The sequence below is a fragment of the Myxococcus sp. AS-1-15 genome, assembly GCF_020037055.1.
In the GTDB taxonomy this organism is placed as follows: Bacteria; Myxococcota; Myxococcia; order Myxococcales; family Myxococcaceae; genus Myxococcus; species Myxococcus fulvus.
In genome coordinates this window covers 342,735-400,230 of sequence record NZ_JAIQDF010000006.1, presented here as the reverse complement: position 1 = coordinate 400,230, position 57,496 = coordinate 342,735, and the positions used below count along the sequence as shown (strand labels likewise).

Annotated in this window: 44 protein-coding genes (1 of these 44 running past the window's edge); 23 read left to right on the top strand and 21 right to left on the bottom strand. The window is 71.1% G+C overall.

Features of this window, described 5'->3' with window-relative positions:
* From K8625_RS19500 to K8625_RS19490, 3 genes are all read right to left on the bottom strand, one after another.
* A protein-coding gene (locus tag K8625_RS19500) for a carbamoyltransferase C-terminal domain-containing protein (RefSeq protein ID WP_223783548.1) crosses the window boundary here: on the bottom strand, positions 1-265 show its start. Its footprint begins 1,829 nt before the window's first position; the window shows 265 of its 2,094 coding nt (coding positions 1-265); the start codon lies at positions 263-265; the stop codon falls past the left edge of the window.
* 8 nt (positions 266-273) lie between these two features.
* Entirely contained in the window at positions 274-1,506 is a 1,233-nt protein-coding gene (locus tag K8625_RS19495) for a hypothetical protein (protein WP_223783547.1), read from the bottom strand.
* Between the two features lie 69 nt (positions 1,507-1,575).
* Positions 1,576-3,048: a cobyric acid synthase gene (locus K8625_RS19490; RefSeq protein ID WP_223783546.1), complete on the bottom strand. Its 1,473-nt coding sequence runs from the start codon at positions 3,046-3,048 to the stop codon at positions 1,576-1,578.
* 70 nt (positions 3,049-3,118) lie between these two features.
* Here K8625_RS19490 and K8625_RS19485 point away from each other — a divergent pair, with 70 nt between their 5' ends.
* The 3 genes from K8625_RS19485 to K8625_RS19475 are packed head-to-tail and all read left to right on the top strand — an operon-like array spanning position 3,119 to position 5,717.
* On the top strand, positions 3,119-3,988 hold the full coding sequence (locus tag K8625_RS19485; protein ID WP_223746020.1) for an ABC transporter substrate-binding protein: 870 nt from the start codon (positions 3,119-3,121) through the stop codon (positions 3,986-3,988).
* Positions 3,985-4,779 carry an ABC transporter ATP-binding protein gene (locus tag K8625_RS19480; RefSeq protein ID WP_223746021.1) on the top strand — a complete coding sequence of 265 codons (795 nt, stop codon included), beginning with the start codon at positions 3,985-3,987 and terminating at the stop codon, positions 4,777-4,779. The genes K8625_RS19485 and K8625_RS19480 overlap by 4 nt, the downstream gene beginning before the upstream one ends.
* Entirely contained in the window at positions 4,776-5,717 is a 942-nt protein-coding gene (locus tag K8625_RS19475) for an iron ABC transporter permease (protein WP_141326809.1), read from the top strand. The genes K8625_RS19480 and K8625_RS19475 overlap by 4 nt, the downstream gene beginning before the upstream one ends.
* A 519-nt stretch (positions 5,718-6,236) precedes the next feature.
* Here K8625_RS19475 and K8625_RS19470 read toward each other — a convergent pair.
* The 6 genes from K8625_RS19470 to K8625_RS19445 form a co-directional block, all read right to left on the bottom strand.
* Positions 6,237-7,490 carry a cytochrome P450 gene (locus tag K8625_RS19470; RefSeq protein WP_223783545.1) on the bottom strand — a complete coding sequence of 418 codons (1,254 nt, stop codon included), beginning with the start codon at positions 7,488-7,490 and terminating at the stop codon, positions 6,237-6,239.
* Positions 7,491-7,590: 100 nt separating this feature from the next.
* Entirely contained in the window at positions 7,591-8,211 is a 621-nt protein-coding gene (locus K8625_RS19465; protein WP_223783544.1) for a histidine phosphatase family protein, read from the bottom strand.
* A 28-nt stretch (positions 8,212-8,239) separates the two neighbouring features.
* Positions 8,240-8,980, bottom strand: coding sequence for an adenosylcobinamide-GDP ribazoletransferase (gene cobS, locus K8625_RS19460; RefSeq protein WP_223783543.1), 741 nt, complete (start codon positions 8,978-8,980; stop codon positions 8,240-8,242).
* Between the two features lie 54 nt (positions 8,981-9,034).
* Entirely contained in the window at positions 9,035-10,096 is a 1,062-nt protein-coding gene (gene cobT / locus K8625_RS19455; protein ID WP_223746026.1) for a nicotinate-nucleotide--dimethylbenzimidazole phosphoribosyltransferase, read from the bottom strand.
* 141 nt (positions 10,097-10,237) lie between these two features.
* Positions 10,238-10,783 carry a metal-dependent hydrolase gene (locus K8625_RS19450; protein ID WP_223783542.1) on the bottom strand — a complete coding sequence of 182 codons (546 nt, stop codon included), beginning with the start codon at positions 10,781-10,783 and terminating at the stop codon, positions 10,238-10,240.
* Positions 10,784-10,817: 34 nt separating this feature from the next.
* A complete protein-coding gene (locus tag K8625_RS19445) occupies positions 10,818-11,051 on the bottom strand; it encodes a hypothetical protein (protein WP_141326798.1) in 234 nt (77 codons plus the stop codon).
* Between the two features lie 113 nt (positions 11,052-11,164).
* Between K8625_RS19445 and K8625_RS19440 the strand changes: the two genes are divergently transcribed.
* The 3 genes from K8625_RS19440 (at position 11,165) to K8625_RS19425 (ending at position 14,590) form a co-directional block, all read left to right on the top strand.
* On the top strand, positions 11,165-11,686 hold the full coding sequence (locus K8625_RS19440) for a MarR family winged helix-turn-helix transcriptional regulator (protein ID WP_223783541.1): 522 nt from the start codon (positions 11,165-11,167) through the stop codon (positions 11,684-11,686).
* A gap of 109 nt (positions 11,687-11,795) precedes the next feature.
* Positions 11,796-13,046 carry an HlyD family secretion protein gene (locus K8625_RS19430; RefSeq protein WP_305070900.1) on the top strand — a complete coding sequence of 417 codons (1,251 nt, stop codon included), beginning with the start codon at positions 11,796-11,798 and terminating at the stop codon, positions 13,044-13,046.
* Positions 13,047-13,048: 2 nt separating this feature from the next.
* A complete protein-coding gene (locus tag K8625_RS19425) occupies positions 13,049-14,590 on the top strand; it encodes a DHA2 family efflux MFS transporter permease subunit (RefSeq protein WP_223783540.1) in 1,542 nt (513 codons plus the stop codon).
* Between the two features lie 145 nt (positions 14,591-14,735).
* Here K8625_RS19425 and K8625_RS19420 read toward each other — a convergent pair whose 3' ends face one another.
* A complete protein-coding gene (locus tag K8625_RS19420) occupies positions 14,736-15,758 on the bottom strand; it encodes a heparin lyase I family protein (protein WP_223746031.1) in 1,023 nt (340 codons plus the stop codon).
* Positions 15,759-16,218: 460 nt separating this feature from the next.
* On the opposite strand from K8625_RS19420, the gene K8625_RS19415 reads away from it, so the two are divergent.
* Positions 16,219-18,966 carry a CHAT domain-containing protein gene (locus K8625_RS19415; protein ID WP_223783539.1) on the top strand — a complete coding sequence of 916 codons (2,748 nt, stop codon included), beginning with the start codon at positions 16,219-16,221 and terminating at the stop codon, positions 18,964-18,966.
* Positions 18,967-18,971: 5 nt separating this feature from the next.
* Here K8625_RS19415 and K8625_RS19410 read toward each other — a convergent pair whose 3' ends face one another.
* Positions 18,972-19,982: a cupin-like domain-containing protein gene (locus tag K8625_RS19410; protein ID WP_223746033.1), complete on the bottom strand. Its 1,011-nt coding sequence runs from the start codon at positions 19,980-19,982 to the stop codon at positions 18,972-18,974.
* Between the two features lie 147 nt (positions 19,983-20,129).
* On the opposite strand from K8625_RS19410, the gene K8625_RS19405 reads away from it, so the two are divergent.
* From K8625_RS19405 to K8625_RS19390, 4 genes are all read left to right on the top strand, one after another.
* Positions 20,130-20,288, top strand: a complete 159-nt coding sequence (locus tag K8625_RS19405) for a hypothetical protein (RefSeq protein ID WP_170300394.1) — start codon at positions 20,130-20,132, stop codon at positions 20,286-20,288.
* A 166-nt stretch (positions 20,289-20,454) separates the two neighbouring features.
* The gene (locus tag K8625_RS19400) at positions 20,455-21,012 is read left to right on the top strand and encodes an RNA polymerase sigma factor (RefSeq protein ID WP_046711104.1); all 558 of its coding nucleotides are present in this window, start codon (positions 20,455-20,457) and stop codon (positions 21,010-21,012) included.
* Positions 21,009-22,445 carry a zf-HC2 domain-containing protein gene (locus tag K8625_RS19395; RefSeq protein WP_223746034.1) on the top strand — a complete coding sequence of 479 codons (1,437 nt, stop codon included), beginning with the start codon at positions 21,009-21,011 and terminating at the stop codon, positions 22,443-22,445. The genes K8625_RS19400 and K8625_RS19395 overlap by 4 nt, the downstream gene beginning before the upstream one ends.
* Before the next feature lie 151 nt (positions 22,446-22,596).
* Positions 22,597-24,243, top strand: coding sequence for an acyl-CoA synthetase (locus tag K8625_RS19390; protein ID WP_223783538.1), 1,647 nt, complete (start codon positions 22,597-22,599; stop codon positions 24,241-24,243).
* 1 nt (position 24,244) lies between these two features.
* On the opposite strand, the gene K8625_RS19385 is transcribed toward K8625_RS19390, so the two are convergent.
* Positions 24,245-25,333: a YcjF family protein gene (locus K8625_RS19385; protein WP_141327579.1), complete on the bottom strand. Its 1,089-nt coding sequence runs from the start codon at positions 25,331-25,333 to the stop codon at positions 24,245-24,247.
* 301 nt (positions 25,334-25,634) lie between these two features.
* Between K8625_RS19385 and K8625_RS19380 the strand changes: the two genes are divergently transcribed.
* From K8625_RS19380 to K8625_RS19370, 3 genes are read left to right on the top strand one after another with little or no spacing between them, the layout of a single operon-like run.
* Positions 25,635-28,571 (top strand): cation-transporting P-type ATPase, encoded by a 2,937-nt coding sequence (locus K8625_RS19380; protein ID WP_223783537.1) that lies wholly within the window; start codon positions 25,635-25,637, stop codon positions 28,569-28,571.
* On the top strand, positions 28,568-28,807 hold the full coding sequence (locus tag K8625_RS19375) for a hypothetical protein (protein WP_141327577.1): 240 nt from the start codon (positions 28,568-28,570) through the stop codon (positions 28,805-28,807). The genes K8625_RS19380 and K8625_RS19375 overlap by 4 nt, the downstream gene beginning before the upstream one ends.
* An 11-nt stretch (positions 28,808-28,818) precedes the next feature.
* Positions 28,819-29,427: an HMA2 domain-containing protein gene (locus K8625_RS19370; RefSeq protein WP_223746037.1), complete on the top strand. Its 609-nt coding sequence runs from the start codon at positions 28,819-28,821 to the stop codon at positions 29,425-29,427.
* Here K8625_RS19370 and gndA read toward each other — a convergent pair.
* From gndA to zwf, 3 genes are read right to left on the bottom strand one after another with little or no spacing between them, the layout of a single operon-like run.
* Positions 29,424-30,860 (bottom strand): NADP-dependent phosphogluconate dehydrogenase, encoded by a 1,437-nt coding sequence (gene gndA, locus K8625_RS19365; RefSeq protein WP_223746038.1) that lies wholly within the window; start codon positions 30,858-30,860, stop codon positions 29,424-29,426. The genes K8625_RS19370 and gndA overlap by 4 nt on opposite strands.
* A 21-nt stretch (positions 30,861-30,881) precedes the next feature.
* A complete protein-coding gene (pgl, locus tag K8625_RS19360; protein WP_223783536.1) occupies positions 30,882-31,553 on the bottom strand; it encodes a 6-phosphogluconolactonase in 672 nt (223 codons plus the stop codon).
* Positions 31,550-33,091, bottom strand: coding sequence for a glucose-6-phosphate dehydrogenase (gene zwf / locus K8625_RS19355; protein WP_223746040.1), 1,542 nt, complete (start codon positions 33,089-33,091; stop codon positions 31,550-31,552). The genes pgl and zwf overlap by 4 nt, the downstream gene beginning before the upstream one ends.
* Before the next feature lie 497 nt (positions 33,092-33,588).
* Between zwf and K8625_RS19350 the strand changes: the two genes are divergently transcribed.
* The 3 genes from K8625_RS19350 to K8625_RS19340 all read left to right on the top strand — a co-directional run bounded on the left by K8625_RS19350 (position 33,589) and on the right by K8625_RS19340 (position 39,085).
* Positions 33,589-34,314, top strand: coding sequence for a lysophospholipid acyltransferase family protein (locus K8625_RS19350; protein WP_223746041.1), 726 nt, complete (start codon positions 33,589-33,591; stop codon positions 34,312-34,314).
* 7 nt (positions 34,315-34,321) lie between these two features.
* Positions 34,322-36,205, top strand: coding sequence for a hypothetical protein (locus K8625_RS19345; RefSeq protein ID WP_223783535.1), 1,884 nt, complete (start codon positions 34,322-34,324; stop codon positions 36,203-36,205).
* Positions 36,206-36,334: 129 nt separating this feature from the next.
* Complete coding sequence (locus tag K8625_RS19340; protein ID WP_223783534.1) at positions 36,335-39,085, top strand: PQQ-dependent sugar dehydrogenase; 2,751 nt, start codon at positions 36,335-36,337, stop codon at positions 39,083-39,085.
* Here the strand turns inward: K8625_RS19340 and K8625_RS19335 are convergent.
* Positions 39,076-39,714 carry a hypothetical protein gene (locus tag K8625_RS19335; RefSeq protein WP_223783533.1) on the bottom strand — a complete coding sequence of 213 codons (639 nt, stop codon included), beginning with the start codon at positions 39,712-39,714 and terminating at the stop codon, positions 39,076-39,078. The two genes, K8625_RS19340 and K8625_RS19335, sit on opposite strands and share 10 nt — an antisense overlap.
* Positions 39,715-39,950: 236 nt before the next feature.
* Between K8625_RS19335 and K8625_RS19330 the strand changes: the two genes are divergently transcribed.
* The 4 genes from K8625_RS19330 to K8625_RS19315 are packed head-to-tail and all read left to right on the top strand — an operon-like array spanning position 39,951 to position 46,630.
* Positions 39,951-41,195 carry an exonuclease SbcCD subunit D C-terminal domain-containing protein gene (locus K8625_RS19330; RefSeq protein ID WP_223783532.1) on the top strand — a complete coding sequence of 415 codons (1,245 nt, stop codon included), beginning with the start codon at positions 39,951-39,953 and terminating at the stop codon, positions 41,193-41,195.
* Complete coding sequence (locus K8625_RS19325; RefSeq protein WP_223783531.1) at positions 41,192-45,022, top strand: AAA family ATPase; 3,831 nt, start codon at positions 41,192-41,194, stop codon at positions 45,020-45,022. The genes K8625_RS19330 and K8625_RS19325 overlap by 4 nt, the downstream gene beginning before the upstream one ends.
* Positions 45,023-45,059: 37 nt before the next feature.
* Positions 45,060-45,818, top strand: coding sequence for a hypothetical protein (locus K8625_RS19320; protein ID WP_223783530.1), 759 nt, complete (start codon positions 45,060-45,062; stop codon positions 45,816-45,818).
* Positions 45,818-46,630, top strand: coding sequence for a hypothetical protein (locus K8625_RS19315; protein ID WP_223746047.1), 813 nt, complete (start codon positions 45,818-45,820; stop codon positions 46,628-46,630). The genes K8625_RS19320 and K8625_RS19315 overlap by 1 nt, the downstream gene beginning before the upstream one ends.
* 15 nt (positions 46,631-46,645) lie before the next feature.
* Here the strand turns inward: K8625_RS19315 and K8625_RS19310 are convergent, their stop codons facing one another.
* Entirely contained in the window at positions 46,646-47,578 is a 933-nt protein-coding gene (locus K8625_RS19310) for a serine/threonine-protein kinase (protein ID WP_223746048.1), read from the bottom strand.
* Between the two features lie 3 nt (positions 47,579-47,581).
* On the bottom strand, positions 47,582-48,379 hold the full coding sequence (locus K8625_RS19305) for a TIGR02266 family protein (protein WP_223783529.1): 798 nt from the start codon (positions 48,377-48,379) through the stop codon (positions 47,582-47,584).
* Between the two features lie 219 nt (positions 48,380-48,598).
* On the opposite strand from K8625_RS19305, the gene cglD reads away from it, so the two are divergent.
* A complete protein-coding gene (gene cglD / locus K8625_RS19300; protein WP_223783618.1) occupies positions 48,599-51,991 on the top strand; it encodes an adventurous gliding motility lipoprotein CglD in 3,393 nt (1,130 codons plus the stop codon).
* Positions 51,992-52,131: 140 nt separating this feature from the next.
* Here the strand turns inward: cglD and K8625_RS19295 are convergent, their stop codons facing one another.
* Both K8625_RS19295 and K8625_RS19290 read right to left on the bottom strand, forming a co-directional pair.
* The gene (locus tag K8625_RS19295; RefSeq protein WP_223783528.1) at positions 52,132-53,886 is read right to left on the bottom strand and encodes a M14 family zinc carboxypeptidase; all 1,755 of its coding nucleotides are present in this window, start codon (positions 53,884-53,886) and stop codon (positions 52,132-52,134) included.
* A 31-nt stretch (positions 53,887-53,917) separates the two neighbouring features.
* On the bottom strand, positions 53,918-54,853 hold the full coding sequence (locus K8625_RS19290; protein ID WP_223783527.1) for an MBL fold metallo-hydrolase: 936 nt from the start codon (positions 54,851-54,853) through the stop codon (positions 53,918-53,920).
* 193 nt (positions 54,854-55,046) lie between these two features.
* On the opposite strand from K8625_RS19290, the gene K8625_RS19285 reads away from it, so the two are divergent.
* Positions 55,047-55,997, top strand: coding sequence for an alpha/beta fold hydrolase (locus K8625_RS19285; RefSeq protein ID WP_223746052.1), 951 nt, complete (start codon positions 55,047-55,049; stop codon positions 55,995-55,997).
* A gap of 12 nt (positions 55,998-56,009) precedes the next feature.
* Here K8625_RS19285 and K8625_RS19280 read toward each other — a convergent pair whose 3' ends face one another.
* Positions 56,010-56,954 (bottom strand): hypothetical protein, encoded by a 945-nt coding sequence (locus K8625_RS19280; protein WP_223783526.1) that lies wholly within the window; start codon positions 56,952-56,954, stop codon positions 56,010-56,012.
* Positions 56,955-57,496: the final 542 nt, after the last annotated feature.

Below are 57,496 nucleotides of genomic sequence, written 5' to 3'. Positions count from 1 at the left end.
CGCGTACGTCGTACAGCGGCCCGCGAGGCCCCATCAGCGAGCAGCACGAGACGAGGCTGAGCTCGTCCGCGCGGATGCCCGCCGTCTCCAGGCAGTAGCGCACCGCGAAGGACACGGCCCCGCCAGGGAGCCACGCCCGCTTGCGGCGGAGGAGTCGCTCCTCCTGCACGGCGACGACCAGCTCGTCACCACGCAGGAGGCACGCGGCGCCGTTGTGATTCGACGCGCCGATGCCCAGCACCCACGGAGCGCTGTCCCGGGACATCGCCGTGCTCAGTGGACCAGCGACGGCGCTTGAGGCGGCGCGGCCTTGGGCGCCTGCTGGCGTTGCGCGGGCGCGGGCGGAGCGACGTTGAAGAGGTTGACGAGCACGCCCACGGCGGCGAGCTGCGAGGTGGCCGGGTTGTAGTCGATGGCCTCACCGATGGGGAAATCCACCGAGCTGACGGCCTGCACCTGGAGCTGTCCGTCCGGCGTGACGAGCACCGTCCACAGCAGACCCTCCTGCGTGGTGGCGAAGACGTGGGGCTGCCCGCCCACGCTGGCCATCGCGGCGCGGAACGCGAAGGACTGCGGCAGGGACAGGTTCTGCTTCAGGTCCACCGAGCCCTGCGACTGGAGCTCCGCGGGGCGCACGCGGAACAGCCACGTGTTCTTGTCCGACGGGCCCACCGAGCAGGCCACGGCCACCAGGTGGTCATCCAGGATGGCCAGGCCGTTGATGCCGCGCTGGGCCGCCGGGTTGTAGCGCTTGCGCGCCAGCACGTTGCCCTGGGGGAGCTGGAGCATCACCAGGTCTCCGTCCTCGGAGCCGGTGATGACCACGCCGTCGCGCCACGAGACGATGTCCCGCACGTTCCACAGCTGGAACGGGCTGGGGATGGGGTCGGGCGAGCGCACATCGACTTTCTTCAGCACCGCCAGCTGCCGGCCGTTGCGCGTGACGCTCCAGATGAGGACGAAGCCGTTCTCGTGGCCGGTGACGAGGTACTCCCGGTTCCCATGGGTGACGAAGACGGCGCTGTTGGCCGTGCCCACGTCCGCGTCGTAGGCGAAGTTCTGGTAGCGGAACGCGCGCGGCAGCCGGTCCAGCAGCGCGGGCTCGGCGTCCTCCGCGACGGTCAGGTCCCGCTCGCGCCACAGGGTGATGGTGGTGCTGTCGTTGGATGTCACGAACGTCCGCTCATCCCGCACGGCCATCATCTCCACGCCCCGGTTGGCGGGCGTGCGCAGCACGTCCGTGAGCATGGGACCCCACTCGGTGGGTCCAGGCGGGCGGAAGAGCGTCATCGAGCCATCCAGCCGTCCCACGATGAACCGCCCCGCGTCCAACCACTGCAATTGCTGGGTGTAGGGGTACGTCGTGCCAACGGGCGTGAGGACCTGCTGGGTGAGTGTCTTCGGGGCGGTGTCGAGCTGGTCCTGCGCGAGCGCGCTGTGCTGGCAAGCCATGGCCAAGAGCAGCACCACGCGCGGAAGGACACGAGCGAATCCATCGAGCTTCACGTTGAGCCTCCTCCTTACATTCGCCTGTCGTCGGGAATCCCCGAGCGCCCCCTTTGGCGGGATGAAGAGTCAGTCGATGGATGTCATGTGCTCGGCCAGGGCGGCAGCGAGCCGATTATAGCTGTCCTCCCGACGGGTGTCGTGGTTGCACAGGGGCGCTGTCAGGACTGGCAATCCCTTGCGCTGGCGCAGCGTGTCGACGAAGGCGCGGCTCAGACGAGGATTCTTGAACAGGTCATGGATGAAGGTGCCGAAGATGGGCAGCCGCTCGTGCACCGCGCCATCGAAGCCGCCGGGGTGGGCATACATCGGCCGCGCGCTGTCGTACCGGATGAGCCCGGAATGAATCTCATACCCGGACACCTCGCCCGCATCCCGCAAGGGATTGTCCTTCGTCGGGGTGTAGTGGCGGTTGAAGACCGTCTTGCCCGGCAGGAACTCCACGTCGATGTCCAGCAGGCCCAGGCCGGTGGTGCTGCCGTGCTCGGACTCGCGGCGGTGCTCGTCGAGCAGGTGGCGCCCCAGCATCTGGAAGCCGCCGCAGATGCCGACGATGGGCGTGGTGGCGCTCAGCTCCTGGAGCACGCGCTCGAAGCCGATGCGCCGCAGGTGGACCAGGTCCCCCACCGTGTTCTTGGTGCCGGGCAGGATGATGGCGTCGGGCGCGCCCAGCTGGTCCACGGAGCGCACGAAGCGCACGCGCACGTGGGGCTCCTCCTGGAGGTAGTCGAAGTCGGTGCTGTTGGAGATGTGGGGCAGGTAGAGGACGGCGATGTCGACCTCGGGTGTGCCGTGCATGCGGGGCTGGACGCGGTCCTCTTCTTCCAGGGCGAGGGACAGGTAGGGCAGCACCCCGACGACGGGCTTCTTCGCGTGCTGCTCGAGGAAGTCCACGGCGGGCTGGAGGACCTGCCGGTCACCCCGGAACTTGTTGATGATGAAGCCACAGATGCGCGCGACGTCCTCGGGGGCGACCAGCTCCAGGACGCGCAGCGTGCCGAGCAGCTCCGCCACCACGCCGCCCTTGTCGATGTCCGCCGCCACGAAGACGCGGGCGTCCAGGCGGTGGGCCACCTCCATGTTCACCACGTCGAACGGGCGCAGGTTGGGCTCCGCGCAGCTCCCCGCGCCCTCGGCGATGACCAGGTCGTAGTGGCGGTTCAGGTGGTCGATGGACTCCTGGATGGCGGCGAGCTTGAGCGCACGGTGCGTGTCGGCCAGGAAGTACTCGCGCGCGTCGACGTCCCGGTGGGGCCTGCCGTGGATGATGAGCTGGCTGACGCTGTCCGACTTGGGCTTGAGCAGCAGCGGGTTCATGTGGACGATGGGCCGCTGCCTCGCCGCGAAGGACTGCACCGCGGTGGCGCGGGCAATCTCCTCGTTCTCCTCGGTGACGAAGGAGTTGAGGGACATGTTCTGCGACTTGAACGGGGCCACGCGCAGGCCCCGGTTGGCGTACAGGCGGCACAGCCCGGCCACCAGCGTGGTCTTCCCCACGTGGGAACCCGTGCCCTGAATCATGAGGTGGGGGTGCTTCGACATGGCGGGCCTCCTCTGGCGGGTGCACTATAAGGCGCTCGTCACGCACTCCTCGGTGCGTGATTGTCCTCCCATGTCCCCTTCGCGCTCCTTTCGGCTCCTCGGTCTCGCGCTCCTGCTCCTCGCGGGCTGCCAGCGCTCCTCGCCTCCGGCCCAGGAGCCGGGCGCGCGGCGGCTCGTCTCGCTGTCCCCCGGAATCACGGAGACGCTCTACGCGCTGGGGGCGGGGCCGCAGGTGGTGGGGCGCTCGGACTATTCGTCCTGGCCCCCCGAGGCAGAGGGCGTGCCCAAGGTCGGCTCCACGCTGGCGCCCAACTACGAGGCCATCGCCCGGCTCAAGCCCACGCTCATCCTGGATGAGCAGGTGAAGCAGGCTCCCGCGGGCTCGCTGGCCGCCGTCGCGCCGGTGAAGGTGCTGCCCTGGCTCACGGTGGACGACGTGGCGAACGGGGTCCGCGAGCTGGGGCGGCAGACGGGCCGCGAGGCGCAGGCGAACGAGCTGGCCGCGAAGGTGGAGAGCACGCTGAAGCGGGCACCTCCGAAGGACGCGCCCCGGGTGCTGCTGGTGATTGGCGACGCGGAGGCCGGGCTCTCCAGCATCTGGTACATCCGCAAGGGCTCGCTGCACGGCGCGGCGCTGGAGGCCGCGGGCGCGCGCAACGCCGTGGCCGAGGACCCGGGTGGTCCGCCGAACATCTCCGTCGAGCAGCTCATGACGTTGGACCCGGACATCATCCTCGTGCTGCTGGAGGGCCCCGTGCCGACGCCCGAGGAGGAGGCGCGGCAGCTGGCCGCGTGGAAGCAGCTGTCGGTGCTGCGCGCGGTGAAGGAGGGGCGCGTGAAGCTGGTGGCGGGGCCGGGAGTGCAGTCCACCGGTCCGCGCATCCTGGACCTGGTGGAGCGACTGAAGGTCGCGCTGCGCTTCGACGCGAAGACGCCATGACGTCCACGCTGGAGGTCTCCGGGGCGACGGTGCGCAAGGGGGAGCGGACGCTGCTGGCGGACGTGTCCCTTCGGCTCGGGGCTGGAGACTTCGTGGCGGTGGTGGGCCCCAATGGGGCGGGCAAGACGACGTTGATGCGCGTGGCGCTCGGGCTGGAGCGTCCGGACGCGGGGCGCGTCACGGTGGACGGGCGCGACGTGGCGGCGCTGTCGCCCCGGGAGCGCGCGGCCCATGTCGCGTGGCTGCCCCAGCGTGTGCAGGTCTCCGAGCCCATCACCGCGCTGGAGCACGTGGCCGCGGCGCGCTATCGCTTCCGGGAGTCGCATCGCCGCTCGGAGGAGCAGGCGCGGGCGGCGCTGGAGCGGGTGCAGGCGGAGGGGCTCGCCTCGCGGCGAATCACGGAGCTGTCCGGCGGGGAGCAGCAGCGCGTCGCGGTGGCGGCGCTGCTGGCGCAGGAGTCGCCGCTGGTGATGCTGGACGAGCCCGCGAACTTCCTGGACCCCGCGCAGCAGTTGGAGCTGTACGCGCTGGTGGGGCGGCTGTGGCGCTCGGGGCTGGGGGTGCTGTGCATCACGCATGACATCAACGTGCTTGCTCACGCGGTGCAGCACGGGGGCGAGGGACGGATTCGGGTGCTGGGGTTGTCGCGGGGCCGGGTGGCGTTCGAGTCGCACTACGACGCGCCGGAGCTGGGTGAGCACCTGGGGCAGGTGTTCTCCGTGCGGATGCGTGGCGTGGAGGTCGAGGGCCGGAGAGTCTTCGTGGGCCTGCCGCTGGAGGGTGGCGAATGAAGGCCCGGCTGGTGGTGATGTTGCTGTTGTGCGGGCTGGTGGTCGTCGCCGCGCCGTTCATCGGGCCTCCGATGCCGCCGGACGCGCGGGACTTCATCCTCTGGCAGCTGCGCATCCCCCGGACGCTGATGGCGCTGCTGGTGGGCGGCACGCTGTCGCTGGTGGGGGCGGTGTACCAGTCGCTCTTCGCCAATCCGCTCGCCGCGCCGAGCACGGTGGGCACCACGGCCGGGGCCACGCTGGGAGCGCTGGTGGCCATCGTGCTGGGAGCCCGCTCGGCGCTGTGGGGCTTGCCGCTCATCACCGCGTCGGCCTTCGCCGGGGCGCTGGGGGTCAGCCTGCTGGTGGCCGCCATCGCCGCGGGGCGGGGCGTGCGGATGAACGATTTGGTGCTCGCGGGCATCGCCTTCTCGATGGCGGCGGGCGCCATCTCCACGGGCGTGCAGTTCTCGGCCGACTCGGCGGAGCTGCTGGCGGCCACGCGGTGGACGATGGGGCACCTGCCGCAGGTGGGCTACCAGGGAATCGTCGCGCTCGTGCCCATCGCGGCCGTGTCGGTGGTGGGGCTGTTGTCGCTGACGCGGGCGCTGGAGGTGTTCATCTCCGGCGAGGAGCATGCCGAGTCGCAGGGCGTCAACGTGCGTGTGGTGCGCATGGCCTCGATTGGCTTGGGGGCGCTCGGCGTGGCGGGCTGTGTTGCGTGGTGTGGCCCCATCGCGTTCGTGGAGCTCATCGTTCCGCACATCGTCCGGCGCGTGCTGGGCGTGAGCCGGCGCGTGCTGCTGCCGTGCTCGGTCATCGTGGGCGCGAGCTTCCTGGCACTCTGTGACGCGGCCTCCCGAGTCATCTTGCCTGGGCGAGAGCCGCCCGTGGGGCTGGTGACGGCGGCGCTGGGTACACCACTGCTCGTGTACCTGGTGGCGCGAAAGTCGCGCTGAGCCTCGGGCTCTGCGCTGGTCGGGCAGGGTGACATCGGCGCCAGGGACCGCGCTGCTCGTGGACCTGGTGTCGCGCAAGCCGCGCTGAGCGTCGGGCTCACAGCCAGCAGGGTGACGGTGGCGATAGTCACGCGGATGCGGCGTGTATCTGGTCGCGTGCAAGTGGCGCCGAGCTTCAATCTCACAGCCGGCAGAGTGATGGTGGCGATAGGCACGCGGATGCGTCGTGTGCCTGGTGGCGTGCAAGTCGCGCTGAGCTTCATGTCGAGAGCCTGCAGGGTGGCGGCGGAGCCACGGTCAGCGCTGCTTGTGTACTTGGTGGCGCGCAAGTCGTGCGGAGCTTCATTCCCAGCGCTGACAGGGTGGCGATGGCGCTGGGCGCAGCGCTGCTCGTGTACCTGGTGGCGTGAAAGTCGCGCTGAGCCTCGGGCTCAGCGCTGGCACGACAGGGTGATGGCAGCGCCAGGGACCGCGCTGCTCGTGCACTTGATGGCGCGCAGGCCCGGCTGAGCTTCAGGTTCAGAGCTGGCAGGGCAGGGTGGTGAGGCCACGGAACACGGCGGTGTCGCGTCGCTTCCACGCACCGGGCACGAGCCGAAGCTGCGGCAGCTCGCGCGCCAGCGTCCCGAACGCGCTCTGTGCCTCGATGCGCCCGAGCGCCGCGCCGACGCATTGGTGGATGCCGTGGCCGAAGGCGATGTGCTGGAGGTCCGTGCGCTGGATGTCCAGCGCGTCGGGGTTCTCGAAGCGCCTGGGGTCCCGATTCGCCGCGCCGAGCAGCACCCACGCCCACTCACCCGCGCGGACATGAGTCCCTCCCACGTCCACGTCCTCCTGCGCCATGCGCGAGACGAGCTGCAGGGGCGTGTCGAAGCGCAGCACCTCCTCCACCGCCCCCTTGGTTCGCGAGGGCTCGGCGCACAAGGCCTCCCACTGCGCGCGGTGCTCCATCAGCGCGAGCACCCCGTTGCCGATGAGGTTGACGGAGGTGTCGTAGCCGCCGAAGAGCAGCAGCATGCACGTGGGCAGCAGCTCCTCCTCGCTCAGCGCCTGTTCGTCCTCCTGCGCGGCCACCAACAGTCCGAGGACATCCGTGCGTCGCGACTGTCGGCGCCGGGTGACGGCGGCCTGGAGGGACTGGTGCACCTCACGCGTGGCGGCGCTCGCGGCCTCGCGAACACCCAGCGGAGCGGAGGCATCCGCGCACCGTGCGAGGCACAGCGCCCAGTGCTGATAGAGCCCCTCATCCAGATCATCCGCGCCCACCAGCTGGCGCAGCGTGCTGCGGGCCAGGGGCATGGCGAACTCGGAGATGACATCCATTCCTCCACGCTGACGCGCCTGGAAGACCAGCGACTCCGCCAGGGCCTGGATGTGGATGGCCAGCTCCTTCATGCGCGGGCCCAGGGCCCGCTTCGTCACCGCGCGCAGGCGCGTATGGTCCGGCGGGTCCATCAGCAGGAACCACTGGTTGTGCATGGCGGACAGCGCCGCGAGCGCCTCCGGCGGGGGAGGGTAGTCCTGGGGGCGGCGTTTCCTCGCGCTGGCGATGTTCCGACTGAAGCGGGGATTGGCGAGCACCTCCAGGCAGTCCGCGTGCCGCGAGAACAGCCACAGCTGGGACTCGGCGCTCCAGCACGCGGGCTGCTCGAGGAGCCGCGCGTAGACGGCGTAGGGGTTGTTGAGCGCCTGCGCGGAGAAGGGGTCGGGCGTCTTGCCGGGGGCGCGGATGACGGGACGTCCGCTGGCCTCGCCTGGCGGTTGGGTCTCCATGCGCGTGACGCCCCCTTGTGCACGACGGAACTTCAATCCCAGACAAGCCACCAAAGGCTACGCCTCGCACGGAAACACCGTCAAGCCGAGGCGTGGTGCGTCACGGCTCCGCGTTCATCAACTTCACCACGGGCTCATCGCCATAGAAGTCGATGACATTCACCGCCGCGTGCACCTGGTCCAGTCGGAACAGGTGCTCATCCGACATCCCGAGTGCCTCGCAGAGCAGGGTGCGATTGACGCCGCCGTGGGACACCAGCGCGAAGCACTGGCCGGGATGACGTGCCCGCAGCGCCCGACCTCCTGCGCGCACGCGCTCGCGCATCTCGGAGAACGTCTCTCCCTCGGGGAAGCGCACCTGTGCGGGGTGTGTCATCCACTCCGCGTACACGGCGGGGAAGCGGCGCTCGGCCTCCTCGTAGGTGAGCCCCTCGAAGAGACCGAAGTCGATCTCCCGGAAGGCCTCCTCCACCCGAAGCTCCAGCCCCCGGCCCTCCGTGAGCCGCTTCGCCGTGTCGAGCGCGCGGAGCCGGGGACTCGAATACAGGCCGTGCAGCTCCACCCGCGCGAGCAGCCGCGCCGCGCGCTCGGCCTGGACGTGTCCCTCGGGCGCGAGGCCCACGTCGAGCCTCCCGTAGCAGCGGCCCTTCATCTCCTCGGAGGGCTTGCCGTGCCTCACCAGAACCATGCGCGTCACGCCGCTCGGCAGTCGCCAGTCCACGCGTCCGTTTCCTTTCGTCGAGAGCGCGTCAGCCGAGCGCCAGCGCGAGCACGAGCACCACCGCCTCGCACACCTCGGTGTTGGCGCCCATCGTATCGCCCGTGATTCCGTCAATCTTCTTCCGGCACCACAGGGCCTGGAGCATCGACACCAAGGCCACGGCCCCCATGATGACACCCCCCTTCCAGCCCATGAGCCCCACGGCGATGCCGAGCCCCAGCACCGTGGCCCCCGCCACCTCGACGCGCCCGACATAATCCGTGATGGCCATGCCGATGCCGCCGGAGCGGCGCGCATAGGGGAACAGCCACCCCTGGGGCACCGAGCCCCACCGGCCCAGACTCAGCGCCACCACCAGTGCCACGTCCGCCTGTCCCCGCTCGAGCAGGGCCGCCAGCGCGCTCGACTTCAGCCCCACGTTCAACAGCAGGGCCGTGCCGCCATACGCGCCGATGACGTGGTCGCGCATGATGCGCAGCACGTCCTCCTTCGTGCGTCCGCCCCCAAAGCCGTCCGCCATGTCCGCCAGCCCGTCCAGGTGCAGCGCGCCGGTGAGCAGCGCGTAGACGATGAGCAGGATGAACGCCGTCACGGTGGCGGGCAGCAGGGGGAAGAGCGCGTGGCGCACGCCCACCAGGATGGCCGCGAGCAGCGCGCCGACGAGCGGGAAGCACAGCGTGGCGCGGCCCACGTCGCCAGCGTCGAACGTGGCCGCCCCGGGGACGGGGATGCGACTGAGGAACGCGATGCCGGCGAGAAGTCGCTTCATGGGAGCCCAGGTATGGCGCGACTCCCGCCGGGTTTCCAGCCGGGGACACGCGCTTCAGCGCTGTGACTTCTCCGCGACGCCGGCCGAGGCGAAGGTCGCCATCTCGTGCAGCACGTGCAGGCTGCTGTCCACCAGCCCCATCGCGAGCACCGCGCCGGTGCCCTCGCCCAGCCTCAGCCCCAAATCCAACAGGGGCCGCAGCCGCAGCGCCTCCAGCACCCGCCGGTGGCCCGCCTCGCGCGACATGTGGCTGGCCATGAGGAAGGGCATCACCCGGGGACACAGGCGCGCCGCCACCAGCCCGGCGACCGAGGAGATGAAGCCATCCAGCATCACCGGAACGCGCTTGGACGCCGCGCCGAGCGCCGCGCCCGCGAGCCCCGCGATTTCGAACCCGCCCACCTTGGCGAGCACGTCCAGCGGGTCCGCCGCGTCCGGCTGGTTCACCACCAACGCCCGCCGCACCACGTCCACCTTGCGCGTCAGGCCCGCGTCATCCACGCCCGTGCCGCGCCCGGTGGCCATGTCCGGCGACACACCCGCGAGCACACACGTCAGCGCCGACGACGCGGTGGTGTTGCCGATGCCCATGTCACCCAGGCCGAGCAGCGTCACGCCCGACTCCGCCAGCTCGATGGCCAGCAGCGCGCCCACGCTCAGCGCCTCCTCGGCCGTCTTGCGCGACATCGCCGGCCCCTTCGCCAGGTTCCCCGTGCCGGGGCCCATGCGGTGGTGGCGCACGCCCGTGAGCCCCTCCACGGGCACCCGCACGCCCATGTCGACGACCTCCACGCGCACGTCGTGCTGCCGTGACAGCACGTTGATGGCCGCGCCGCCCCGGGAGAAGTTGGCGACCATCTGCGCGGTGACCTCGGCGGGATAGGCGCTCACGCCCTCCTCCGTCACCCCGTGGTCCGCCGCCATCACCACCATGCCCTTGCGAGGCATCGCCGGAGCGGGCTCTCCCCGCAGCGCGGCCCACTGACACGCCAGCTCCTCCAGGCGGCCGAGGCTGCCCTGGGGTTTGGTCTTCATGTCCAACAGGCCCTGGCACTGCCTGCCGGCCTCGACGTCAGGTTCGGGAATCCTGCCGAGCACGTCACGGTATGCGGGCATCGGGCCCCCTTCGCGGGAAGGGCTTCAAGCTAGGCGCTGCGCGTCCGGGGACACAACCCCGCACCGCGCCCGCGGGTCCCCGTGCTCGAGATATGTCACGGCCCCTACAGCGCGGTTGTCTCGTGGGACAGGTGAGGGCCTTCAGCCGTTGGGCTTCGCGGCGGGCTCCTCGCCCTTGAAGCGCTTGCGCAGCGTCTGCGTGACGACCGCGTCCCAGCGCGCGGAGAACACCTCGACGAAGGTTCGACGCCCGGGACCCAGCGCGCACGCGAGGACGGCCAGCGTGGTGAACAGCCCGATGACCGAGTTCTGCCACGACGACAGGTCCCACTGCCCCTGCCAGAACCACTCCCGCATGCTCGTGGGCCAGGAGTAGTGGATGGGCCAGCCGGGCCCGCTTCCCGCCAGGTCGCAGACGAGGTGCAGGTGGAACGCCACCATCGCGAGCACCGCCACCCGGGCGTGCTGCCTCGCCAGGGCCACGCACACCGCCGTGGTGACGAGCGCGCCCACATAGCCGTGGAAGAGCACGTGGTGGTAGCGCGCGTACCACTCCTCGCCACCCAGCAGCGTCAGCCCATCCAGGTCCGGCGCCAGCCCCGCGCACGTGACGAGGATGCGGTCCCTCCGCTCACGCAGCCCCTGGGCCGTGAGCCACGCCAGCTCCGCATGGACGATGGGGTTCATGTCCCCACGAGCTTACGGCGCCCCCGGCCCGCGCTCACAGGGGCAGGGGCGCCACGCGCGGCGTCCCCAGGAGCGCCAGCGTCCGCGCCGCCACGTCCACCAGCGTGGCCGAGCAGGGCTGGCAGCCGCCTCCGCAGCAGCTCGGCCACTCGCCCTCCGGCTCGCGCAGCAGGGGGTACACGCAGCTGCGCAGATAATCCGGCAGACCGGCCTCGTCGCTCGCCTGCCGCAGCGCCGCCTGCACGGTGGGGTCTTTCACATCCAGCACCTCCCCGTCATAACAGCGCGTCCGTTTCCTCCCACCGGCTCCACTATTTCGTTGCGCGCGGTAGTTAGGAGCCTTACGACTCAGGGGCGGCGGGGTCTTCGCCGCGCCTCACCATGAGCGTCACGCCTCCCATCACCCGCTTCGAGCGGCTGCAGCGACTGTCGCAGCGCTTCCCTCAACTGGACGCGAGCGCCATCGAGACCTGCGTCCTCTTGCTGCGCATGTCCAACGAGCTGTCGAGCGCCTACGAGGCCAACCTCGCGCGCCACGGCCTGTCCACGGGCCGCTTCACCGTGCTGGCCCGCCTGCTCTCCTACAGCGAGAGCGAGGAGGGCCAGGGCCTCACCCCGGCCGAACTGGCGGAGAGCTCCTGTGTGAGCCGGGCCACGATGACGGGGCTGCTCGACACGCTGGAGAAGGACGGCCTCATCTCCCGCGCCGACCATCCCGATGACCGGCGCATGTACACCGTGCACCTCACGCCGAAGGCGAGAGCGCTCCTGGAGGAGCTTCTGCCCGTGCACTTCCGCCGCGTCGCCGCGCTGATGTCCACGCTGAGCGAGCCGGAGCGCGCCACCCTGCGCGAGCTGTTGACCAAGGTCTCCTCCGGACTGCCTGCCTTCCGAGAGCCCTGAGCTTCCCCTCGAACCCTCGATTCCCCTCGGGCCCGGCCCGACGGACGTCTTGTCATGGCCATGTGGTTAGGCCCCTTATCATCGACCCGTTGAACCTTCGAGAACGCCCATGAGCACTGCCTCACCCTCCCTGAATGCCCAGGACACCGACGTACCGAAGAAGAGCCCCTCGCTCGTGAAGGAGCCGGCGGCGCCGCGCTCCAGGGCGAAGCGGGTGTTGCCCGCGCTGTTGGGGATTGCGCTGTTGGGCGGCGCCGCGCGCTGGGTGCTGACCCGGGGCGAGGAGTCCACCGATGACGCGCAGGTGGAGGGCCGCATCGCCAACGTGTCGCCGCGAATCTCGGGGCAGGTGGCCCGGGTGCTGGTGACGGACAACCAGCAGGTGAAGGCCGGCGACGTGCTGGTGGAGCTGGACGCCACGGACCTGGAGGCGAAGCTGGAGGTGGCCCGCGCGGACGTGTCGAGCGCGGAGGCGCAGTCGGCGAACGCGCAGGCGCAGCTGGCGCTCACCGAGGTCAACGCGGGGGCCAACCTGCGTCAGGCGCGCGGCGGCGTGGTGCAGGCGAATAGCGGCATCAGCTCGTCCAAGGCGGCGCTGGACCAGGCGCGCGCGGACGTGGTGGCGGCGGAGGCGCGCTTCAAGCTGGCGGACACGGACCTGACGCGGGTGAAGACGCTGAAGGCGGAGGGCGCGGTGACGCAGGCGGACCTGGATGCGCGGCAGTCCACGCATGACCAGGCGAAGGCGGCGCTGGACGTGGCCAAGGCGCGGCTGACGTCCACGGAGGCGGGCGTGCAGGGCTCCTCCGGTGGCCTGGAGACGGCGCAGGGCAAGCTGGCCGCCGCGGAGACGGGGCCGGTGCAGGTGCAGGCCGCGCAGGCGGCGGTGAAGCTGGCGGACGCGAAGCTCAAGCAGGCCCAGGCCGCGCTGCACCTGGCGGAGCTGGCGGTGTCGTACACGAAGGTCCGCGCGCCGACGAATGGCGTGGTGAGCCGCCGCACGGTGGAGGTGGGCCACATGGTGGGCCCGGAGCGTCCGCTGATGGCGGTGGTGCCGCAGGACGACGTGTGGGTGGTGGCGAACTTCAAGGAGGACCAGGTCGGCGAGATGAAGGCGGGGCAGGCGGTGGACGTGGAGGTGGATGCCTTCAGCGGTCATCACTTCAAGGGCCACGTGGACAGCCTGGCGGGGGCCAGCGGGGCGCGCTTCGCGCTGCTGCCTCCGGACAACGCGTCCGGCAACTTCGTGAAGGTGGTGCAGCGCATCCCGGTGCTCATCCGCTTCGACGGTGACGCGAAGGACGTGGCCCTCAAGCCGGGCATGAGCGCCGTCGTCACGGTGAACACGAGGGGCGAGTAGTCGTGAAGGGCGACGTCATCACCGGCTCGAAGGCCGGTATCACCATCGCCGCGATGGCGGCGGCGTTGATGTCCGTGCTGGACATCTCGATTGTGAATGTCGCGCTCAGCGACATCCGCGCGAGCTTCGGCACGCCGATGGACCAGATTGCGTGGGTCTCCACCGGCTACATGATGGCCAACGTGGTGGTCATCCCGATGACGGGCTGGCTGCAGCGTCGGTTCGGGTTCCGGCGCTACTTCACCGCGTCCATCCTCATCTTCACGGCGGCCAGCCTGTTGTGTGGGCTCGCGTGGAACCTGCCGTCGCTCGTGGTCTTCCGAATCCTCCAGGGCGTGGGAGGCGGCGCCATCATCCCCACGTCGCAGGCGATTCTGTTCGCGCGCTATCCGCAGAAGGAGCACGGCATGGCCGGCGCGCTCTTCGGCCTGGGCGCGGTGACGGGGCCGCTCTTGGGTCCGACGGTGGGCGGGATGCTCATCGAGGTGGCGAGCTGGCACTGGATATTCCTCATCAACCTGCCGGTGGGCCTGTTCGCCGCGTACATGGCGTGGCGTCACATCGAGCAGAAGGACTTCGAGGTGTCCCACGAGCGGGTGGACCGCTGGGGCATCGGCCTGTTGGCGGTGGGCATGGCCGCGCTGCAGTTCGTGCTGGAGGAGGGCACGCGCGAGGACTGGTTCGACAGCATGAAGATCACCGTGCTCGCGGTGGTGGCGGGGGTGGCGCTCATCACGTTCATCGTGCACGAGCTGGAGACCCCGCAGCCGGTGGTGGACTTGAGGGTGTTCGCGAACCGCTCGTACGCGGCGGCGACGGGGGTGAACTTCCTCATCGGCACGGCGCTGTTCGGCGGCTCGTTCCTGTTCAGCCTCTTCTGCGGAACGGTGATGCGCTACTCGGCGCTCGACATCGGGCTGGTGTTCTTGAAGGGCAGCTTCATCCAGGTGTTGTTGATGCCGCTCATCGGGAAGTTCGGCGGCAAGGTGGACGGGCGGATGCTGGTGGGGGTGGGCATCATCGGGATGTGCCTGTCCTTGTGGACGAACGGGCACTTGAGCAGCACGGCGGACGAGGCGGCGCTGATTGCGCCGGTGTTCATCCGGGCGTGTTCGATGGGGTTCATCTTCGTGCCGCTGTCGGTGATGGCGCTGAGCAACCTGCGTCCGGACCAGCGAGGCAACGCGGCGGGGCTGTTCAACCTGACGCGTGAATTGGGCGGGTCCATTGGCACGGCGTGGATGAGCAGCGCGCTCAACCGGCTGACGCAGGTGAACAACACGGCGCTGGCGTCGCATGTGGATGCGTACAGCCAGGTGACGCAGGAGCAGCTCGCCGCGATGCAGGCCACGGTGGCCTCGCGGGTGACGGACCCCCTGGCCGCGGCCTATGGCCTGTTCAGCCAGCGCATCAACCTGCAGGCCCTGGTGCGGGCCTTCAACGCCAACTTCACCGTGCTCACGGCCATCTTCGCGTGCTCACTGGTGCTGGTGTTCATGCTGCGCCGCGCCGACCCCAACGTGAAGGTCGAGGGCGCGCACTGAGGGCTGGGCGCTGGCTGGGTCGATGAAGCGGGTCCTCCCTCCTGGGGTGGACCCGCTTCTTCGTGGGCGCCTTTCTGAAAAGACGAAGCGGGCCCGCCCTGCTGGAGGACGGACCCGCTGTGGACCTTCACGGTGTCGCGGTGGCTCAGCGACGCGCGCCGCGAGCACGCACCGTCGCCGGCTTGCGCCGACGGCTCAGCAGCGCCGCGAACGCGAGCAGGCCCGTGGCGGCGATGAACGGAGCCCCGCCCGTCGCCGTCGCACCGCAGCCCTGCGCCGCCTGCGGATTGTCCGTGCCGTCATCCGTGTCGATGACACCCACGCGCGGCGTGCCCGTGCCCGGCAGCGTGGGCACGTTGACGATGGGCGGCGTGGTGGGCGTCGGCGTGGGCTCGGGCGTCGGCTCCGGGGTGGGCGTGGGCTCGGGCGTCGGCTCCGGGGTGGGCTCCGGCGCGGGCGGAGGCGGCAGGACGTCCTCCAGCGCGGTGCTCATGGTGAAGCCATCGTGGTACACGCTCGCCTCGGGACGGATGCTGTCCTCGCGGTACAGCCCGAGCTTCAGGTAGTTCATCTCCTTGCCGAACTGCGTCGCCCCCATCGTCTTCGGCAGCACCAGCTTCCCGTTGTGCCACAGCTGCACGAAGCCGACCTTCGCGTTGGACGACCACTTCACCTGCAGGATGAAGTCGTGCCACTGGCCCTTGTTGAGGGGCCCCTTCCAGGGGATGTCACCGTCCGCGCCACCCACGCGCAGGTGCATCTGGTCCCCCTTCACGAAGAACTCCAGCGGCGGCGAGCCACAGCAGCCCTCCTGGTGCCACTGCGCGAAGACCTGCCACCCATCCGAGATGGGGTAGTTCGACGGGAACATCGTGCTCCACTTGTAGAAGTACGTGGAGCCCGCCTTCTCCTCGCTGATGTAGAGCAGCTCGTTGCGGTTGCCGCTGGCGCCGATGGGGTCATCGCCCTGACGCACCGTGGCCTTCAACGCATAGCGGCCCTCACGGACCACGTCCGACACCACCTGCAGGCGGCTGTTCGCGACGCTCTGCGAGCGCGTCCACTGCGAAATGTTTCCGGTCTCGAAGTCGCCCTTCCACACCACCTCCGCGGACGCGAGGGGGGGAACCAGCAACACCAGGGCGGCGAGTCGAAGGAATGCGGTCAAACGAGGTCCTTTCATTCCGGGTTGGCGCATTGGGACATCCGGCCGGCCGTGCTACTTCCCGCTCCCGCTCGCCCGCCAAGCCCCTGAGGTCCCTGCCCCCGGTCCGCTGCTCGGTGGGGCACGAGGAGTCGGGGCGCCCTCGGCCCCGCTCGTCGCTTGCCGTCCACCGCAATGATTCCCGGAGGATGAAGCGACGCGCCGGAAGTGGGAGCGCGCGGCACCTTGGGCTCCCGCGGCGCTCGCCCGCTGTGCGGCCCGGGGACGCGGCGTCTTCTTCCGTGCCTGCGCCCACGCGGGAAATTCGCCCAAGAAATGCCGGCGCCCAAGGACCCGGTGGGATGTGCGTTCGTACAGAGGCGACAGGTCCGGTGTGGGCCTGGAGTCGTCGCCAGCCGGAGGGTTGGTGTAGAACCCGACCGGTGGGCGCCTGTCTGGGGGAGACAGCACCCGAGGGGGCAGCATGTGGAAGTCGAAGTCCGACAAGGCCCTGGTCCTGGCGTTGGCCGCGCCCGTGCTTGTCGTCACCGCGCTGCTCGTGCGCACGCCGTCCGGGGGAAGCGGCGTGGAGGCGCGCTTCTGGGCCGAGCGTCGGGCGTCCGCGCGCATCGAGGCCCGCCTCACCTATCCGGAGGCCGACCGCTACCGACCGCGCGTCTCGGCCGGCGGCTGTCTGGTCCCCGCCGAGCCCATCCCCCTCAAGGAGCTGGCCCGGCTGGAGGAGGAGGGCAACTGGGCGGGCATCGCCGCCGCCTACGGCCTGCAGGGTGAGTGGAACCAGGCGGGCTCCTTCCTCGAGCGCATGTCGTCCTCCGTCGACCGCGACAGTGACCTGGCCGCCGTGCAGCTCTCCCGGGGCGCACACGAGCAGGCCCTGCGGCTGCTGGACCGCGTGCTGGCCAAGTCCCCCGCGCATCCCCAGGCGCTGTGGAACCGCGCCCTGGCGCTGCGCGACATGGGCCTGACGATGAAGGCCGCGGAGACCTTCGAGAGGGTGGCCGCGCTCGGCGAGCAGGGCTGGAGCAGGGAGGCCAAGGCGCAGGCGCTGACGCTGCGCGAGGAGACGCAAGCGCGCTCGCGCAAGTGGCACGGCGCGCGCGACGCCACGCTGGCCCTGCTGGAGGACCCCAAGGCGCCGCTGCCCCTCCAGGAGGCGCGTCAGACTCCCGGCGTGGTGCGGCAGCACTTCTACGACGTGGTCCGCGCCGCGCCCTCCAAGGAGCGCGTGCTGGCGCTGATGCCGCTGGCGCGGGAGCTGGACCGGCTGCAGGGCGGCACGTCGCTCGGCGACTACGTGACGCGGGTGTCCGGCCGCGACTTCACGCGGCGCGGCGCCCTGGCCCAGGGGTACTCCGAGTGGGTCAGGAAGCGCGCGGGCGCGCCGGAGTCACTGGTGGAGACGGTGCGCGCCTCGGGTGAGGAGGACCTGTTCGTGGGCATGGCCCTGCACAACAAGGCCGCCGCGCTGCGCTACCTGCCGGACCTGGTCTCCCACGTCCAGCGAGAGAAGGACACCTGGCTCGGCCTGTTCCTGGAGCGCGAGCAGGCCCGCAAGGAGACGGCGGACGGCGAGTGGTGGAAGGCCGAGCAGCGCCTGTTCAACGCGCTCCAGCGCTGCCGCGAGGGCGCCTTCTCCGCGCGCTGCGTGGACCTGGAGCTCCGCCTGGGCATCCTCTACGCGGAGCTGCGCCGGCTGACAGAGGCCGAGCAGCACGCGCGCACCGCCTGGTCCTGGGCCCGCCAGCTCCAGGAGTGGGAGCTGGAGCTCACCACGCTGGAGCTGCTCGTGCACATCTCCCGGGACCGCGGGGACTTCTCCAGCGCGCTCGCCTACGTGGAGGAGTGGACCGCGCGCGGCGGCCGCGTCATCGACACCTGCTACTGGCCCCACATCAACCAGGCCCACACGCACTACCTGGCCCTGCGTCCGGAGGCCGCGCGCGCCTCGCTGGAGGCCGCCGCCGCGTGTCCCAACGCGAAGCTGGACCTGATGTTCGGCGCCACCTTCGCGGAGATGGCCCGCGCCCGTCCGGACCCGAAGGACGCCGAGCGGCTGAGCCAGGCGCTCGACGTCGCGCGCGCCAGCAACCCCACGCCCGGCGACGCCATCTACGCGCGCTACCTGGAGGGCCGCTTCGTGCTGGACCACGAGCACGAGCGCGGCGTGGCGCTGCTCACGCGCACCCTCGAGGACGCGCGCAAGCTGCCGTCCACCGAGCCTTTGGCGCGCGAGGCGTGGACCCTGGCCTACTCCTCGCTCGTCACCGACGCGGGGCGCCGGGGCGAGTACGCGCGCGCCCTGGAGCTGCTCGCCGAGCAGCTGGGGACCCAGGTGCCCCAGCGGTGCGCGCTCGGCGCCGCCGTCCACAACGAGCGCTCCGTGGCCGTCGCCCGGGGGCCCGGGGGTGAGCTCGTCGGTGACTACCAGGGCACGCGCGAAGTGCCCTTCGCGGAGAGCCCCAGCGTCAAGCTCGTCCCCGAGCACGTGCGCCAGGCGCTCAAGGGCTGCGCCCAGGTGGAGGTGCTCGCGTGGGCGCCCGTCTTCGGCCGCACGGACCTGTTGCCCGTGGACCAGCCGTGGAGTTTCCGCATGGGCCGCATCGTCCCGGGCGTGTCCGCGCCGTCGCGGCGCCTGGTCGTCTCCAGTGTGGAGGCGCCCGCGCTGTTGCAACTGCCCAGGCTGCCCACGTGGACGCCGCCGCCCGAGCCGGAGCCCACGGCGCTGGAGCTGTTGTCCGGCTCGGACGCCACGCCCTCGCGCGTGCTGTCCAGCATGTCGGACGCGACGGAAATCGAGATTCACGCGCACGGCATCAGCGACCCCGTGCTGTCGGACGCCTCGCTGGTGGTGCTCTCGCCCGAGGGCAACGGCCGCTACGCGCTGACGGCGGACATCGTGCGCAAGCAGAAGCTCGCCGGCGCGCCCATGGTGTTCCTGGCCGCGTGCAGCGCGGGGCGGCTCGCCTCCACCACCACGCACGAGCCCTTCAGCCTGCCCGCCGCCTTCATCGAGGCCGGCGCACGCGCGGTGCTCGCCTCCACGGTGGACATCCCCGACGCCGCCGGGCGCTTCTTCGACGGCGTGCGCCAGCGCATCCGCGGCGGCACCGCCCCCGCGGTGGCCCTGCGCGACGAGCGCCAGAAGTGGCTCGCCCGCGACGCCCGCAACGGCTGGACGCACCACGTGCTGCTGGTGGAGACGTCCGACTGACACCCCTACAGCGGCGTGGGCAGGTACGTGTTCCCCTGCGGCACCTGGAAGTGGTGGAACGTCACCGACGCGCTCACGTCGAGCGCGCGCACCCAGTGCCACCAGCCCACCGGGATGAACACCAGCTCCCCCGGTTCCAGCACCGCCTCCACCACGTGCGCCTCCGCGTAGAGCGGGTGGCGCTCCACGTCCGGGCGCTCCGCGTCCACGTGGCTGAACGTCCCGTAGCGGGGATACATCAGGTGCCGCTGGAAGGAGGGGATGAGCTTCACGTGCTTGCGCCCCATCACCTGCGCCAGCAGCACGTTCATGTTGTCGTGGTGCAGCGGCGTCACCGTGCCCGCGGGGCCCAAAAGCAGCGTCATCATGTCCGGCCGCAGGCTGTCGTCGATGATGCCCTGGGGCGCGCGCACGTCCTCGCGCAGCGGCTCGAAGCCCTCGCGCTGCCAGTTCTCGTTGCGCGGCACCATGTAGTAGTCGTTCGTCTCGCCCCCCGTCGCCACCCGGTGCACGTAGTCGCGAAAGCGCATCGTCTCGCGGTGCTTGTCCGGCTCGGGCGCGTGGTCAGGGTTGGATTCACGCCGCGTCATCACCTCCACCTCCACGTCCCCCACCCGCTCGGCCAGGTAGGAAAGCGACCAACGTCCGAGCGCCGGCCAGTCCTTCATCCGCCCCGTCAACACCACCGGCCGGTGTCCGAAGTAGTAGCGCGTGAAGAACTCCTCCGCGGACAGCTCGTGGCGTCGCTCCAGCGCCAGGTGTCCACCGGATTGCCGATGCAACGTGCTGTACGTGTCCATCACCGACTCGAGCCACCCGTAGCGTCGTCCCACCCGCTGGCAGGCCTGGAAGAACGGATGCGCCTCCACCCGCGCCACCTCCTCTCGCGCCACCTCCTCGGACACGCCCGCGCCCGCCAACGCCAGACACGCCTCCTCGCGCGTCACCCCCATCGCCAGGTTCTCCACCAGCCAGACCTGCCACTCCAACGCCAATCGGGATGTATCCACGCTCATTTGGAAAACCTCGAAATCCGAGACGCAATCCACCCCGCCGCCTCTCACGGAATCGGACCGGAGCATGGTAAGGACGGCGACAGATTCAAAGTTTCATCCACCAGCAACTTGTCCGTGCTGCTGTATCCCAGCACGAGGAGCGAGCGAATGACGTCCGGTTCCAAGCCCGTCGAGTCGAGTGCCGCGGACGCCCACGTGAAGAACAACTACGTGGACTGCGCCACCACGGTGGGGGTGCAGCGCGCCCGCAAGCCCCTGCCCATGCCGTCCAGCCCCGCCCTGGCCTCTGCCCCGCAGCAGCCCTAGGCGCCGTCTCCCCTCCAGACCTACATCCGCTGGAGATCCATGCCCGGACTGGGATTCCATCCCTTCCGGGCATTGCCTTGTTGGTGCCCTTGCACTTTTTTCTCAAGGAACGGACGGCACCGCGTCTTTGACTGGGAAACCTGCCGCGCGAGGCATGTAGGACATCATGGCCAACCTCTTCAACCGGGAGCGGAGGCGCTTCGAGGCGTTCATCCGACAGCACCGGCCCAGCCTGCTGGGACTGGCGCGTCGTCTGTCCGCCCGCTCCAGCCTGGAAGCCGAGGACCTGGTGCAGGAGACCTTCGAGCGCGCGATGCAGGAATTCGAGTCGTTGAAGGACCGGACGGACGCGGCGGCGGCGGCGTGGCTGTGCACGACGATGACCAACCGCTTCCTGGACTATTGCCGCAGGCAGCGGACGGAGTCCCGGGGAATGCCCCACCTCGCGCTGGTGCAGGAGGGGGTGGCGCAGGCGGAGGCCCAGGAGAACTGGGAGCTGGTGAGCACCGAGGAGTTCCAGAAGGCGGTGGAGCGGCTCAAGCCGCACCTGCGTGATGCCTACCGGCTGCACGCGGAGGGCAAGCGCTACAACGCCATCGCCGAGCATTTCAACGTTCCCGTGGGCACGGTGGGCAGCTGGCTCACCCTGGCACGCAGGGACCTGAAGGACTTGCTGCTGCCACAGGTAGCGGTGGCCCGGGAGCAGGGGGCAACGAGCTCATGACGACGCCATGCACCAACAACCGACTGCATCTCTTCGTGGACGGGGAGCTGTCCGCCACGGAGGCGGATGCCTTCCGCCAGCACCTGACGCGGTGCGCGGAGTGTGAGTCGGGACTGAGGGATTTGTTGCAGCTGGAGCTGCTGGCGGCCCGGGCCCTGGGGGGAAGCGCGCCGGTGACGCAGGGCGCCGACGTGGCCGAGCCGGTGATGGGCGGCAACGTGGTGTCCCTGAAGGCGCGGCTCCAGAAGGGCCTGAAGCTGGCGATGCCGCTGGCGCTCGCGGCGGGGCTGGCAGCGGTGGTGGTGGTGCGCGGCCAGGCGGAGCCGGAGATTCCGGGCGAGGTGTGGCTGTCGGGCGCGGACACGCGCGCCTTCGAGGCGCGGCTCTCCCATCCGAAGGCGGACCGCTTCCTGCCCTACAGCCCCATGCGCGGCACCAGCCACTCGGCGCAGATGCTGCCGCTCAGGCCGCTGGCGGAGCTGGCGGAGCGGCACGACTACCGGGGCATCGCGGCGGCGTACGCCCTGCGCGGCGACTGGCAGCAGGCCGAGGCGTTCCTGGGTCAGGAGCCCGAGTCCGCGGACAAGGCGAACGACCTGGCCGTCGTCGCGCTCAGCCGTCAGCGCTACGAGGAGGCGCTGGGGCTGCTCACGAGCGCGCTGAAGCTCAATCCGAACCACGCCCAGGCGCTGTGGAACCGCGCGCTGGTGCTGCGCGAGCGCGACCTGCTGGACCGCGCGGCGGCGTCGTTCGACACCGTGGCGTCGCTGAGCGAGGCGGGGTGGAGCGGCGAGGCGCGGCGCATGGCGGCGGAGCTGCGCACGCAGCTGGCGGAGGAGCGGGTGCGCTCGCGCCGTCAGGTGATGGACGTGTGGACGACGCTCACGGGCGAGGCGCCCTGGGACGCGAAGCAGCTCGCGCAGCGGCCCGCGGTGGCCCGCGCGGCGCTCTACGACGCGGTGCGCACGGTGACGTCGAAGGAGCGCGTGGAGGCGCTGCTGCCGCTGGCCCGCGAGCTGGACGCGCTGGGTGGGGGCTCGGTGCTGCAGGACTACGTGCGGCAGATTGCCGCGCGGGACTTCACGGCGCGGGCGCCCTTGGCCCAGGGGTACGCGGGGCTGTTGCGTGACAGCGACACGAAGAAGGACGCGACGGTGCTGCTGGACTCGCTGCGCCGCTCGGGGGAGCGGGACATCTACTTCGGCGCGCTGATGCACACGGGCTCCGCGGTGTCGGACGCCACGGCGATGAGCGCGCTGCGCGGCTTCGCCGAGGGGACGCCGGACCCGTGGCTGCACCTGCTGGCCGAGCGCGAGGGCATCCGCCGGGAGCTGGCCGCGGGCCGCACCGCGCAGGCCGAGAAGCAGTTGATGGACGCGATGCTCACGTGCAACGGGATGGGCAACATCGTCCCGTGCATGGAGCTCAACTGAGTCCACCGTAGGTTCTCCTCGTCACACACCGGGGTCGGTCCTCTCTGAAGGGCCGGCCCCTCTGCTTTTTCGCGGCGGGCGTGTTGTCCACCGTGCGAAGCGGGGGCGTGTGGACGGACGTCGTGAGGAGGGGCGTGGCAGGCTCGCCCGCATGGCCCAGTCCACCCCTCGCAACATGCGCGACTACGCGGCGACCCACCGGGACTTCCGGTGGGAGCGGCCCGAGCACTTCAACTTCGCCACGGACGTGGTGGACCGGCACGCCGCCGAGCGGGGGGAGTCGCTGGCGCTGCTCTGGTCGGACGAGACGGGCCGCGAGCAGCGCTTCACGTGGCAGGGCGTGAAGCAGCGCTCGCTGCACGCGGCGCAGTTCCTCACCGGATTGGGGCTGAAGAAGGGGGACCGCCTCTTCATCATGATGCCCCGGGTGCCGGAGTGGTGGTTCCTGGTGCTGGGCTGCATCCGCGCGGGCATCGTCTTCATGCCGGGCACGCCCATGCTCACCGTCAAGGACATCCGCTACCGGCTGGTGGCGGCGGACGCGAACGCGGTCATCGCGGACACAAGCTGCCTGGAGCGCTTCGAGGGGCTCGCGGGCACCGGCCGCGTGGAGACGTGGGTGGCGGTGGGGGAGGGCGCGCCGGCGCCGTGGGTCCGCTACGAGTCGGGCACGGTGGGCACGGGCGCGCACGGACAGGACTTCGCGCCCACGCGCGCGGAGGACCCGCTGCTCATCTACTTCACGTCCGGCACCACGGGCATGCCGAAGATGGTGCTGCACACGCACGCCAGCTACGGGCTGGGCCACGTGATTACCGGGCGCTACTGGTTGGATTTGACGCCCGAGGACCGGCACCTGACGTTGAGCGACACGGGCTGGGCCAAGTGCGCGTGGGGCAAGCTCTTCGGGCCGTGGAGCCAGGGCGCGTGCAACGTCGTCTACGACTTCCGGGGGCGGTTCGAGCCGCGGAAGCTCCTGAAGGTGCTGGCGTCCCAGCAGGTGACGACCTTCTGCGCGCCGCCCACGGCGTGGCGGGCGATGGTGCTCGAGGACCTGAAGGCCCACGACCTGTCGAGCCTGCGCCACACGGTGAGCGCGGGCGAGCCGCTCAACCCGGAGGTCATCGACACGTGGAAGGCGGCCACGGGGCTGCACATCCGCGAGGGCTACGGGCAGACGGAGACGGTGGTGGTGGTGGGCATGTTCCCCTCGGTGGAGCCGCGCGTGGGCTCCATGGGCAAGCCGTCCCCGGGCTTCACGGTGGGCGTCATCGACGACGCGGGCCAGGAGGTGGCGGACGGGCAGGAGGGGGACATCGCGGTGCGCGTGGCGCCGGAGCGGCCGGTGGGGCTGTTCCAGGAGTACCTGGGCGACGCTGCGGCCAACGCGGCCTGCCGTCGAGGCGACTGGTACGTCACCGGGGACAGGGCCGTGCGGGACGCGGACGGCTACTTCTGGTTCGTGGGCCGCGCGGACGACGTCATCAAGACGTCCGGCTACCGCGTGGGGCCGTTCGAGGTGGAGTCCGCGCTGCTGGAGCACGCGGCGGTGGCGGAGTCCGCGGTGATTGGCGTGCCGGACGACAAGCTGGGCCAGCGGGTGAAGGCGTACGTGGTGCTGGCGCCGGGCTTCATCGCGTCGCACGAGCTGGCGAAGGAGCTCCAGGAGCACGCCAAGCGCACCACCGCGCCGTACAAGTATCCGCGCGAGGTGGAGTTCGTGCTCGAGCTGCCCAAGACGGTGAGCGGCAAGATTCGCCGCGCGGAGCTGCGCGCCACGCCGCCGAGGCCCGGGTGACTCAGGCCGAGGCGCGGCGCAGGGACAGCTCTTCCCTGAAGGCGCTGATGACGTCCTCCACGAGGGGAATCTCCCCGGCGCGCCGCTCCATCAGCCGGGAGAGCACGGCGATATAGGCCTCACCGAAGAGGGTGGTGAGCGCGGTGGCGGTGGAGGCGGCGATGAGCGCGCCGACCAGCGTGCCCGCGCCGGGGATGACCTTGAGCAGGCCCGACACGATGGCCTGTCCGGAGAACGTGGCGCCCAGCCCCGTGGCCACGGAGCTCACCAGCGTGGAGAGGAAGGCCTCGGTGAGCGGCAGGCCGAAGACACTGCTAATCCCCGCCAGCATTCCGACCTGCGTGGGGACGAGCAGGGCGGCGTCGGCGAAAGGGATGGGGGTGGCTCCGATGGCCGCGGCGGCCGCGGCCGCGCTGGCGACGATGCCGTGGGCCCGCTTGCGCTTCTGTTCGATGCTCACCCGCTGCGCGGCGGCGAAGGCGTTGCGCTGCCCCTCCGGCACCAGCTCCATGGTGAGCTCCACCAGCTCCACGAGCCCCTTGGCCTGGAGCGTGTTCCCCTCGTCGTCCGTCTCCTGGAGCGCGCGCACGCGCATGACGTTTCGGGCCATGGGCAGGAGCCGCTCCACCTCGGCGCGGAAGCCCTGGTCGTTGCGCGCCTTGGTGACGACCGCCACCACGGGCATGTGCCGCGAGAGCATGCGCGCGACCTCCAGGTCTCCATCCTCCACGCGTCGAGAGTCCTCTCCGATGCAGAGCCACGCGCAGTGCAGGTGCCGCGTCGCGTCCGCGTCCCGGCCCCGCGTGGCCACCAGGTCCTCGAGCAGCGTCAGCGTCTGCTTGTAGGCGCCCAGCTCCAGGCCCCGGGTGTCGAGGATGCTCACGGGGACGTCGCTCTTCGTGTACTCGCGCGTCTCCTGCGTGACGGGGCGGCCCTGGCCGGTGTCCGCGATGCGCCCGTGGAAGACGGCGTTGATGAGCGTGCTCTTCCCCACGCCGCTGCGCCCGGCGATGACGATGTTGACCCGCCCGCGTCTGCGGAAGGCCTCATCCACCTGCTTGCGAATCTCTTCGGTGAGCTGGAGCTCCATGACACGCCTCGTGGGTCCTTCGTCCCGGCCGCGCGGAACGGGCTTCTGGGGACAAGCCTAGCGGACCTGGGCCGTCCGACACGATGCACACGAGGGTGCGTCCAGGCGGGCGAGCGGGCCTCCGGACGCACCATCGCACCCGCTGTCATGTGACGCGTGCGGGCCCCTGGGTGCTGCGGGCTGTTGGCGGACCGGCGTGCTCCCCTCGCGACTGTCCGGTGCCGTGCATGGATACGCACGCCCCGTCGGATGGCCGCGCGGGGCGTGGGCCCTCACCTTGGGCCCTCCGGGGGTGTGGCGGATGGTGGTGTTCCTCATCGATGGCAGGGCGGCGCCCGCGAGCGTGGCTCGGCACGCCGTGGCCTCGCGCCGGCTCCGGCTGGTGGTGCCGGGGTTGTTGGGTGACCGCCACCTGGGACGTCGATTGGAGCGCACGTTCCACACCTGGCCCGGCATCGAGGAGGTGAAGGCGGAGCATCGCAGCGGCCGGGTGCTGGTGCGCTACGGCCCCGACGCTCCGCTGCTCACGCGCTTGAAGGAGACTCCCGAGGACACCGGCCCCGCTGTCGCGCGCGAGCGGCGTCCCGCGCCGGTCTCCGCGTCTCGTGACGAGGTGGCGTGGCACGCGCTGAGCGTGGACGAGGCGCTGCATCGGAGCGGGACGGACGCGCACGGCCTGTCTGGAAGGGAGGCGGCGACGCGGCTGCGACGTCAGGGGGCGAACCTGGTGGCGGGCGTGCCGCCGCGCTCGCGGTGGTCGCTCCTGCGCGCGCAGGTGGCCACCGTGCCCATGGGGCTGTTGATGGGCTCGGCGGCGGCGTCCGCGCTCGTGGGAGACGTGCTGGAGTCGACGGCCATCCTCGCGGTGGTGGGGCTCAACGCGGGCATCGGCTATCGCATCGAGCGGCGCAACGAGTCGCTCCTCGCGTCCTGGCAGAGGCTGGAGGCGGGACAGGCGCAGGTGCTGCGCGACGGTGTCCTCCAGGCCGTGCCCACGGCGGACCTGGTGGTGGGGGACGTGCTGCTCGTGCGCGCGGGGGATGTGCTCCCCGCGGATGCGCGCGTGCTGGAGGCGCACCGGCTCAGCGTGGACGAGGCGCCTCTCACCGGCGAGAGCGAGCCACAGGCCAAGGGCGCGGAGCCGGTGGCCGAGGACGCGCCCTTGGCCGAGCGTCACTCGATGCTCCACGCGGGCACGGTGGTGGCGTCGGGACATGGGCGCGCCGTCGTCGTGGCCACGGGCGGGAACATGGCGCTCGCGCGGGTGCGCAAGCTCGTGGAGGAGACGGCCTCGCCGCCCACGCCGCTGTCGCGCAAGCTGGAGCGGCTCGACAAGCGCGTGGCGCTGTTCTCCGTGGGCGCGGCGGCGATGTCCGGCGTGGTGGGGCTCGCGCGCGGACGTCCGATGGGACAGGTGCTGCGGGGCGCGGTGGCGCTGGGCGTGGCGGCGCTCCCGGAGGGGCTGCCCATCGTCGCCACCGCGGCGCTGGTGCGCTCGATGCAACGCCTGCATGCGCGCGGCATGGTGGTGCGCCGCGTGTCCTCGGCCGAGGCGCTGGGCGGCGTCACGGTGATTTGCACGGACAAGACGGGGACGCTCACGCGCAACGACATGTGTCTGGAGGTCCTGGACGTGGGCGCGGGCCCGGTGGACCTCGCCTCCTTGCGCGCGAAGCCGAAGGCGGTGCTGGAGGATGCGCCGACGCTGGCGCTCGCCGCGGCGCTGCTCAACAGCGACGTGGACGTGCACCGCAACGGGCACGAGGTCATCATCGCGGGCAGCTCCACCGAGCGCGCGCTGGTGACCGCCGCGCACTCCGCGGGGTTGGACGGTGCGGCGCTGCGCAAGGCCTTCCCGCGGCGTCGCCTGTTGGAGCGCACGAATGGCATCCACTACGTGGTGAGCCTGCACGACGCGCCGGGCGGCGGCGTGGCGTTCATCAAGGGCGCGCCGGAGCAGGTGGTGCGGCTGTGCTCCCGTGACTCGAAAGGCCCGCTGGGCCCGAAGGGACACGAGCGCCTGCTCGAGCGCAACCGCGCGCTGGCCCGGGAGGGCCTGCGGGTGCTCGCGCTGGGCTGGCGACGCGTGGACGCGAGGCACGTGGGAGCGCCGGAGGGCGATTACACCTTCGTGGGCTTCATGGGCCTCAGGGACCCGCTGCGTGAGGGGGCCGAGGAGACACTGCGTCAGTCCCGCGTCGCGGGCATCCGCACCATCCTCCTCACCGGGGACCAGCGGCACACGGCCGAGGCCGTCGCGCGCGAGGTGGGCCTGCGAGGCGAGACGCTCACGGGCAAGGAGCTGACCCAGCGACTGGCCGGGGCCGAGCGCGGGGACTGGCTGGACCGGGTGGCGGTGCTCGCGCGGGTGGCGCCCGAGGACAAGATGGCGCTGGTGCGAGCCCTGCGCGCGCGTGGCGAGGTGGTGGCCATGGCGGGCGATGGCGTCAACGACGCGCCGGCGCTGAAGGCCGCGGACGTGGGCGTGGCGGTGGGCGCGCGCTCCAGCGACATGGCCCGGCAGATGGCCGACATCGTCATGGCGGGCGAGGACCTGCGCGGCATCCTCCACGCGGTGGGCGAGGGGCGCATCGTCCAGGACAACCTGCGCCGCGCCCTGCGCTTCCTCTTCGCCACCAACCTGTCGGAGATGGCGCTGGTGGTGGGCGCCTCGCTGGTGGGCAGCCGCGAGCCTCTCGCTCCGATGCAGCTGCTCTGGCTCAACCTGCTGACGGACACCTTTCCGGGGCTCGCGCTGGCGCTGGAGCCGGGGGACGCGGACATCCTGGACCGGCCGCCCGCGCCTCCCGACGCGCCGCTGCTGACGCGCGACATGTCGCGGCGGGTGGTGCGCGACGCGCTGCTGCTGGCGGGCGTGGGCGCAGCGGGCCTGGTGCTGGGCGGACCGCCGCTGGCCTTCGGGATGCTCACCGCCGCGCAGCTGGGGTACGCCTCGGTGTGTCGGGCGCCTCGCACCGGGGCTCGGGGGCGCTCGCTGGACTCCGGGCGCTTCACACTATGGGTGGGCGGCGCGGTGGCCATGCAGGCCCTGGCGCTCACCGTGCCCCCGCTGCGCGCCGTGCTGGGGTTGCCCACGCCATCGTGGCTCACCCTCGGTGGGGTGGCGGTGGGGTGGGCGCTGCCCGGGGCGCTTCACGGTCTCTCCCGCCGCGTCCCCCGGGGCGCGGCGCATCGTCGTCCCTTCCTCATCCCCGCTTTCGCGGAGGCTTCCCCATGACGTTCCATCTCCCGTCGTTCCTGTTGGGCTACACCGCTGGCGCCGGCTCGGTGATGTTGAGCAAGCACCTGCGCCCGTTGCTGGTGGAGCTGGCCACCGCCGCCTACCGCTTCGGCGACATGGTGATGTCGAGGACCGCCATCAGGCAGGAGGACCTGGAGGACCTGCTGGCCGAGGCGAAGGCCCGGGCCCGGCGGGCCGCGAACGGTCACCCGCAGGGCCAGGCCGAGGCCTGAGGAGGCTGCCCGTGTCACGCTTCATCTATGTGGTCCATGTCCTGCCCGGCCGCGTACGGCTGAGGCTCCCGTGGCTGCGCGAGCATGGCTCGGTGGCCAACGAGCTCGCCGAGGGGCTCTTGCGCATCCGCGGCGTGGACGAGGTGGAGGTGCGCCCCTTCACCGGCAGCGTCCTGGTCCTCCACGACGCGGACGCTCTTGATTTGGAGGACGTGCTCGCGATGGTGCGGAGGCTCACGGGCGTGGACCTCGTCGTGCGCCAGGGCGAGGAGGCGCCCGAGGAGGAGGTGCTGCTGGAGGCGCTGGCGATGGGCAGCGACGTGGCGCTCGCGACCAGCCGCTTCGTGAAGGGGCTGGACGTGGAGGTGCTCCGCGCCACGGGAGGCAAGGTGGACCTGGGCTCGCTCGCGTCGCTGGGCTTCGCGGTGGCGGGCGCGGCCAAGGTGATTGCGACGAAGAAGCTGCCCACGCCGGACTGGTTCAACCTGGCGTGGTGGGCCTTCGCCACCTTCTCGGGCGTGGAGCGCACCGCCATCGGCAACACGGCCTCGCCGGTGCGCACCGGGCCCCGGGAGTCACCGTCCCCCGACGATGACGTCCCGGCGGGCGAGCCCTCCTAGCTGTTCCAGTCGCTGTGCACGAAGCCGGCGTCGGGCTTGTCCCGGCGCTGGTACGTGTGCGCGCCGAAGGCGTCGCGCTGGGCCTGGGTGAGGTTCTGCGGCAGCTCCGGGCTGCGGTAGCTGTCCAGGTACGCCAGCGACGCGCTGAACACGGGGACGGGGATGCCCACCTTCGTCGCCGTGCCCACCAGCTTGCGCCACGCGGGCGCCAGCTTCTCGAGCACCGGCGCGAACGCGTCCGACACCAGGAGGTTGGGCAGGTCCGGCTGCTTCGTGAAGGCCTCGCGCAGCGGGGTGAGCAGCTTCGCGCGGATGATGCAGCCGCCCCGCCAGATGCGCGCCATCTCCGCCAGGGAGATGTTCCACTGGTACTCGTCGGACGCGGCCTGGATGAGCCGCAGGCCCTGCGCGTACGTCACCACCCGCGCCGCGTACAGCGCGTCATGCGCCCACGCCGCCAGGTCCGCCTTCTCCTCCGCGGACAGCGAGGCCCCAGGCCCCGGCAGCTTGTGGCTCGCCGCCACGCGCTGGTCCTTCATCGAGGACAGGTTTCGCGCGTCCAGCGCGGAGGCGATGGAGGGCACCGGCACGCCCAGGTCCAGCGCCACCTGCACCGTCCACTTGCCCGTGCCCTTCTGCCCGGCCTTGTCCAGCACCAGGTCCACCAGCGGCTTGCCCGTCTCGGCGTCCTTCTTGCGCAGCACCTTGATGCTGGTCTCCAGGAGGAAGGACTCGGCGATGCCCTGGTTCCACTTCGTGAACAGCTCCGCCACGCCCTCCGCCGACAGCCCCAGGCCCCGGCGCAGCACGTCGTACGTCTCCGCGAGCAGCTGCATGTCCGCGTACTCGATGCCGTTGTGCACCATCTTCACGAAGTGGCCCGCGCCATCCGGCCCCACGTGCGTGACACACAGGCCCTCGTCCGTGCGCGCGGCGATGGCCTCCAGCACCGGCTTCACCAGCGCGTACGCCTCCGGGGGGCCGCCGGGCATGATGGACGGGCCGTGGCGCGCGCCCTCCTCGCCGCCGGACACGCCCACGCCCAGGAAGTGCAGGCCCTTGGACTTGCACAGCTCCTCGCGCCGCCGCGTGTCCTGGAACCAGGAGTTGCCCGCGTCCAGGATGACGTCGCCCGGCGACAGCAGCGGGAACAGCCGCTCCATCATCTGGTCCACCGCCGTGCCCGCCGTCACCATCAGCAGGATTCGCCGGGGGCGCTCCAGCCCCTTCACGAAGTCCTCCAGCGACGCGAAGCCCTTCAGCGACGGATGCCCGTGCTGCTGGTGCATCTCGTCGATGCGCTCCGCATGCCGGTCCCACACCGCCACCCGGAAGCCATGGTCCGCGATGTTGAGGGCCAGGGCCGCGCCCATGACTCCCATGCCCGCCACGCCGAACTGCGCGCCCGTCTGGGCGCTCGCTGCCGCACTCATGATTCCTCCGACAAGGCCCGCTCACCGTCCCGCGGCGGCGGTGTCCATCATCCACTGCGCATTCGTCACCCGGGCCGCCGGCAGCGCGGAATCCCGCCCGAGCGCCCGCTGCACCGTCTGCCTCTTCCCCGCGCCCGCCACCAGCATCAGCACCGCGTTCGCCGCCAACAGCGTCGGCATCGTGAGCGTCATCCGCCAGGGCGGCGGCTTGGGGCCCACGACGGACACCACGCGCCGGCTCTGCTCCTCCAGCGCCGGGTGGCCGGGAAAGAGGCTGGCCGTATGCCCGTCCTCCCCCATGCCGAGCAGCACCACGTCCAGCACATCGGGCAGGCGCGCCTCGTAGTCCTTCGCCGCGGCCTCGCGGTCCTCGCGCTCGCCCTCCATGCGGAACACCTGCGAGGGCGACAGCCGCAGCGGCCCCACCAGCGCCTCCTCCACCAGGTGGTAGTTGCTGTCCGGGTGGTCCGGCGGCACGAAGCGCTCGTCCACGAAGTACAGGTCCACCCGCTCCCACGGCAGCGTCAGCCGCGACAGCTCGCGGTACGCCGGCGCCGGGGTGCTGCCACCGGACAGGGCCAGGCTCGCCCGTCGCTTCATCGCCAGCGAGGTCTGCAGCGCGCGGCCCATCCACTCCGCGGCCTCGCGGGCCAGCAACTCCGGGGGCACGACGCGTGGAGGCAGCGCGCTCATAGCAGCGTCCACCGGCGGCCGTCGCGGGCGAGCAGCGCGGAGGCGGCCTGCGGCCCGATGCTCCCGGTCGCGTAGGGGTGCAGCGTCCCACCCTCGCCGGACTCGAGCGCCTGGAGGATGGGCGTCACGTACGCCCACGCCTGCTCCACGCTGTCCTGCCTGGCGAAGAGCGTGGCGTTGCCGCGCATGCAGTCGAGCAGCAGCCGCTCGTAGGCCTCCGGCACCGGCTTGTTGAAGCTCTCCGCGTAGTTGAAGTCCATGGTGACGCCCGCGATGTTCACGTCCTCACCGGGCACCTTGGATTCGAAGGAGAGGGCGATGCCCTCCTGGGGCTGGATGCGCAGCGTGAGCACGTTGGGCTGCAGGCGCTGGCAGGTGGCGCCCTCGCCGGAGAACAGGCCGATGGGCACCGAGCGGAAGTGGATGGACACCTCCGTCAGCCGCTTCTTCAACCCCTTGCCGGCGCGCAGGTAGAAGGGCACGCCCTCCCACCGCCACGAGTCGACGCTCAGCTTCATGGCCACATACGTGGGCGTGCGCGAGTCGGGCTTCACGCCCTTCTCCCCCAGGTAGCCCTCGTACTGTCCGGCGACCACGGAGCGCGACACCTCCTTGCCCTCCACCGGACGCAGCGCGCGGAACACCTTGTTCTTCTCGTCGCGGATGTCCTCCGCGCCGAAGGACACCGGCGGCTCCATGGCGCACAGCGCGAGCACCTGGAGCAGGTGGTTCTGCACCATGTCCCGGATGACGCCCGTCTCGTCGTAGAAGCCGCCGCGGCCCTCCACGCCAATCTGCTCGGCCGCCGTGATTTCGACGTGGTCGATGTGGTTGCGGTTCCACAGCGGCTCGAAGATGGCGTTGGCGAAGCGGAAGACCAGGATGTTCTGGACGGTCTCCTTGCCCAGGTAGTGGTCGATGCGGAAGATCTGCTTCTCGTCGAGCACCGCGGCCAGCTCGCGGTTGAGCTCGCGAGCGGTCTCCAAGTCCCGTCCGAAGGGCTTCTCGATGATGAGCCTGTGCCAGGGCGTCTGGTGGGGGCGCTCCTCGCGCTTGAGCAGCCCCGCCTCGGCGAGCCCGTGGAGGATCTGGGGGAAGGTGGAGGCGGGCGTGGCCAGGTAGTAGAGCTGGTTTCCCTGGGTGCCCTGCTGCTGGGACACCTGCTCCAGCTTCTCGCGCAGGCGGGCGAAGGCGGCCGGGTCGTCATAGGCGCCGGAGACACCCTCCAGGCGCGGGGCGAACTTCTGCCACGTGGCCTCGTCGAGCGGCTGGGTGCGCGCGAACTTCTTCAGGCCCTCCTTCACGTGCTGACGGAAGGCGTCGTTGTCCAGGGTGGAGCGGCTGAAGGCGACGACGGAGAAGTGGTCCGGCAGGAGGTTGGCGCGCGCCAGCTCGAAGAGGGCGGGGAACAGCTTGCGCTGCGCCAGGTCCCCTGTCGCGCCGAACAGCACCACCGTGCAGGGGTCCGGTCTCGTTGCCCTGAGCAGCGGGTCTCCCTCTCGGGGATGCGTCTCGATGTGCAGGCCCTGCGCGTCCATTCCGCTGCCTCCTCGATGTGACTGCCGTGGGCGGCCACCTTACGCCCCCCTCGTCGCCTCGCGGCAAGCCAGAGTGCGCGCAGTGACGTGCGCGTGACGTCTGGAGCGTTCGAAAGCGCTCCCCAGGGGCCTGCTCTAACAGTCGGAGGGCACCCTCGCCATGGCTGTTATCCTCGCGCCGCCATTGCCTGTGCTTCGGCCCAGGCAGGAGTTGTCGGGCTTGGGCGGAGTGATGCGCGTGCACGCTTGCGGCCCGGGACGGATGACGCCGCCTCCAGCCGACGGCGGACCCGGTCCTCCGCGAGGAGGCCTGTCCGAGTCCCGGGTGCTGCGCGGAGGCCTGGTCGGGATATCGTCGTCCCTCGCCGGCTGGCTGCCCGCCTGTCGGAGGGTCATCCCATGCGCTGGAGGTCCCTGCTGTATGTGCCAGCCGGGTCGCGCTATGTCGGTGAGCCGATGCGCCCCCGTTCCGAGCACGCACCCATGAGCCCTCCGCGATGAAGTACGTCATCACCGTCTGGTTCTGGCTCGTCTTCCTGACCACCGCGCCCATCCTCTTCACGCTGGGGGCGCTGCTGCTCCTGGTCACCTATCCGGTCGACAAGGACCGCCGGATGCTGCACTGGCTCGTGTGTCACTGGTGCCATGGGCTGTGGCTGCACGTGTCGCCGTTCTGGCGCACGCGCTTCGAGGGCAAGGAGCTGTTGCCCTCCGGGCCCTGCGTCATCGTGGTCAATCACCAGTCCGCCATGGACATCCTGGCGGTCATGGGGCTGTACCACCCGTACAAGTTCGTGGCGAAGGCGTCGCTGTTCTCGCTGCCGCTGGTGGGCTGGATGATGACGCTGCTCGCGTACGTGCCCATCGTCCGCGGCTCGTCGCAGGCGATGCATCAGCTCCTGGACCCGTGCCGGCGCTGGCTGCGCCGAGGCATGCCCGTGCTCATCTTCCCCGAGGGCACGTACGCGAAGGGCGGCCAGCGTCTGCCCTTCAAGCGCGGCGCGTTCCAGCTCGCGGTGGAGGAGCACGTGCCCGTGGTGCCCGTCGTGGTGGAGGGCACCACGGAGCTGCTCGAGGGCGACGGCCCGTGGCTGAATGCCCGCGCCTCCATGCGCGTGCGCGTCCTGCCGCCGCTGCCGCCCGAGTCGCTGGGACAGGACCCGGTGGAGCTGGCGGAGCGGGTGCGCGGGCTGTACGAGCGCACGCTGTCCGCCAACGGCTGAGCCGCGCATGGGCTGGGTGCTCTGGGCGCTGGAGACGTCATGGGCGGTGGCCGCCGCGTGGGCCCTGTCCGCGGCGCTCCTGCGTGAGCGCTCCACGCTGGAGCGCTGGATGGCCGCGCTCCTCTTCGGCACCGCGAGCGTCCTCACCAGCGTGCAGGCGCTGGGGCTCGTGGGGCAGCTCGGTCGACTCCAGCTGGCCCTGGTGGGCTGCGCGCTCCACGGCGGGATGCTCGGCTGGAGCGTGCGGAGGGTGGGGCTCGCGGAGCTGCGCTCTCGGCTCGTGTCGGATGTGACGGCGCCGGTGCGGCTGTGGCGTGACATCCTCGCGCGTCAGGAGCTGGCCGCGTGGGCGCTGTTGCCGGCGGCGTGTGCGCTCATCGTCTCCGGCTCCATCGCGTGGCACTTCCCCAACTGGGCCTGGGACGTCGTCTGGTACCACACGCCGAAGACGAGCTACGCGGTGCAGACGGGCCGCATCACCTGGGTGGACACGTCGGTCTGGTACGTCAACGGCTACCCCGAGCTGACCGAGCTGCTCTCCGTCTGGCACGTGCTGCTGCCCCATCACTCGCGGCTGGAGGACCTGGCGCAGCTCCCCTTCGGCCTGCTGGGCGCGCTCACCGTGGCCGCGTTCTGTCGTCGCGCGAGCGCCAGCCCCGCGCTGTCCGCGTCGCTGGGCGCGATGTGGCTGGCCCTGCCCGCGGTGGCCCTCCAGCTCCACACCACGCACGCGGACGTCGTCGCGGGCGCGCTGTTCATCACGGCCTTCTACTTCCTCACCGAGCGCGACTGGAGCCCCACCGCGCGCACGCTGACGCTGCTGGCGCTCGGCCTGTACGCGGGCACCAAGGTGACGGGGCTCTTCCACCTCGCGCTCGTGTCGCCGCTGCTGCTCGTCAGGGGCGTGCTCGTGCTGCGCGCGGCGAAGGGGGCGCGAGGGCGGGTGCTGGGGCAGACGGGGCTCGCGCTGCTCCTGCTCTTGTGGATGGGGGCGCCCACGTACGTGGAGAACTCGGTCCGCACGGGCAACCCCTTCTGGCCCGCGCGCATGAAGGTGCTCGGGCATGAGCTCGAGGGGCCCATCGGCGCGGAGGAGATCGCGGGCCCTCCCGCCTTCTTCGGCGCGCCCGGCGCCTTCGAGCGCATGGTGCGCAGCTGGACCGCGCCGGAGGGCATGTACTGGCCGGACGTGCGCGAGCGCGCCTTCGGCTGGCTCTTCCCGTACCTCCTGCTGCCCGCGCTCCTGTGGGTGAGCGCCACGGCGGTGTTCAGTCGGGAGCGACTGTCGCGGCTCGCGCTGCCGTTGCTCGCGGGCCTGTCCGTGCTGGTGCCCGCGGCGTGGTGGGGGCGCTTCACGCTGGGACTGCCCGCGGCGGGGCTCGTCGCCTTCGCGGTGCTGCACCGTCAGGTGGGGACGCGCTACCTCCAGGTCCTCTTGTCCGCGCTCGCGGCGTTCCTCTGCGTGGCGTCCTATGCGAAGGCCTCGGTGGGGTATCAGGTGCTGCCCACGATGGGGCGCCGCGCGGACCCGTCCCTGCGCGACGAGGACCGGGTGCGCATGCGCATGGGCTGGCTGTGGACGCCGGAGGCGGCGCGCCTGCGTGAGCGGGAGCTGCGGCCCGGTGACGTGGTGGCGTACGACAGCGCCACGTCGTTCCTCGGTGAGTACTGGACGTGGGATTTGCGCAACCGCGTCGAGTACGTGAATCACGAGGGGAACGACGGGGTGTATCTCGACCGACTGCGCGCGCTGTCGCCGCGCTGGGTGAGTGTGCGCAAGCACAGCCCCGCCGAGCGCCTGCTGCTCTCGCGCGCCCGCGCTTTCGAGAGACTGTTCGACTGTCCGTTGAGCTCGGCCGTCATGTATCGCGTCACCGGGACCGACTGGTAGGTGGATGGCACCGCCCGGGGTTGGATGGCACAGCCTCGCTGAAAGGATTCGGTGGGGCGGAGTGCTCGGGTGTCCTGCGTCTGGATGACCGAGCAGGTCTGCACGACGGGTGCGGTATCTTCCCGCGTCATGCGCCAACTCGTCCCCCTGCTCCTGCTCCTGGCGGCGCCCGTCTGGGCCGCGGTCCCCTCGGGTTTCGTCGAGACTGTCTACACCTCCAATGATTTGAGTCAGGCGACGGGGATGGCGTGGGCGCCGGATGGCTCGGGCCGCCTGTTCATCACCCTCAAGAACGGTCCCATCCGGGTCGTCTCGTTGAAGGACGGCCTCCCGGAGACGCAGCCGGGGAACACCACGCTGGTGACGCGCCTGTTCGCGACGGAGCCCGCGGTCCACACCAACAGCGAGTGCGGTGTCATCGGCATCGCGTTCGACCCGAACTACGTGGCCAACCGCTACGTCTATGTCTTCGTCACCGTGTCCCCGACGGAGCAGCAGATCGTCCGCTACACGGACGTCAACGGCGTGGGCACGGCGCGCACGGTGCTTGTCTCGCGGCTGCCGACCCGTGGAGAGAACCACGATGGCGGCGGCATCGGCTTCGGTCCGGACGGCAAGCTGTACTTCGCGATTGGTGACCTGGGCAACGGCACGGGCGTGGACGCGGACCTGACGTCGCTGGCGGCGAAGGTGGGCCGGGCGAACCGTGACGGCACGCCGGTCAACGACAACCCGTTCAACGATGGCGTCGGTCCGAACAACGAGTACATCTGGGCGCGCGGCTTCCGCAATCCGTTCACGCTGACGTTCCAGCCGAGCACCGGCCAGCTGTGGGTCAACGTGGTGGGCACCGGCTACGAGCAGACCTTCGTGGTGCCCCGGCGCGGGCACGCCGGCTACAACGACTACGAGAACAACCAGCCGGCCGGCAACGACTACATCACCCCGGTCATCAAGTACCGCACCAACGGCTTCGACACCCGCACCCTCACGGCCACCGGGGCCGCGCGCACGGGCGGCGTCACCACCTTCACCACCACGGGCAATCACGGCTTCCGCAAGGGCGAGAAGCTCACGCTCGAAGGGGTGGGCGATGCCTCGTTCAACGGGGACTTCTACGTCGCGAGCGTCCCCAGCGTGACCACTGTGGCTGTCGCGCAGCCGGGCCTGCCGGATGCCACGAGTGGCGGCGGCACCGCGAAGACCCAGCGGCTGGGTGGCTGCATGAACGGCGGCGTGTTCTACGACGCCACGCTCTTTCCGCCGGAGTACCGCGGCAACTACTTCTTCGGCGACTACAACGAATCCACCTTCATGCGCGCCACGCTGGCCCAGGACAACACCGTGGCGACGGTGGACATCTGGGGGACCAGCTTCACGTCGTACGTGGATGCCTCGGTGGGGCCGGACGGCGCGCTGTACACCATCGGTGTCTCGGGTGGGCGTCTGCGCCGCATCGTCCCCACCACCACGGGTCAGCGCCTGGTGGTGACGAACCTGTACCCGCGCGTGATGGAGGGTGGGAAGGCGACGTTCACGGTGGGCCTGGCGGAGGCTCCCACGACGTCCGTGGTGGTCGACGTGTTCCGCGCGCCGGGTGGCAGCTCGGACCTGCGCGTGTCCGGCGTGGCGACGTTCACCTTCACGCCGCGGGACTGGAGCACGCCTCGCGTGGTGACGATTGACGCCCTGGAGGACGCGGACAACGAGGTGGACACCGCCACCTTCACCGTGGCGTCGAGCGGCCTGACGTCCGAGTCCGTGCTGGCGACCACCATCGAGGACAACTCCGCGCAGCTGGTGCTCTCCTCGAGCAACGTCGCGGTCCCCGAGGCCGGCACGGCCACGTTCGACGTGTCGCTGACGCGCCAGCCCTCGCGCACCGTCACCGTCACCGTCAGCCGCGCCTCGGGCGATGCGGACCTCACCGTGGAGTCGGGGGGCTCGCTCATCTTCAACGCGAGCAACTGGAACGCGCCCCAGACGGTGACGCTGCGGGCCGCCGCCGACGCGGACAACCAGGACGGCGTCGCGCTCTTCTCGGTGGTGGGCTCGGGGTTGGACGCGCGCACCGTGACGGCGACGGAGGTGGACGACGAGGACCTGGCCCCCATCATCACCTCCACCGCGCCGGCGCAGGCCGTGGTGGGCAATGTGTATCGCTATGACGTGGAGGCGAGGGCCCGGCCCGCGGCGACGTACTCGCTCACCACCGCGCCGACGGGCATGTCCATCGACGCGGCCACGGGCCTCATCACCTGGACGCCCACCGCGGTGTCGACCACGGGCGAGGCCGTCACGGTGCGCGTGGCCAACAACGTGGCGCCCGAGGCGACGCAGTCCTTCACCGTCACCGTGAAGCAGGACGACGCGCCGGTCGCCGTCCTCACGCGTCCCACCGTGGACGAGCGTGTGTCCGGCGCGGGCGCCGAGTTCTACGGTGACTGCCAGGATGATGTGGGCTGCACGCGCGCGGAGTTCTTCGTGGACGGTGTGCAGCGCTACGTCGACGAGCGCACGGACAACCACTTCCACTTCGGCGGCGAGCACAACCGCTGGGACACGACGGACCTTTCGCCCGGGGGACACCTGGTGCGCTTCGCCGTGGTGGACACCTCGGGACAGCGGCACCAGGTCGAGGTGAAGGTGTGCGTGGGCGAGGGCGACTGCACGCTGGTCCCGCAGCAGGAGCCCGACGCGGGCTCACAGCCGGATGCGGGGACGGGGCTGGACGGAGGCACGGGCTCCGATGGCGGGATGAGCCCGCCGGACTCGGATGAGGACAGTGGCTGCTCGTGCGGCAGCGCGCCGGTGGGCTCGCTGGCGTGGGCCGCGCTGACGGCGCTGGCGCTGATGCGCCGCAGGCGTCGTCAGGACTGAGCGCGTCGTCGCGAGTGCGGTGGGAGCGCTTGCCCGGTGGACAGATGCAGGGCGTCCGCCAGGGCGAGCGCGGGAGCGACGAGGGCCTCGAGGTCCTCAGGAGAGGTGGGCACGCCCTCCTCCGCCACCTCCAGCATCCCCGCGATGATGGAGAGGCGGTGGTAGTGCCGGTGGGCGCGCAGCAGGGGCTCGCGCAGGGACGGTGTCAGGAGCAGCTCCCGGGTCCTGGGGGAGAGGTCGCGCAGGTTCAGGGCCGCGTCCAGCGCCGCGTCGCCCACCTCCTCGTCCACCTTGCCGAAGAGCTTGAGGAACTTGTCGCCGACGGTCTCCGTCTCGAGCTGGAGCTCCTGGGGCAGGGCGTCGGTCAGCTCCAGGCGCAGCACCGTGACGAAGCGGGCGCTCTTGCCGGTGCCGTGCTTCTCGGTGAGCAGGGAGAGCTGCTGCTCGCGGTAGAGCCCCTGCACCTCGAGGACGTCACTGGCCTGGCTGAAGGTCCAGCCCTGACGGGTGGCGAAGATGCGCCAGGCCTGCCGCTGCTGGCGCTTCTCCCGGGCTCCCAGGACGATGATGCCGAGGGCGATGAGCACCATCAGCGCGAGCATGAGGTACGGGGCGTGCTCGGAGGACATGGCGCGAAGCATCTCCGTCCGGGACCTGTCGGGCCAGTCTCCCCCAGCGGGTTCTTCCGTGTCTTCCAGACTCGCGGGGCCGGGTGGCTCGGCAACCCCCTGGAATTGCAGCGGCCTGGGCACATGTCAGAGGGAGCGTGTAAGGGAGCAGGCGCCCGGCGCTTGGAGCGGATGGCTTCCCTGAAGGAGGCTGCCGGCCAGCCCGAGTGCCGTGGGTGAGGGAGGGTGAACGCGGGATGCGCTTGCTGCACACGTCGGACTGGCATCTGGGACACACGCTGTACGACGTCTCGCGCGAGGCGGAGCACGGCGCGTTCCTGGAGTGGCTGCTGGACACGCTGGAGGCCCAGGCGGTGGACGCGCTGCTGGTGGCCGGCGACATCTTCGACACCGCCAACCCCAGCGCCGAGGCCCAGGCCGCGTGGTACCAGTTCATCGCGAAGGCGCGCCGGCGGCTGCCCCGGCTGGACGTGGTGGTCATCGGTGGCAACCACGACTCGGCCGCGCGCCTGGATGCGCCGGACCCGCTGTTCGCGGCGTTGGGCGTGAAGGTGGTGGGTGGGCTGCCGCGCGCGGGTGGGGTCTTGGATTTGGAGCGGCTGCTGGTGCCGGTGCACGACGCGAAGGGGCACGTGGGCGCGTGGGTGGCGGCGGTGCCGTACCTGCGGCCCTCGGACCTGCCGCCGGTGCGTGAGGAGGTCGGGGACCGGCTCGTGGCGGGGGTGAGGGCGGTGTACGAGGAGGTGCTGGAGGCGGCGCGGCTCCGGCGTCGGCCGGGGCAGGCGCTGGTGGCCATGGGGCACTGCTACATGACGGGCTCGGAGCTGTCGGAGCTCAGCGAGCGGAAGATTCTCGGCGGCAATCAGCACGCGCTGCCCGTGGAGCTGTTCCCCGAGGACGTCGCGTACGCGGCGCTGGGGCACCTGCACAAGGCGCAGCGCGTGGGGGGACGCGAGGGCGTTCGCTACAGCGGCTCTCCGTTGCCCTTGTCGCTGTCGGAGGCGAACTATCGCCATCAGGTGTTGGTGGTGGAGTTGAAGGACGGGGTGCTGGAGGGCGTGGAGTCGGTGCCGGTGCCGCGTCGGGCGGAGATGGTGCGGGTGCCCGCGCGGGACGCGGCGACGCTCGAGGAGGTGGTGGGGTTGCTGGAGGCGCTGCCGGCGATGGAGGAGGGCGTGCCGGACTGGCGGCGTCCCTACCTGGAGGTGTGCGTCTCGTTGCCCCGGCCCGAGCCGGCGCTGCGCCTGAAGGTGGAGAAGGCGCTCGAGGGACGCGCGGCGCGGCTGGTGAAGCTGACGCCCGCGTACACGGGGACAGGCGGCGCGCTGGCGGAGGCGCGGCCGGGGCTGTCGCTCCGTGAGCGCACGCCGGAGGACGTGTTCCGGGCGCGGTATGCGCGTGACTACGAGGAGCCTCCCACGGAGGGGTTGTTGGAGGCGTTCCACACGCTGCTGACGCAGGTGCAGGAGGACGCGTCATGAAGGTCCTCGGCATCCGGGGCAGCAACCTGACGAGCTTCGCGGGGAACTTCGAGCTGGAGCTGGACCGGCCTCCGCTCGACCGGCTGGGGCTGTTCGCGATTACAGGTGCGACGGGGGCTGGCAAGAGCACGCTCCTGGATGCGCTGTGTCTGGCGTTGTTCGACCGGACGCCGAGGTTGGGGGGACGGGGCGGCGTGCCGGTGGGGCGCGCGGACGAGGAGGAGGAGGCGCGGCTGTCGGCGTACGACGTGCGCGGCATGTTGCGGCGGGGCGCGGCCGAGGGCTTCGCGGAGGTGGACTTCCAGGGGAAGGACGGCAAGCGCTACCGGGCGCGGTGGAACGTGTGGCGGGCGCGCGGGCGGGCGGAGGGCCGGTTCCGGCCGCAGGAGATGAGCCTGACGGAGGTGGCCTCGGGGCAGCAGTTCGGCCGCACCAAAAGCGAGGTGCTGGTGGCCATCCAGGAGCGGCTGGGGCTGTCGTTCGACCAGTTCCGCCGCTCGGCGTTGCTCGCGCAGGGAGAGTTCGCGGCCTTCTTGAAGGCGGACGCGAGCGAGCGCGCGGAGCTGCTGGAGCGGATGACGGGCACGGAGGTGTACAGCCGGCTGTCCATCCGCGCGCACGAGAAGAACAAGGCGGAGCAGGAGGCGCTGGCGAAGCGGGAGCAGGGGCTGGCGGCGATTGTGCTGATGGAGGCACAGGAGCGCGGGGCGGCGGAGGAGCGGCTCGTCGACGAGGCGCGCGCGCGGGCGGAGGTGGAGACGCGGCTCCAGCAGGCGGAAGGCGCGGCGGCGTGGCATGCGGAGCGCTCGGCGTTGGTGCGGGCGTTTCGAGAGGCGGAGGAGAAGGAGGTCCGGGCGGCGCAGGCGCTGGAGGAGGCGGCGCCACGGGCGAGGAAGTTGGAGGAGGTGCGCGCGGCGGAGTCGTTCCGGGAGGTGGTGACGGCGGCGGAGGTCGCGGGGCGGCGATGGGAGGACGCGGAGGCGGCCCGGCGAGCGCGCGCGGAGGAGGTGGAAGCGGCGAGGGCTCGGGCCTTCCAGGCGGTGGGGGTGTTGAAGGGGGCGGAGGAGGCGCGGGCGGCGGCTCGGACGGCGCAGGAGGAGGCGACTCCGGCGTTGGAGGAGGCGGCGGCGCTGGATGCGCGGTGTGAGGCGACGGCGCGCGACGCGGACGAGGCGCGGGTGCGGGCGAAGGCGTCGCGGGAGGAGGAGGCGAAGGCGCGGGGGACGTTGGAGCAGGTCGCGGCGCGGGAGGAGGAGGCGCGGGCGAAGGGGGAAGCGGCGCGGGCGTGGTTGGTGGAGAAGGCCCACTGGGAGGCGTTGGCGAAGGAGTGGCCGCGCTGGCAGCGGGAGCTGGAGCGGTACGAGGTGGCGCTGGGGGAGGGGAGCGCGGCGCGGACGCAGGTGGAGACGCAGCGCGCGGAGGTGGAGCGGCTGCGGGAGTCCACGCGACTGAGGACGCGGGAGCGGGACGCGGCGGCGGAGGCCGAGGCGCGGGCCCAGGCGGCGGCGACGCATGCCGAGGCCGCGTTGGGAGAGGGCACGGCGGTGGAGCGGCGCGTGCTGCGCGAGTCGCTGCTGGCGAGGCGGGAGGCGCTGCGGGCGCTGGAGTCGGCGCGACAGGGTTTGTGCTCGGCGGAGTCGGAGGCTCGACGGGCGGAGCAGGAGGCGGTGGCGGCGCGTGGGGAGGTGGAGGCCGCGTCGGCGGAGGTGCGGCAGGCGGCGGAGCGTCGGCTGGAGGGTGACGCGGCGCTGAAGGAGGCGCGGCGGGCGCTGTCGGTGGCGCAGGCCACGCAGGGCCACGCGGCGCAGCGGGCGCTCTTGCGCGAGGGCGAGGCGTGTCCGCTGTGTGGCGCGACCGAGCATCCGTATCGGCACGAGCTGCCGGCGCTCGACGGGCTGGTGGCGCAGTCGGCCACGCGCGTGGAGACGCTGGAGTCCGAGCGGGCCGAGTGCTCGCGAGCGGAGGTGGCGGCGAGCGCGAGGCAGGCCGAGGCGCGAGCGCGGATGTCCCAGTCCGAGTCGCGGCGTGACAGCGCGAAGGCCCAGTGCGCGGAGCACGGCGCGGCCTGGGGGCGCGGTCGTGAGCAGTGGCGGCGAGTTGAGCCATTGCGCGACGGGTCTCCGGTTGAAGGCTCGTCGTCCACCGAGCCGTCCGGCGCGGCGATGCCTCCGGAGGCAGGCGCCTCGGTCGAGGCCGGGACCTGGCTGGAGTCCACGGTCGCGCGAGTCCAGGCGCGGCTCGCTGCATTGAAGTCGGAGGAGGAGGCCGCGGAAGGCCTGGAGCGCGCGGCGCGCGAGGCCCGCGCGGCGCTCGAGACGCAGCGCTCCCGCCGCGAGGTCGCCGTCGATGCGCTTCGCCGCGCGGAAGAAGCCTTCACGCGAGCGGAGAGCGCGCTGCGTGAGGGATTGGCGCGAGTCGAGGCCGCCGACGTGGTGGTGCGTCAGGTGCTCGCGGACGTGGGGCCCATCTTCGCGTCCGACGTGGGGTGGGAAGCGAAGCTGGAGGCGGCGCCCGCGGACTTCCGTCAGAAGTGCGGCAAGCGCGTCTCCATGTGGAAGGAGCGGGAGAAGCTCGTCGAGGATGCGAAGGCCCTCGAGAAGCAGGAGCAGGAGCAGCGGGCGCGCGCGCAGGGACAGTTGGAGGCGAGCACCCGGCGCGTCGAGGACGACGCGGCCCGGGCGGCGCTCAAGGAGCAGGCGCGCGCGGACGCGACCCGGGCCCGCGCGGCGCTGCTCGGCGGCCGTCCGACGCAGGAGGTCCGCGCGGAGCTGCGAGCGAAGCTGGACGCCGCCATGGCCGCATACGAGCAGGCGTGGGTGGCGGCCGAGTCCTCACGACAGGCGGAGAGCGTCACCCTGGCGCGCCTGGAGGACGCCGTGCGCGGCCTCGCGAGCGCACTGGAAGCGCGCGAGGCCGCGCGGATGGAACTCGAGCGGAGGCTGTCGGCGCAGGGCCTCTCGCTGGACGTGGTGAAGGCGCTGCTCGCGCACGACGCGGCCTGGTGTGAGGCGGAGGCCCGGGCGCTGTCGGTGCTTCGCGAGGCGCAGGCCCAGGCCCGCGCGGTGCGCGACGAGCGGCGGGAGCGTCACACGGCCCACGAGCAGGGTGGACCGCCGAGCCTGTCGGAGGAGGAGGCCTCCGCGGCGCGGGCGCAGTTGCGCGACGACGTGGAGGTCCGTCGTCGGGCGGAGGCGATGTTGCGCGCGAAGCTGGAGGCGGACGACGCGGCGCGGGCGCGTCACGGCAGCGAGGCGCAGGCGCTGGCGGAGCTGCGGCGGGCGGGTGAGGTGTGGAAGGTGTTGGGAGACCTCATCGGCTCGCATGACGGCAAGCGCTTCAAGGTCTTCGCGCAGAGCCTGACGCTGGACGCGTTGTTGCTCCACGCCAACGCGCATCTTCAGGAGCTGGCGCGACGGTATCGCCTGATGCGGGTACCGGGGCACGACCTGGACCTGCAGGTGGTGGACGGGGACATGGGCGACGAGGTGCGCGGCGTGGCGAGCCTGTCTGGAGGCGAGAGCTTCCTCGTGTCACTGGCGCTCGCGTTGGGGCTGGCCTCCCTGTCGTCGGAGACGACGCAGGTGGAGACGCTCTTCATCGACGAGGGCTTCGGGACGTTGGACCCGGAGACGCTGGAGGTGGCGCTGGCGACGTTGGACGCGCTCCAGGCGACGGGCCGACAGGTGGGCATCATCTCCCACGTCTCGGGGCTGGCCGAGCGCATCGGCGTCCAGGTGCGCGTGGTGAAGCAGGGCGGCGGCCGCAGCCGACTGGTGGTGGAGGGCGACCTGGGGATTCCGTTCGCCGAGGTGCGCCGACTCGCGTGAGTCCTGGTGGTGGGCTGTTTCCATGGGGGTGGGGCAGATGCGCGAGTCGAAAGACCTCCTCGGGGATGCCGGCGTCGAGGTGTGCTTCGAGACCGTCACGGGCGGCATGCATGTCGCCCATGTCGAAGTGGAGCACACCAGCGGGGCGGACTATTTCAAGGACCCGCTCGGCCGTCCCTGGGTGCGCAAGGTCGACATGGGCTGGCAGGAACTGCTGGCGGAGCTCGTCGGCTGGTACCTGGGCAACGCGCTGGGGGTTCCGCAGCCTCACGGGGCTTTCTTCAAGGGCCCGGGCACGGAGGTGGGGTGGCTCAGCGCGCTGATTTCCTCGCCGCTGCACTGGAATGGTGCGCACGCGCACTTCGTCAAGAACCTGGAAGGACTCGGGGCCATGCTCACGCTCGATGCGCTCATCCACAACCATGACCGCCATGCGAAGAACATCCTCCTGACCTCGATGGGGGATGAGCTGGACGTCTGGGCGTGGGCCATCGACGCTGGGGCTTCGCTGGTGGGCTATCCCCAGGACTTCTCCGATGCGGGCCTGTCGATTCCAGAAAAGCCCAATCTGGCCCGGGGCCTTCCTGTAGGGCTGCTGGAGGTTGGCGCCTACAAGGCCGCGAAGAGGGCAGCCGAGCTGGCGGGCTCCGTCATGTTGCGGCAATGCGTCCAGCAAAGCTGCATGCTTGTCGGGGAGTCGGGCAGCGACCTACTGTTCTCGGCGCTCTCCAGGCGCATGGAGCAGGCCACACAGCTCGTCGAGCGCTACATCCAGGTGGTTGGAGCAATCCGGTGATGACTCGCATCCGTCTCGTACATTACGTGCCGGACCCCTTCTCGGGGGCGAAGGTCACCATTGGTGCGCTCGTGGAGAGCGGAGCCCGGGTGGAGTTCGCGCGCTCCCCGTGGCTGCCCGCGCCCGGCTGTATCGGCGGACGCAAGTCGCACTTCGCAATGCTGGCCATCCTCGATGCGCTGGCCAGCCCCACGCGCTTCGACCTCCCCTCGGGAGAGGTCAGCCCGCTGGCCCGGCTCGGAGAGGAGCTTCTGCTGCCCCAGGAGGTGACGAATCCTCGCGCCTGGGTGGAGAAGCATCTGCTCCCCCAGAAGCCCGCGAACGAGGCTGATGCCCGCGAGACCGTGCCACGAGGACCTCACCGGGACACGCTGGGGCAACGCTTCCTCGAGCAGTGGCAGGTGGGCCAGTTCGTCCAGCGGCGCTACTCACCCAGCCTCCTGCCGAGTACGCATGCGAAAGCGGCCCAGGAGATTTCGCAGTTCGTCGAGGGGCGACAGGAACTGCTGTTGATGGAGCCCATCGTCGGGACTCGCTCGCAGCTCGAAGAGGACCTGCGAGACATCAGCCAGGAGTTCCTCGCCTTCCGCGAGCTGTTCCGGAGCGCGAACCTGGACAAGCGCCCCCTGTTCATCGCCTACGTGATGACGCGAGGCCATCAGGCCGCTGTCGGCGCCGCGGAGCTGGTGCTGTCGAAGGCCGCGGACTGGGTCATCAACGTGGATGACGCCGCCCAGCGTGAGCGCTTCCTCAAGCGAATCGTCGACGTGGGACGCTCGGGGACGCCACAGGGAACGCTGCCCTTGCAGTAACCGGGCGTTGAGCCCTCAAGCCCCCGGGCCCATGAGGCCGCGCACCACGGCGGCCACGGCCAGGGGCGTGGCCACGCGGTCATCCGTCAGCGAGGACAGCGCCCGCGCGAACTGCTCCGCGGAGCCGAAGCGCTGCGCGGGGTGGGGCGCCAGCGCCCGGTCCAACACCAACGCGAGCGCGTCCGACACCTCCGGCACATGCAGCCGCACGGGCTTCACCCGCGCGCCCCGGATGGCGGACTCCACTTCCTCTCCTGGCCCGGAGGGGAAGGGCGACTCCAACGACAAGAGCTCGTACAGCAACACCGCCGTGGCCCACAGGTCCACCGCCACGGACACCTCGCCCGCGAGCAGCTCCGGCGAGCGGTAGTGCTGCTTGCCCAGCCGCCGGGCGTCCAGCGTCATCCCCGCCCGCGAGCGCGCCACGCCGAAGTCCGCCAGCTTCACCTCACCGGTCCGCGACAGCAGCACGTTGTGCGGCGACACGTCACAGTGCACCACGCCCAGCGGACGCCCCGTGGTGCTCGTCGCCTGGTGCGCATGCGCCAGCGCCTCCAACACCTGCCGGACGATGAGCACCGAGATGTCGATGGGCAGCTCGATGCGCCGCTTGCGGCACTGCGCCAGCACCCGCCCCAGGTCCGGCCCCTCCACCAGCTCCAGCGCCAGATAGCCGCCGTCGCGAAGCTCCCCGTACTCGACGAAGCCGACGATGTGCGGATGGCGCAGGCACCTGGCCAGCTCCGCCTCATGGAGCAGCTGCTCGTGCGCCTCGTCGTCATGCGCGCGCTCGGGACGCACGCGCTTGAGGGCCACCTGCTCCCCCGCGCGCGGCCCCTCCTTCACCCGCGCCAGGAACACCTCCGCCATCCCGCCGCGCCCCAGGCGCGACAGCAGCTCGAAGCGACCACAGTCGCGCGGCCAGTGCTCTTCTCCCCCCACGTCCATGCCCTATCCCGCTCCGCCCACCAGGCTCGCCAGATAGCCGTCGAGCGTCCGCGAGAAGGTGGCGTCGTCGCTCAGGAACGCCAGTCCCACGCCGCCGTTGTACGGGTCATCCACCACGTGCACCACCACCGCCTCGCCCTGCAGGTGCTCGCCGTTGGGCAACGTCACGTCCACCGTGACGACGCTGTCGGGAGGAGGCCGGTGCGCGGTGCGCACGAACAACCCGCCGTTGGAGATGTTGAGCGCGTGCTCGCGCACGAAGTCCAGCTCCGTGCGGAACGCCAGCTCCAGCCGCACCGCGAAGCGCCGTCCCCGCCGCTGCGGGCTGCCCGGCGGCGCCGCGGGCACCTTGCGCGGGTCCTCCTCCGACTCCGGCGTCGCGACGGGCGCGGGCGCGGGGGGCGTCGCGGGCTCCGCGGCGGGCTCCGGCCGCGTCGCCAGCGCGCTCACGTGCTGCGCCAGCGTGCGCGCCGCCAGGGCGCGCTCGTCGCCTCCGAACGTGCGCCCCTTCGCGAAGGTGGTGTTGCGGAACGCATCCCGCTCCGCCTTGGGCAGACGCCACAACTCCACGAACGTCCCGCCGCTCTTCTTCACCTCATCCGCGAGCTGCTCGACGGACGCGCGCGGATAGCCCGGCGCTTCCACCTTCAGCTCCACGCCGGCCTGTTCGGCCTGCATCGCCACCACGAGCTGCATCGATTGCGCGGTAGGCAACAGCTTGCCCAAGCCCTCCACCACCGCCGCCGCGAGCTCGGGCGAGGCCCTTCCATTCCACAACGCCGCGAGACCGAAGACAGGCACGAAAGAGACGATAACCGACGCCTCCCAGGGCGCGAACACTGTTCGCAAACAGTCACGCGGCAATCCGTCCATGACGGTGAACAGAGAGCATACGAAGAGCGACGGTAAACTCGTACGCAGGGGAATAGACGCTGACCCGAGGGCCCGACTCTTCATAGACTTCGGATTCCCCCTGGCTCATCCAATACCCCCCCGGAGTCAGGGCCCTGGAGTCGAATGATGCGCAAGCCCCTCACCCGGCTCATCGCCTGCGTGCTCGTGTCAGCTTCGTTGCTGGCCGGCTGCGGTGGATCTGACCCCGACCCCAACCCTCCCGACAACACAGACGATGGCGGGACGAACAACCCGGACAGTGGCACGGATGCGGGCCCGCCGCCGCCGGAGGACGCGGGCGTCGAGCCGGACCCGGACCCGGACCCGGGTCGTGTTCCCACGGATGTGAACGACACGAAGAACCCGACCAAGGACTCCGACTGCGACGGCCTGACGGACGCGGAGGAGTTCGCCAACGTCTATCCCGGTGGGTTGAAGACGGACCCGGGCCTGCGTGACACCGACGGCGACGGAATCCGTGACGGCGTCGAGGTCGGCCGCACCAGCAGCATTGATCCGAACTGCTCCTTCCGCGCGGACCTGGACCCGGACTCGCGCACCTCCCCCGTGAAGGCGGACACGGACGGCGACGGAATCCCGGACGGTCTGGAGGACACCAACCGCAATGGTCGCCGCGACCCGGGTGAGACGGACCCCAACGCCATCGACTCGGACGGCGACGGCATCCCCGACGGCGTGGAGGACGCGAACAAGAGCGGCACGGTGAGCCCCGGAGAGACGGACCCGCGCAAGCGCGACACCGACGGCGACGGCCTGCAGGACGGGTTGGAAATCCAGATGGGCACCGACCCGCTCAAGCCCGACACGGACGGCGACTCGTGCGCGGACGGCGACGAGGACCGCAACCGCAACGGCGTGGTGGACCCCGGTGAGACGGACCCGAAGGTGCGCGACTGCGCCGCCTCCATCCCCGACGCGGACTTCGACGGCATCCCGGACTCGGTGGAGATCGCCACCGGCACGGACCCGAACAAGGCGGACACGGACGGCGACGGCCTGCCCGACGGCGTCGAGGACGAGAACAAGAACGGCAAGGTGGACGCGAACGAGACCGACCCGCGCCTGACGGACACGGACTGCGACGGCCTGCAGGACGGCCCGGGCCGCGATGGCTTCCTCGGCGAGGACGCCAACGGCAACGGCAAGGTGGACGGCAACGAGACCGACCCCACCAACCCGGACACGGACGGCGATGGTCTGCGCGACGGCCTGGAGCGCGGCGTGACGACGGCGAACGCGCCCCGCAAGGACTGCGGCTACTCCGGCGACGCGCAGCCCTCCAGCACGACCAACCCCAACAACCCCGACTCGGACGGTGACGGCATCGCCGACGGCGCCGAGGACGCGAACCAGAACGGCCAGGTGGACCCGGGCGAGCTGGACCCGAACAACCCGGCGGACGGCGCGCCCAACACCCCCGCGGGCCAGGCGTGCCGCGCGTCGAACCTGCGCCCGGTGACCTTCAAGGAGGAGAACGGCGCGGACATCCGGCTCGCGCTGCCGGCCACCTTCAAGGACGCCAACCTCACCAACATCACCGTGGCGGGCTCCACGGTGGGCGTCATCGGCTGGGACGACACCCGGCAGGTGACGGTGATTGCGTACAAGCGCGGCCAGGCGGGCGGCTCCACCACGCCCACGGGCGACGAGGCCGCCATCCGCGGCGCGTCGTTCAACACCGCGGCGCGCGAGGTGTCGCAGACGTTCACCACCTGGGATGGCTACGCCGCGCTGTCGGCGCGCTACACCCTGGCGGGCACGCAGGACCTGAAGGCCCTCACCAACACGCTGGTGCGCTCGATGGTGCCCAACAGCACGGGCTCGCTCGCGGGCACCGCGGGCATCACCGGTCCGTTCACCCTGCAGGGCCAGTACGTCCACCGCTCCAACGACAGCGTGCTGGTGGTGCTCGCCATCACCCCCACGTCCCGCTACAACGAGAACGGCAGCCTGTTCGCCCTGACGGACACGGCGGGCGGCTCGTCGCTGGCGCAGTTCGGTGACGCGGACGCGGTGCAGTGCGAGCTGTTCAGCACGCGCGCGGCGGTGGTGGACTTCCTGTTCGTGGTGGATGACTCCGGCTCCATGCGCGACTCGCAGCAGTCGCTGGCCGACGCGGCCACCGCCGTGGCGAACAAGCTGTCCAACTCCACGTTGGACTGGCGCCTGGCGATGGTCACCACCAGCTACACCTCCACGGCCAGCAACCACGCCAACCGCAATGTCGTGCGCGGCTTCACCACGAACATGAACCAGTTCCGCGCCTGGCTGACGAGCGACAGCACGTGCAGCGGGGGGCAGTGCTCCGGGGTCACCATCCCGGCTGGCACTCCTGCCACGACGTGCTCGAACAACCAGGGCTGCTGGGTGAACGTGGAGGGCTGGGGGAGCGAGAAGCCGATGGACGCGGCCCGGGCCGCGCTCAACGGCCCGCTCGCGCCGGACGGGACGTCGTCCCCGTCCAAGGTTCGCCCCGGCGCCAAGGTGGTGGTCGTCATCCTGACGGACACGCATGACTACTCGACGGATTCCATCGCCATCTTCGAGCAGTACTTCAAGGGCACGGGCACCACGGCGGCCACGAGGAACCCGCTGGGGCAGGTCATCCAGGTCCACGGCATCATCTGCCCGCCGGAGCTGGCCACCAACGACACGTCTACCTGGTGCCACCCGCAGGAGGACCCGCGCAACCCGAAGCACCTGGACATCATCCAGGCGACGGGCGGCGTGGTGGGCTCCATCCGCAACGCGGGCTCCATCACCACGACCATCAACGGCATCGTGGACAGCGTCATCGCGTCGGTGGGTCACCGCACGCAGCAGCCGCCCATCGGCGCCTCGGTGAAGGTGTCCGTGGGCGCGGTGGCCAACCCCACCACGTGCCCCACGCCGGCGGACCTGCCGCGCAGCCGCACCCACGGCTTCGACGTGGACGGCATCAACCGCACGTTGTCGTTCTTCGGTGGCTGCCGCCCGCAGGCGGACAACACCCAGGCCGCGGTCTCCTACCGCTACTGGAGCGACCGCACGACGAACCCCAACGGCGTGCCGCCCCCGTGCCGCAATGACCCGTACTACGACGCGACCGAGGCCGACTACTGCGACGGCAAGCTGTCGTGCAACCGCACCACGGACAAGTGCGAGTGCCCGTCGGACTGCGGCGGCGGCGGCGCCTCGGGCCAGGTCTGCAACACGGACCCGGCGGTGTGCTCCTTCACGTGCGCGCCGGACTGCGGTGGCACGTGCGGCACGTACGAGTCGTGCAACACGGCGACGTGCAGCTGCTCGTGCGTCCAGACGGCCACGTGCGCGGCGGGCTACAAGTTCGACCCGAACGTGTGCGCCTGCGCGTGTGACACGACGACGCTGAACTGCGGCCCCACCGCGCAGCCGGACGCGGCGTCCTGCTCGTGCGCGTGCAAGCCGGACTGCGGCGGCTGCCCGTCGAACACGGTGTGCAACCCGAGCCTCTGCGCCTGCGAGGGCGTCATCGGCTGATGCAGCCCCTCCGCGCGTCGGCCCCTCGTCGTGAGGCGGGGGCCGGCGTGGGAGGTGGCCCGCTCCCGGGGTGACTCGGGAGCGGGTCGAAGCAAGTACCCCGGCCCCGGAGGCTCACCTGCCTCCGGGGCCGTCGTGTCTCAGCGCGAGGCCGTTGGCGCGGCGGCGGTGCGCACCACGGGGTAGACGCGCAGCCGCGTGTCGCGGGCGGGGTGGCGCTCGTAGAAGAAGCGCAGCCGGGCGCGCGGGTCCTTGGCGAAGGCCGGGTCCTTGAGCTTCGCGTCCCACTCGGCCTTCACGGCGGCGTCCCTGGCCAGCAGCTCGCGGGCGAAGGGCTCCAGCACGTAGTCCTCGATGTATTCCTTCTGCTCGAAGTGGGGGTTGAAGAAGCCCCACGCGAGCAGTGAGTCGGAGCCCGAGGGCTCGAACAGGTGCGCCACCAGCTCCACGCCGGGCTGGGCACTGGGCACGTACAGCGAGCCCGCGGGGAGCTCGCGCGACTGCTTCTCCCACGCGCCCTTGACCGACAGCGTCTGGCGTCCCTCGTTGGACTGTGTGCCCCACTTCAGCTCGGTGGCGCGGAAGACCTCCACGTCGGTGGCGGGTGAGGCGCGCGTGAGGCGCTGGAAGGTGAGGCCGTGGGTGGTGAGCTTCTCGGCGACCCAGGCCGCGTGGGCGGGCGGCACCACGTACCCGCCCGCGGGCATGCTCACGGTGAGCGCGGGCTCCACGGTGTCGAAGTAGGGCACGTTCCACACCTGCGGCTTCGTGTCGTCGTAGCGAATCCACGTCTGGCCGGAGACCTCGGACGGCCCGCGCTCGTAGGCGTAGCCCTTGAAGGGGAGGACGCGGCTCTTCTTCGTGCTCTTCCACGCGAGCACCACGTCGCGCACCTTGCCGGCCTGGGCCTCGGCGTCGGCGGCCTTCACGGCGGCGAGCAGCGAGGCGCCGTCCCGGGAGACCAGGCGCAACAGCCCCGCGACGACGTCCCGCGTGGCCTTCACGCGCACGGCGTAGGGCTTCCACGAGTGGGTCTCCACCAGCACGCCGAAGCGGTGGTGCGCGGCGGCGTAGGCGTGGCTGAAGCGCGGCGTGGGGACGCCGTAGGCGAAGCCGGAGGCCGGGTCGTCGTCCTCGAGGAAGGACGGGTAGAACTCGAGCGGCTGGTGGCCCTCCTTCTCCAGCTCCTGGAAGAGCTCCTCGCGCAGCTTCACACCCAGGGGGCGCAGGGCCTGGGGCCCCGACTGCTGCGGCTCGATGCCGACGGAGACGTCGGGCTGGAACTTGGCGCCGTCGGTGACGTGCAGGTCCGCGTACACGAGCGCGTCCCACGTGTGGAGGTAGCGCAGCAGGGCCACCATCTCCGGGGCCTCGGCCTTGACGTAGTCGCGGTTGAGGTTGAGGTTCGACGCGGTGGCGCGCCAGCCCATCTCCTCGGGGCCCACCTGGTTGGGGCGGTGGTTGGGGGCGAAGCGCTCGTGGCCGTCCACGTTGAAGACGGGGACGAAGACAGCGGTGACGCCCTTGAGCACGCCGGGCAGCGTCTTGCCGGACAGGATGTCGCGCAGCAGCGCGAAGCCCGCGTCCTTGCCGTCGATTTCGCCCGCGTGGATGCCGCCCTGGAAGAAGACGACGGGGCGGTTCTTCTTCTTGTTCGCGGCGGGGGTGAGGGCGCCGTCGGCGCTGGCGACGAGCGCGAGCATGGGCCTGCCCTCGGGCGTGGTGCCGAAGGTGTCGCAGCGCACCTTGCCGGGGAAGGCCTTGGGGAAGGCGCGGCAGAGCGCCTCCACCTCGGAGTAGCGGCCGGTGCGGACCCAGCCGCTCTGCTCGGACACGGTGGTGAGGGGGGGCGGCGCCTGGGTGAGCGCCAGGGACAGGGCGGTGGCGAGGAGCATGGGCTTTCCACAGCACAGGCTCCGGTGTGATTCAACCGGCGCGCACCGTGAGCGTTCCTCCCACCGGCAACACGTGCAGGTCCTCGCGCGGCCAGCCCCGGCGGTTCCACTCGGTGTCCAGGCGGCGGGGCGGCTCGTCGAGCGGCTCATCGGTGAGCTTGAAGGTGCCCCAGTGCATCGCGAGGAAGCGCTTCGCGCCGAGCGCGTCGTAGGCGCGCGCCGCGTCCTCGGGGTTCATGTGCTGGCGGCTCATGAACCACTCCGGGTCGTACGCGCCAATAGGCAACAGCGCGGCGTCGAGCCCGGGGAAGCGCTTGCCGATGTCGGCGAAGCCGTCGAACCAGGCGGTGTCGCCCGAGTGGTAGACGCGGGCCGTGGAGCCCTCCACGACGAAGCCGCCCCAGAGCATCTGGTTGGCGTCGTTGAGGCCGCGGCGGCTCCAGTGCTGGGCGGGGACGAAGTGCACGGTGACGGGGCCGACCTTCGTGGACTGCCACCAGTTGAGCTCGGTGACGCCCAGGCGCGTGCCCTTGAAGACGGGCGCATGGCCCAGGCCGGTGACGATGGGCGCGCCCACGTCGAGGAGGGTGGGCAGGTCCAGGTGGTCGTAGTGGTTGTGGGAGACGAGGCTTGTGGCGATGGGCGGTAGCTGGTCGATGGGAACGCCGGGCGGGACGTTGCGGCGGATGACCACGTTGATGGCGTCGCGCAGCACGGGGTCGATGAGGAGCGACAGGCCGTCCAACTGGACGAGCCAGCTGGCGTGGCCCAGCCAGGTCAGCCGCGCGCCTTCACCTGGCGCCGGGGGCGTGTGGAGCAGGGTGAGGTCCGGCTCCACGCGAGGCACGGGGGCGTGGTCGGGGGACTTGCGGCGACGGCCGGCGAGCTTGTCGGCGACTGCCCACTTGAAGACGGTGCCGAACGGCTGGGGGCCGCTGCCATCCAGGTTCTTGAAGCGCGTCGTCATTCGGAAGGAACTCCTCGGGAGCGGGCGCGGGTGGCGCCCCTGTGGGCTCTCATGCTCGCGGGCCGGTGGGGGCGCAAGGGGAATGACATGGGGGTGTTGCTCGGCAAGAGTGGGCGGGGCAGGGCGGCCGTGTCCGCGCGAGTCATCCAAGGCCTCGGCGCCGAGGCGGAAGTGAACCGAAGGAGGAGTCGACATGAGCGACATCACGCATCGCACGTTGGAGACGAACGGCATCCGGCTTCACGTCGCGGAGGCGGGGACGGGGCCGCTGGTGTTGCTGCTGCATGGGTGGCCGGAGTCCTGGTACTCGTGGCGGCACCAGCTCATCGCGCTCGCGGCGGCGGGGTATCACGCCGTGGCGCCCGACATCCGAGGCTATGGGCGCAGCGACAGGCCCGCGGCGGTCGAGGCGTACAGCATGAAGCAGCTGGTCGCCGACGCGGTGGGGCTGCTCGATGCGCTGGGCGAGGAGCGCGCGGTGGTGGTGGGGAACGACTGGGGCTCGGCGATGGCGTGGACGTGCGCGGCGCTGCATCCGGAGCGCTTCCGCGCGGTGGTCGGGATGAGCGTGCCGCACCTGGGCCGCACGCCGATGCCTCCGACGCAGCTCTTCCAGGGGGCGTTCGCGGGGAAGTGGTTCTACATCCTGTACTTCCAGGAGCCGGGCGTCGCGGAGGCGGAGCTGGAGGCAGACGTGCCCCGGACGATGCGCACGATCCTGGCGGGGGAGCCGGGCTTCGACCTGGGCGCGGGGGCGGTGCGTGCGAAGAAGCCTGGAGATGGCTTCCTCACGCCGCCGCCCGCGTCGTTGCCGGCGTGGCTCTCGGAGGAGGACGTCGCGTACTTCGCGGGGGAGTTCGAGCGGAGTGGTTTCCGAGGCGGCTTGAATCGCTATCGGAACATGGACCGGGACTGGGAGGAGCTGCCCGAGCTGGCGACGGCGCGAATCGAGCAGCCCGCGTTGTTCATCACGGGGGAGAAGGACCCGGGGCGCCTGTTGGCGCCGCTCGAGCCGATGAAGGCGCTGGTGCCGGGGTTGACGGAGGTGCGGGTCATCCCGGAGGCGGGGCACTGGGCGCCGCAGGAGCGGCCCGCGGAGGTGAACGCGGCGCTGCTGTCGTTCCTGTCGAAGCTGCCTGGGTGACGAGGGCGCGGCTCAGCTGAAGACGGTGGACAGGTGGAGGGGGCCGGCGGGGACGCCGACGTCGCGGCCGACGGGGCTGTCGGAGGGCGTCTGCCAGGCGTTGGCCTCTGTCACCTTGGCGCCGGTGGCCTGGTTGGAGATGGACATCTTTCCCTGGTGGCCGGCGGGGCTGATTTGGCTGGTGTCGTAGCCGCTCCAGCCGGTGGCGGCGTGGCCGAAGGAGGCCTCGCCCCAGGTCTGTCCGTAGTTGGCGCTGGGGTTGGCGGTGCCGTCCTTGGAGACGCACCAGGCGACGCTGGTGTTGGTGTCGAAGGCGACGAGCTGGGATTGGCCGGGCTGGAGGGTGAAGGTCTTGGGCGTGCTCTTGTCGAAGTGCTGGCCGTCGTTGGGGCCGCCGTGCTCGCCGGTCTTGTTCCAGAGGGTGATGGTCTGGGGCTGGTTCGTGCTGTTGGTGAAGGTGTTGGTGTACTTGAACTGGTCCTTCTGGCCCGGGTCGATGAACTGGATGTTGCTGTTGTAGGGCGAGCCGACGTTGTTCTTGGCGAGCCACGGCTGGTCGACGGGCGCGGGCACGGTGGAGCCGGCGGAGGGCGCGCCGAAACCGGGGCCCGCGTCGCTGGTGGGGTGGGTGCGCGGGGCTTCGGCGGTCTTGGCGGCGAGGCTGGGCGCGGAGGGCTTCTGGGCGGAGATGCTCGCGGGTGCGGGAGGTGCTTCACCGCCGAGGGACGCGGGGGCCTGGACACCGAGCGACTGGAGTTGTTGCGTGAGTCCGCCGAGGAGCTGGGACAGTTGGGCCTGGAGCTTCGCGAGGTCGCCCTGCTCGAAGGAGTCGGCCTGGAGCTTGCGCTGGACGTCATTGCCGGCGCGGGGCGTCGGAGTGGACTGGGGGAGGGAGGAGGTGGGCTCGAGGCAGGACGTGCGCGGGAGGGGCGATCGGTTCTGGATGGCGATGGACATGTCGGCCTCGGGGGAGTGGGGCGGGCGCTGCGTTGCGCGACCTGTGGGGGGATTGAGCAGGAGCTGTGCCACTCAGGAGCGCGCGGGGCGGGGCGTTACCTCCCGTGGGAAATCAGTGGTTTGGGATGCTCGTGCACGGTGCTGAGTGAGCACGGTGCGATGACGACGGGCATCACCTGATGACTCGGGTCACCAGTCGGGGTGACAGATCCAGGGGCTGGAGGGACGACGCTGGAAGCAGCGGTAGCCCTCGTCACAGGTGTTGGGGCCCTTGGGGTCGCAAGGCTGTTTGCAGGACCAGCCGTCGCAGACCTGGGCGTCGGGGCAGGGAGGGAAGCGGTCGCCGCAGCGCTGCTCACACTCGGACCAGATGCGGTCCGGCTGCTGTGGCGCTTGGATGACTCGACAGGTTTGTCCGTGAGGGCATGGGGTGGTCTGGCACTGAGGTCCCAAGACGTGAGCACAAGCGGAGGCTCCTTCTTCGTGCCGGATGCAGTGCTGCCCTTCGGGGCAGGTGATCTGCTCGCATGAAGGGAGACAGA

Excerpts from the sequence above, each read along its gene's own strand:
- K8625_RS19310 (WP_223746048.1), bottom strand. The coding sequence starts at position 47,578 with ATGGACGTGGGGGGAGAAGAGCACTGGCCGCGCGACTGTGGTCGCTTC.
- K8625_RS19440 (WP_223783541.1), top strand. The coding sequence starts at position 11,165 with ATGAGCGTCACGCCTCCCATCACCCGCTTCGAGCGGCTGCAGCGACTG.
- cobS (WP_223783543.1), bottom strand. The coding sequence starts at position 8,980 with ATGAAGCGACTTCTCGCCGGCATCGCGTTCCTCAGTCGCATCCCCGTC.
- K8625_RS19350 (WP_223746041.1), top strand. The coding sequence starts at position 33,589 with ATGAAGTACGTCATCACCGTCTGGTTCTGGCTCGTCTTCCTGACCACC.
- K8625_RS19430 (WP_305070900.1), top strand. The coding sequence starts at position 11,796 with ATGAGCACTGCCTCACCCTCCCTGAATGCCCAGGACACCGACGTACCG.
- K8625_RS19290 (WP_223783527.1), bottom strand. The coding sequence starts at position 54,853 with ATGACGACGCGCTTCAAGAACCTGGATGGCAGCGGCCCCCAGCCGTTC.
- K8625_RS19380 (WP_223783537.1), top strand. The coding sequence starts at position 25,635 with ATGGTGGTGTTCCTCATCGATGGCAGGGCGGCGCCCGCGAGCGTGGCT.
- K8625_RS19480 (WP_223746021.1), top strand. The coding sequence starts at position 3,985 with ATGACGTCCACGCTGGAGGTCTCCGGGGCGACGGTGCGCAAGGGGGAG.
- K8625_RS19320 (WP_223783530.1), top strand. The coding sequence starts at position 45,060 with ATGCGCGAGTCGAAAGACCTCCTCGGGGATGCCGGCGTCGAGGTGTGC.
- K8625_RS19450 (WP_223783542.1), bottom strand. The coding sequence starts at position 10,783 with ATGAACCCCATCGTCCATGCGGAGCTGGCGTGGCTCACGGCCCAGGGG.
- K8625_RS19325 (WP_223783531.1), top strand. The coding sequence starts at position 41,192 with ATGAAGGTCCTCGGCATCCGGGGCAGCAACCTGACGAGCTTCGCGGGG.
- K8625_RS19390 (WP_223783538.1), top strand. The coding sequence starts at position 22,597 with ATGGCCCAGTCCACCCCTCGCAACATGCGCGACTACGCGGCGACCCAC.
- K8625_RS19345 (WP_223783535.1), top strand. The coding sequence starts at position 34,322 with ATGGGCTGGGTGCTCTGGGCGCTGGAGACGTCATGGGCGGTGGCCGCC.
- K8625_RS19295 (WP_223783528.1), bottom strand. The coding sequence starts at position 53,886 with ATGCTCCTCGCCACCGCCCTGTCCCTGGCGCTCACCCAGGCGCCGCCC.
- K8625_RS19405 (WP_170300394.1), top strand. The coding sequence starts at position 20,130 with ATGACGTCCGGTTCCAAGCCCGTCGAGTCGAGTGCCGCGGACGCCCAC.
- K8625_RS19385 (WP_141327579.1), bottom strand. The coding sequence starts at position 25,333 with ATGGAGCTCCAGCTCACCGAAGAGATTCGCAAGCAGGTGGATGAGGCC.
- K8625_RS19410 (WP_223746033.1), bottom strand. The coding sequence starts at position 19,982 with ATGAGCGTGGATACATCCCGATTGGCGTTGGAGTGGCAGGTCTGGCTG.
- K8625_RS19470 (WP_223783545.1), bottom strand. The coding sequence starts at position 7,490 with ATGGAGACCCAACCGCCAGGCGAGGCCAGCGGACGTCCCGTCATCCGC.
- K8625_RS19395 (WP_223746034.1), top strand. The coding sequence starts at position 21,009 with ATGACGACGCCATGCACCAACAACCGACTGCATCTCTTCGTGGACGGG.
- K8625_RS19415 (WP_223783539.1), top strand. The coding sequence starts at position 16,219 with ATGTGGAAGTCGAAGTCCGACAAGGCCCTGGTCCTGGCGTTGGCCGCG.
- K8625_RS19315 (WP_223746047.1), top strand. The coding sequence starts at position 45,818 with ATGACTCGCATCCGTCTCGTACATTACGTGCCGGACCCCTTCTCGGGG.
- K8625_RS19280 (WP_223783526.1), bottom strand. The coding sequence starts at position 56,954 with ATGTCCATCGCCATCCAGAACCGATCGCCCCTCCCGCGCACGTCCTGC.
- cobT (WP_223746026.1), bottom strand. The coding sequence starts at position 10,096 with ATGCCCGCATACCGTGACGTGCTCGGCAGGATTCCCGAACCTGACGTC.
- zwf (WP_223746040.1), bottom strand. The coding sequence starts at position 33,091 with ATGGACGCGCAGGGCCTGCACATCGAGACGCATCCCCGAGAGGGAGAC.
- K8625_RS19490 (WP_223783546.1), bottom strand. The coding sequence starts at position 3,048 with ATGTCGAAGCACCCCCACCTCATGATTCAGGGCACGGGTTCCCACGTG.
- K8625_RS19400 (WP_046711104.1), top strand. The coding sequence starts at position 20,455 with ATGGCCAACCTCTTCAACCGGGAGCGGAGGCGCTTCGAGGCGTTCATC.
- K8625_RS19335 (WP_223783533.1), bottom strand. The coding sequence starts at position 39,714 with ATGTCCTCCGAGCACGCCCCGTACCTCATGCTCGCGCTGATGGTGCTC.
- pgl (WP_223783536.1), bottom strand. The coding sequence starts at position 31,553 with ATGAGCGCGCTGCCTCCACGCGTCGTGCCCCCGGAGTTGCTGGCCCGC.
- K8625_RS19330 (WP_223783532.1), top strand. The coding sequence starts at position 39,951 with ATGCGCTTGCTGCACACGTCGGACTGGCATCTGGGACACACGCTGTAC.
- cglD (WP_223783618.1), top strand. The coding sequence starts at position 48,599 with ATGCGCAAGCCCCTCACCCGGCTCATCGCCTGCGTGCTCGTGTCAGCT.
- gndA (WP_223746038.1), bottom strand. The coding sequence starts at position 30,860 with ATGAGTGCGGCAGCGAGCGCCCAGACGGGCGCGCAGTTCGGCGTGGCG.
- K8625_RS19485 (WP_223746020.1), top strand. The coding sequence starts at position 3,119 with ATGTCCCCTTCGCGCTCCTTTCGGCTCCTCGGTCTCGCGCTCCTGCTC.
- K8625_RS19285 (WP_223746052.1), top strand. The coding sequence starts at position 55,047 with ATGAGCGACATCACGCATCGCACGTTGGAGACGAACGGCATCCGGCTT.
- K8625_RS19475 (WP_141326809.1), top strand. The coding sequence starts at position 4,776 with ATGAAGGCCCGGCTGGTGGTGATGTTGCTGTTGTGCGGGCTGGTGGTC.
- K8625_RS19375 (WP_141327577.1), top strand. The coding sequence starts at position 28,568 with ATGACGTTCCATCTCCCGTCGTTCCTGTTGGGCTACACCGCTGGCGCC.
- K8625_RS19340 (WP_223783534.1), top strand. The coding sequence starts at position 36,335 with ATGCGCCAACTCGTCCCCCTGCTCCTGCTCCTGGCGGCGCCCGTCTGG.